Source organism: Shewanella sp. ISS20, assembly GCF_056522965.1.
Genome location: NZ_JAWRZK010000001.1, coordinates 2652379 through 2710049, shown reverse-complemented (window position 1 = coordinate 2710049; position 57671 = coordinate 2652379). Strand labels below are relative to the sequence as shown.

Here is a 57671-nt window from a genome sequence, read left to right as displayed (position 1 = left end):
ATCCAGAAGCGTGAGCGCCTTATTTTTAGCGCTTAAGCATCTTAACCATGAGTCTTAATACTCAAGTAGATTAACCCGTCCTATTTTGTGTGAGGTTAAGCGGTTTTGCATTGGCCCTTAACCACTGGAGTAAGCATGCAACCAGAACAATGGCTTGAAGCCGTGATTGAGATAGCCAGTGATGCGGCATCAACAATTAAAGCTATCTATCTTGATGGCTGTTTTGAGCAACAAACTAAACTGGATAACACGCCAGTGACTTCGGCAGACCTTGCTGCGCATCAGTTAATTACCACTCGCCTTAAGGCGTTAACGCCTGATATTCCTGTTATTTCTGAAGAAGACAGCCACCTTCCGCTATCAATGCGAGAACACTGGCCGCGCTACTGGCTGGTGGACCCATTAGATGGCACTGGTGAGTTTATTGCTGGCAGTGGTGATTTCTCGGTGATTATTGCTTTGGTTGAACATAACCGCCCGATCATGGGGGTAGTGTATGTGCCTATGACAGATGTGTGTTACTACGCCATTGCTGGCCTTGGCGCTTATAAGCGTGCCGCCAATCAAGAAATCCGCATTCAAACTCGCACTCTAGCGCAAGGCCAAAAGAGCAATATGCGCTTGGCCGTGAGTCGCCGCCAAGATCCGCAGTCAGTGCTTAAGCTATTTTCTAACCCTAAACATTGTGAGTTAGTCGTCATGGGCGGCGCCGCCCTTAAAGCTTGCTTAGTGGCTGAAGGTCGCGCCGATTGTTATGTACGAGTTGGCCCTACAGGTGAGTGGGATACAGGCGCGGCGCAAATTATTGTCGAAGAAGCGGGTGGCCAAATTATGGATATTAGCTTGTCGCCCTTGAGTTACAACGAAAGAGAAACCATGGAAAACCCTAATTTCATCGTAGTAGGCATGCCGTCTTTACCTTGGGATGAAATATTGCAGGAGCAATAAGTGACGAATATTTTTTTACCTGTGGCCGAAAAATCGGATCTCGCAGCAATTTTTGCGCTAGAGCAGCAAGTGTTTGGCCATCATTCTTATCCTGACTTTTTCTTTCGCCAAGTGTTTGATTGTTGGCATGATGGCTTAGTGCTGGCTAAAGATGAGCAGGCTAACTTAGTCGGTTATCAATTAGCGGTGAGGGCATCGGATCCTAAAGATTATTGGATTTTATCCTTAGCCGTCGCCACCTCTTATCAAGGCCGCGGCATAGGAAAGCAACTAATTAATGCGGGTATTGCTAAGGCGCCTGCTGGAGTTGAGCGCATCTTATTAACTGTGTCACCCACTAACCCCGCGCGCCACATGTACGCTGCCCAAGGGTTTGTGGAAATAGCCTTTGAGGAGGACTATTTTGGCCCAGAACAGGCGCGATTAGTGATGGTGCTGACGCTCACTTAAGTCCTTATCATCACGCGTTAAAGGATACACGGATGTTTTTCAGTCGACGTTTTTTTCCCTATTTTGTCGTGCAGTGCCTTGGCGCCCTTAATGATAATGTCTTTAAAAATACCCTGTTGTTAATGGTGGCTTGGGCCAGCATTAACGACTTGCCTATGCCTATCGACGTATTTGTAAATTTAGCGGCCGCGTTATTTATCCTGCCATTTTTGCTGTTTTCAGCCCATGCAGGCTATATCGCCGATGGCCATGATAAGGCGTGGTTGATCCGCTGGCTTAAAGCCATAGAATTTGTGCTTATGTTAGCTGGCGCTGTGGCGATTATGACCCACAGCTATGTGTGGATGCTGGCATTACTGTTTTTGATGGGCACCCAATCGGCTTATTTTGGCCCAGTAAAATACGCCTTATTACCGCAATCACTGGCAAGTAGTGAATTAGTGCGCGGCAATGCTTGGGTGGAGGTCGGCACCTTTCTTGCTATTTTAGCTGGCACTATTGGCGCTGGGGTAATGATGGCAAGCAGTAACGCTGCTGTGTTAAGTGCATCCGCCGTCGTTGTCTTTGGCGGCATAGGTTGGTTTGCCAGTTTAGCCATAGCGCCTTTACCGCCATTAGCGGCGGCAAGTGCTAACAGCCATCAAGGCTATTGGCGCTTATTGCAAAGCGTTAAAGCGCAAAGCAATATCTTTACGGCAGTGCTTGGCATTAGCTGGTTTTGGTTTGTGGGCGCCATTTATCTTACTCAGTTTCCGAATTTCACCCGTTTATTTTTACATGCCAATCCTGGGGTGGTGTCATTACTGTTGGCGCTATTTTCCATTGGCATAGCTAGTGGCTCATTTATGTGCGTCAAGCTTGCTAAAGGGCAGATTGAATTAGGTTTATTGCCAATTGGCCTTTTGGGCTTAGTCGTATTCGGGCTGGATTTAGTCTGGGCAGTGCAGGGCGTAAACCCGCTCGCTAATGGCGAGTTGTATGTTGCGAGCGACTTTATTCAAAGCAGCAGTCACTGGCGCTTAATGGTGGATTTATTTATGGTGGGGCTGAGTGGCGGCATTTATATTGTGCCGCTGTATAGCTTCATTCAAGCGGAGGCGCGGCCATCGGAGCGCGCGCAAGTGATAGCAGCGAATAATATTTTGAATGCCATCTTTATGATTGCCTCGGCCTTAGTAGCGATTGTGTTGCTGCAAGTGCTGGAACTTAGCATTGTGCAATTGTTTGCTATTACTGCATTGATGAATCTGCCAGTGATTTATTTACTCTGTTTAACTAAGCCCAAGTTTAAACGGGCGGCGCTGAGTTATTTACGCGGAAGTAATCGCTAGATAAGTGTAAACAGCGGTAAAAATAACGCCCTCAGATGAGGGCGTTAGTGTTTATTTGGTTTGTTCATCGAGCCACTGATGCATATCTGCATGGCTGCCTTTGAACTTAACTCGCGGCGCTTTTTCTTGCAGCTGGTATTGATACATAGGGTCGTAATAGATATCGAGCAGTAAGGATATCCAAGCTAAATGCCCAGACGTATCATTGCGTGACAGCTGTAAATCTAAGGCGCTAGCAATAATCTGCTGGAACTCAGCATATTGCTTGCCGCCTAAGCGCTTTTTAATGCCAGTAATACTTTGCTCAAGATAGCCGCTAAAGGCGATAAAGCCTTGCTCTTCACCTAAACGCTCAACGTAACCTTGGTGCATGATATGCACGTAGTCATTAAGTAAGCGTTGTAAGCGCGCATCCTGACATTCTTCCAGCACTAACACATCGGCTTGCTGCATCTTTTCATAAAAGCTTTGTGGGATAGCCGAGCGGCCAATCAAAAAGCTTTCATCTTCCAGTAAAAGTGATGAGCAAGCGCGCTGTTGATGCTTTAATAGCGCCACAGCTAAGTTGTTCTCAAAATTAATCTGAGTTGGCTGCGGTTCATGCTTCTTACCGAAGCTTGAACCTCTGTGATTAGCTATGCCTTCAAGATCAACCGCTTCTTGGCGCTGCAGTAAAAAATCTGTCTTACCTGAACCTGTGATGCCGCTTAATATCTGCATAGACTGCTGTGGCACACTATCGATGACACCAATCAAATATTGGCGCATGGCCTTATAGCCACCTTCAACATAAGCAACATCCACCCCAGCGTCTTTTATCCACTGCTGAGTAATGCGTGAGCGTTGGCCGCCACGAAAACAGTTGATGTAGGCATCGGGATTGGCCTTGATAAAATCCAGCCACGCATCAACGCGCTGCTGCTTGAGCTTGCCTCTGACCAGTTCATGGCCGAGAGCGAGCGCAGCCTCCGGGCCTTGTTCTTTATAGCAAGTACCGACTTTATGGCGCTCGCCATCGCTCATCAAGACCAAATTGACTGAGCTTGGGAATGCGCCCTTGATGAATTCAATCGGAGCCCGAGTATCAATCAGCGGTCGGTCCTCGAGGAAGATATCCCGGTACTGACTCGCTGGAATGACTTGACTCATTATTTGAGCTCCACAGTCGTGGTCGCGCTGTCTGCTGGCAGTAAGCTACCGATACAGATAGGAGCAATGCCTTCTGCGGTCAGTAAGTTAATCAATTCAGCTTCGCCTTCTGCTGAGACTGCTACTAACAAGCCGCCACTGGTTTGTGGATCGCACAGCAGTGCTTTTTGCTGCTCAGTCAGGCTTGGCAGGTGCTCACCATAGCTATCAAAGTTGCGATGGGTGCCACCAGGAATGCAGCCAAGATCCAAATAATGTTGGGTCTTAGTCAGCAAAGGCAATGCCGCCATATCAATTTGCGCGCTAACATTGGCGCCGTGACACATTTCTAGCAAGTGACCCGCAAGACCAAAGCCTGTGACATCTGTCATGGCATTTACGCTGCTTATTTTAGCTATCTTGGCGCCAACCTTGTTTAACTGGCACATAGCTTCTGGTGCTATATGTAAGTCTTCATCGGCCAATTTCTTTTGCTTCTGCGCTGTGGTCAAAATGCCCACACCAATCGGCTTAGTCAGATATAAGCGATCGCCCGCTTGCGCGGTATTGTTTTGCTTTAATTCAGTTAATGGGATTTGACCAGTAACCGCTAAACCAAAAATTGGCTCAGGGGCATCAATGCTGTGGCCACCGGCAAGAACAATACCCGCATCGGCGCAGGCTTGACGTCCGCCATCAACAACTTGCTGAGCAACTTCCGCGCTGAGCTTATTCACTGGCCAGCCTAAAATCGCAATCGCCATGATAGGTGTGCCACCCATGGCATAAATATCACTGATGGCGTTAGTGGCAGCAATGCGGCCGAAGGTAAAAGGGTCATCGACAATCGGCATGAAGAAGTCGGTAGTGCTGATAATGCCGGTTTCATCATTTAAACGATAAACCGCGGCATCATCACGACTTTGATTACCAACTAACAAGTTAGGATCTTTAAATTCAGGGAGTTGCGAGCCTAAAATGGTGCTCAGAACTTTAGGAGAGATTTTGCAACCGCAACCAGCTCCATGGCTATATTCGGTTAATTTGATATTACTTGCCATTGCAGACACCTGTAAGCGGAATATTATGTCGAACATAATAGCCAGATATAGGCGTCATGCAACTTAGGCTTGTAAATAAGCGGCCTAGCACAAGGTCTGTGGTTAGAAAGGAAGCTCCCGCGTCACCCGCTGCCAATGCTTAAATTTATGCGTCAAATTAATCCGCAGTTCGGCTACTTCTTGCTTTAAATCGCAATAGCTGAGGGTTTGCCGTTTAGCGTCCAGCAAGGCTTTCTTTGCTTGGTAGTATGCAATAAGTGCTTGTTTTATATCTTCATATTCATTATCAAGCTTGCTGATCCACACTTCGCCATTCGGCAATTTGGCTAGCTGAGTTTGCGCCTGCTTCAGCTGCATTTCTAGCTTGGCGGTTTCAATGCGCTCTTGCGGTACTTGGCGCAGATCTTTAGCCAGACCGCAATATGAAAATAGCTTAATTAACCACTTGGTGGGATCGTACTGCCACCAGTGAATGCCATTGCGATAATCATATTCAAAGATGTGATGAAAATTATGGTAACCCTCACCATAAGTTAACAGCGCGATTAAACCATTGTCCCGCGCGGTATTTTTATCTGTATATGGCTGTTTGCCCCAAATGTGGGCCAGCGAGTTAATGAAGAAGGTGCAGTGGTGCACTACCACTAAACGTAAGAAACCAGCCATGAGCAACATAGAGAGCATATCGCCATTGAGCCAGCCCAAGAACAAAGGCAGGCCAAGATTCATCACCAATAACAGGCTGACATAATGCTTATGTTGCCACATGACTATCGCATCATTTTGCAAGTCTTTGACGTTGCTGTAGTCATGATAACGCTGGTGTTGGTATTCCCGTAGCATCCAACCTATGTGGCTGTACCAAAAGCCCATTTTGGCGGAATAGGGGTCTCTATCATTATTATCGACATGCTTATGATGAATGCGATGATCGCTGCACCAATGTAATGCACTGTTTTGTAAGGCCAGCGCCCCGCCGAGAGCGTAAATCACGCGGATGACTGGGTGAGCTTTATAAGTCTTGTGGGACCAGAGTCTGTGATAACCTGCTGTGATAGATAAACCACTGAAAAATGCCAGCACGATAAATGCCAGCCATTCCATACCATCGAAGCCATGGGTGATGGCACGCCAAGGAACGAAAATAAAGGCAATGGCGAAAGTGATTGAGAAGATTAGAACATTGATCCAAATAATCGGGGGTTTGCGCATCAAGGCTTCCATGTTGAATGAGCGTACATCTGTAAGCTAATTTAGCCTTTGTTCGATTTTCGGTCAAGACTGAGGGCTGTGTTTACTCAATAAAAACGGTATCATTCGCTAAATCAATATCAATATGGAAGACAGCATGGGGATCCGCGCGCAGCAAAAAGAGAAGACACGGCGAGCATTAGTGGATGCCGCATTTAATCAATTAAGTGCGGAGCGGAGTTTTTCTAGCTTGAGTTTGCGTGAAGTCGCTCGTGAGGCCAATATTGCGCCCACTTCTTTTTATCGCCACTTTAAAGACATGAATGAATTAGGTCTGACCATGGTGGATGAGGGCGGCTTAACCTTGCGCCAGATGATGCGTAAAGGGCGCCAGCGCGCTGAAGCGGGTGGGAGTGTCATTCGGATTTCAGTGGAAACCTTTATGGAAGTGCTGGATTCTAACCCTAACGTGTTTCGTATTTTGCTGCATGAACGCTCAGGCACCTCGGCAGCCTTTAGAGCCGCAGTAGCCCGTGAAATCGAGCACTTTATTTCTGAACTGACGCATTATATTGAAGCGTCCACTGGCCGTTCTCCTGATTTAGCCCGCGCTCAAGCAGAAGCTTTAGTGACGCTGGTGTTTAATGCTGGCGCTGCGGCCTTAGATATGAAGCGAGTCGAGCGTAAAATCTTGGCCGAGCAATTGGTGATGCAACTGCGTATGGTCGCCAAAGGCGCAGAAATGCTGCAGCTTAGAATTACAGGTACTGCTGTATAAAAGGAGCCGTAGGGCTCCTTTTTATGGTGTTTTAATATTTACGCTAGTTTCGATTAGGCAGATTTGCGCACCAATAACACGCCACATTCTTTATGGTGGGTATATGGGAACTGATCGAACAGGGCAAACCGTTTAACGTCATGGGTTTGGGTCAGCACTTTCAGGTTATCTTTTAAGGTGTCTGGATTGCATGAAATATACAAAATGCGCTCATACCCTTGCACTAATGCTACCGTATCTGGATCTAGGCCCGCCCGTGGAGGGTCAACAAATATGGTGTTGCACTGATAACTCTTAAGATCGATATCCTTTAAGCGCGTGAATTGACGGCCGTGATTCATAGCTTCGCTAAAATCTTCAGCCGACATACGGATAATTTGCAGGTTATCTATATTGTTGATGGCGATATTGTACTGCGCCGAATCCACAGACGGTTTAGCAAGCTCAGTGGCTAATACCCGATTAAAGTTTGGGGCTAATGCGATAGAGAAGTTACCGTTACCGCAATACAGCTCTAATAAATCGCCTTGGCTATCTTGAGTCACATCAATTGCCCACTCCAACATGTGCACTGATACGCCAGCGTTAGGTTGAGTAAAGCTATTCTCGATTTGCTTGTACTTTAATACCTTGCCTTTGACTTCTATGGCTTCAACCACAAAATCTTTATCTAAAGTGATTTTCTGTTTGCGGGCACGGCCAATCAAGTTGACGTTAAATTGCTGCCCTAGTCTAGCTTTCAGGGCTTCAGCCTCTTGCTGCCATTCGCTATCAAGCTGGCGATGATAAAGCAGAGATACCAATATTTCGCCGCTAACCGTAGAAAGGAAATCCACTTGAAAGAGCTTATGACGTAAAGCTTTGTTCGGGCGTAATTCAGCCATCAGCGCCAACATCATGTCATTAATCAGCTTGCTAGCGGGTAAGAACTGATCGCATCTTACTTTTTGCTGGGTTTCGTTATCAAACATGTAGTAATACAAGTCTTCACCTTCATGCCATACACGAAACTCGGCGCGCATACGGTAATGAGCCGGTGCAGAAGCAAATGCTTGGATTTGTGGTGGTGAGAATTCTGCGAAATCAGCCGACAGCTGCTTAATTTTATCATCGAGTTGTGTTTGGTAGCTGGCTGGATCGAGCGCGGCAAAATTCATAAGGTGGTACCATAGACATTATATTGGGGCGCAAATAGTATACTAGCTGGTGAACTTGTCCAGTATCGGCTTTTGCGCTTTATGGATTGCTGTGGGAAAATCACCGTCTTGTGCAAATATCTGGAACCTACTTTGTCTCAGCCTATTTTAGTGTTCGACTCCGGAATTGGTGGCTTATCGGTACTTGCTGAAATTCAGCGATTACTCCCAAGCGAGAACTATCTCTATGTATTTGATAATGCCCGCCTGCCTTATGGTGAACTGGCAGAACAAGTACTTATCGATGGCTGCGTTGCCTTGATTTGCGAACAAGTAGCAAGGACTAACGCCAAATTAGTGGTAGTGGCTTGCAACACGGCGAGCACCTTAGTGTTGCCGCCGCTGAGACAAAAACTATCTATTCCCGTGGTTGGTGTAGTTCCTGCCATTAAGCCCGCTGCCAAACTTACGGTTAATGGCCGCATTGGTTTATTGGCAACGCCTGGAACCATTAAGCGCGCTTATACTCGGCAATTGATTGAGCAATTTACTCCGCACTGTCAAGTTAGCTTATATGCCTCATCTGAATTAGTGATGATGGGGGAGGCTAAGCTTGCTGGGATTCCTGTGGATCATAAGCAACTAGCAACTATCCTAGCGCCAATGCTTAACGATAATATTGATACCTTAGTTTTGGGGTGCACCCATTTCCCACTCTTGAGCGATGAAATCTCCAGTGTGCTAGGTGATAAAGTACGGCTATTGGATTCTGGCGCGGCAATTGCGAGGCGGGTAGTGAGCTTGCTTGAGCAAACAGACAATAAGCTTAAGATAAATCAACAAGCAGAACTGGTTGGCATATATACAAGCATGCAAATCAGTCCTGGCTTGCTGCACGGTTTACAGCGTAAAGGCTTTAGTCGAGTGACTGCTTATGACGCCATCTCAGCTTTTTCAGCTTCCGAATCTTGAGTTTTCGCTTCTCTAACTTTAATGGTGCGTTCTTGGAATAACGCATCATTTAAAGTTTTCATTGCAGACTTAGCGCCCTTATCTGACATCTCAACGAAGCCAAAGCCTTTACGGCGACCCGTTTTACGATCTCTCACCAAACGCACACTGATAACCGGGCCGTGCTGGCTAAATAATTCTTCAACCTCAGACTCGCGTACTTTATAAGGCAAGTTACCTATATAAAGAGTCATAGTTGGACCGCTATAGCTTTCGTTAGAAGACGCTTGTGAGGCAGAATTAATATTGTAAATAATAGCAACTAGAATAACGCCAAGAATGTAGGCCATTGCTGGATGAATTGCTGGCAGGAATTGATAAAAAACAACTGCACCTATTACTGCGACGATAACAGTCAGAAGTAATGACTTAGACATAGAAAAATCTCTGATTAAGTGAAAGAGAAATAAAAATTCTGTTAATAACCTGCCTATCTTAATAAAATGTATGAAATTAAACCAGAGTATTGGTGTTTTTTCAGGCATTATTGCCAAATATGTCGATATCGACCCATTTGGCGTCTATGTTTGCCCTCATGATCCATCCTAATAAAGTCAAAAACGTCCATTTTTGCTGGCTAATAAAACAGGTTGCTGAAAACGTGAGCGCTTGATTGGCGTTTGCGTAAATAAGGGTTGCGCTTAACGCTCGCTTCTCTATAATCCACAACCACTGACACGGCAGACTTGGTAAAACAAGTTGTAAGCGTCGGACAAGTGTTGAGTTCAATAGTAATTCAAAGCTTGGGAGTCAACGAGTTAGCGAGTTTTTCATTAGTGAAAAACATCAAAAAAACACTTGACGCTGAATTGAGGGTGTGTAGAATACGCAGCCCTGACCAGTGAGAAATCACGGTCACGTTCTTTAACAATTTATCAGACAATCTATGTGGACATTCACAGTAGTTGCTAAATCGACAACGATTTAAAACGTCTCACAAGAGACTTCAACGAAGATGTCCGCATAACATGCAAATTCGGTAATTTATCATCGAATCGACAGAATTCATTGAGCAGGACCTTTGGGTCCGAACAAAACTTTAATTGAAGAGTTTGATCATGGCTCAGATTGAACGCTGGCGGCAGGCCTAACACATGCAAGTCGAGCGGCAGCGGGAAGTAACTTGTTACTTTGCCGGCGAGCGGCGGACGGGTGAGTAATGCCTGGGAATTTGCCCATTTGTGGGGGATAACAGTTGGAAACGACTGCTAATACCGCATACGCCCTACGGGGGAAAGCAGGGGAGCCTTCGGGTCCTTGCGCTGATGGATAAGCCCAGGTGGGATTAGCTAGTAGGTGAGGTAAAGGCTCACCTAGGCGACGATCCCTAGCTGTTCTGAGAGGATGATCAGCCACACTGGGACTGAGACACGGCCCAGACTCCTACGGGAGGCAGCAGTGGGGAATATTGCACAATGGGGGAAACCCTGATGCAGCCATGCCGCGTGTGTGAAGAAGGCCTTCGGGTTGTAAAGCACTTTCAGTAGGGAGGAAAGGTTGACGGTTAATACCCGTTAGCTGTGACGTTACCTACAGAAGAAGGACCGGCTAACTCCGTGCCAGCAGCCGCGGTAATACGGAGGGTCCGAGCGTTAATCGGAATTACTGGGCGTAAAGCGTGCGCAGGCGGTTTGTTAAGCGAGATGTGAAAGCCCCGGGCTCAACCTGGGAATTGCATTTTGAACTGGCAAACTAGAGTCTTGTAGAGGGGGGTAGAATTTCAGGTGTAGCGGTGAAATGCGTAGAGATCTGAAGGAATACCGGTGGCGAAGGCGGCCCCCTGGACAAAGACTGACGCTCATGCACGAAAGCGTGGGGAGCAAACAGGATTAGATACCCTGGTAGTCCACGCCGTAAACGATGTCTACTCGGAGTTTGGTGTCTTGAACACTGGGCTCTCAAGCTAACGCATTAAGTAGACCGCCTGGGGAGTACGGCCGCAAGGTTAAAACTCAAATGAATTGACGGGGGCCCGCACAAGCGGTGGAGCATGTGGTTTAATTCGATGCAACGCGAAGAACCTTACCTACTCTTGACATCCAGAGAATTCGCTAGAGATAGCTTAGTGCCTTCGGGAACTCTGAGACAGGTGCTGCATGGCTGTCGTCAGCTCGTGTTGTGAAATGTTGGGTTAAGTCCCGCAACGAGCGCAACCCTTATCCTTATTTGCCAGCACGTAATGGTGGGAACTCTAGGGAGACTGCCGGTGATAAACCGGAGGAAGGTGGGGACGACGTCAAGTCATCATGGCCCTTACGAGTAGGGCTACACACGTGCTACAATGGTCGGTACAGAGGGTTGCAAAGCCGCGAGGTGGAGCTAATCTCACAAAGCCGATCGTAGTCCGGATTGGAGTCTGCAACTCGACTCCATGAAGTCGGAATCGCTAGTAATCGTGGATCAGAATGCCACGGTGAATACGTTCCCGGGCCTTGTACACACCGCCCGTCACACCATGGGAGTGGGCTGCACCAGAAGTAGATAGCTTAACCCTTCGGGGAGGGCGTTTACCACGGTGTGGTTCATGACTGGGGTGAAGTCGTAACAAGGTAGCCCTAGGGGAACCTGGGGCTGGATCACCTCCTTACCTATGCGATTTAGCATTACTGTTGAGTGTTCACATAGATTGTCTGATAGAAGATAGAGAATATTGCGAGACCAAAACATGGGTCTGTAGCTCAGCTGGTTAGAGCGCACCCCTGATAAGGGTGAGGTCGGTGGTTCAAGTCCACTCTGACCCACCAAATTGTTTTGTTATCAAACCGATTTGGCGGATGTTTTAGGTTTCAATATGTTTTCGACTGCTGCAATGGGGCTATAGCTCAGCTGGGAGAGCGCCTGCCTTGCACGCAGGAGGTCTGCGGTTCGATCCCGCATAGCTCCACCATTTCTCTGATTAGAAATGGACACCATTGCAGATTTTGGAATAGAAATGCCAAAGATAATGTAAAATTTATCTTTGGCTTTTTTAAGCCTAATTTCAACCGAGTCGTTGGAATATGTTCTTTAAAAATTTGGAAAGCTGATAGTAGAACTTAGTGCGCGAGCATTAGGTGATACAAAATTGAGTTCTCAAAATACTTTAATCAAGTGTTTTGGATATTCTTTAACTTCAGAAATGAAGTAAATCAAGGCGTTCTTTTGCGAAAGCAAGAGACAGTAAAAACCAGCTAGTTGCAATACGCTCAAGTGAAACTCATTTGGGTTGTATGGTTAAGTGACTAAGCGTATACGGTGGATGCCTTGGCAGTCAGAGGCGATGAAGGACGTAGTAACTTGCGAAAAGCGTTGGCGAGCTAGTAACAAGCATTTGAGCTAACGATGTCCGAATGGGGAAACCCGGCCACATAAGTGGTCATCATACAGTGAATACATAGCTGTATGAGGCGAACCTGGGGAACTGAAACATCTAAGTACCCAGAGGAAAAGAAATCAACCGAGATTCCCTAAGTAGCGGCGAGCGAACGGGGATTAGCCCTTAAGTCTAGGGGGTGTTAGTGGAATGGTCTGGAAAGTCCAACGGTACAGGGTGATAGTCCCGTACATGAAAACTAACCTTAGATGAAAACGAGTAAGGCGGCACACGTGATATGTTGTCTGAACATGGGGGGACCATCCTCCAAGGCTAAATACTCCTGACTGACCGATAGTGAACCAGTACCGTGAGGGAAAGGCGAAAAGAACCCCTGTGAGGGGAGTGAAATAGAACCTGAAACCGTATACGTACAAGCAGTGGGAGCGGTTCTTGAGACCGTGACTGCGTACCTTTTGTATAATGGGTCAGCGACTTACATTTAGTAGCGAGGTTAAGCGAATAGCGGAGCCGTAGGGAAACCGAGTGTTAACTGCGCGTTTAGTTGCTAGGTGTAGACCCGAAACCCGGTGATCTAGCCATGGGCAGGTTGAAGGTTGAGTAACATCAACTGGAGGACCGAACCGACTAATGTTGAAAAATTAGCGGATGACTTGTGGCTGGGGGTGAAAGGCCAATCAAACCGGGAGATATCTGGTTCTCCTCGAAAGCTATTTAGGTAGCGCCTCGCACGAATACCATTGGGGGTAGAGCACTGTTAAGGCTAGGGGGTCATCCCGACTTACCAACCCTTTGCAAACTCCGAATACCAATGAGTACTATGCGGGAGACAGACAGCGGGTGCTAACGTCCGTTGTCAAAAGGGAAACAACCCAGACCGTCAGCTAAGGTCCCAAAGTACTAGCTAAGTGGGAAACGATGTGGGAAGGCTTAGACAGCTAGGATGTTGGCTTAGAAGCAGCCATCATTTAAAGAAAGCGTAATAGCTCACTAGTCGAGTCGGCCTGCGCGGAAGATGTAACGGGGCTAAGCTAGTCACCGAAGCTACGGGTGCATTTCATTAGAGATGCGCGGTAGAGGAGCGTTCTGTAAGCCGTTGAAGGTGAAGGGGTAACCCACGCTGGAGGTATCAGAAGTGCGAATGCTGACATGAGTAACGATAAAGGGGGTGAAAAACCCCCTCGCCGGAAGACCAAGGGTTCCTGTCCAACGTTAATCGGGGCAGGGTGAGTCGACCCCTAAGGCGAGGCCGAAAGGCGTAGTCGATGGGAAACGGGTTAATATTCCCGTACTTGTGCTAACTGCGATGGAGAGACGGAGAAGGCTAGGCTAGCGCGGCGTTGGTAGTCCGCGTTTAAGGTGGTAGGCGGTATTCTTAGGCAAATCCGGGAATACATACGCTGAGAGCTGATGACGAGGTCCTACGGGACTGAAGTAGTTGATGCCATGCTTCCAGGAAAATCTTCTAAGCTTCAGGTTAGCAGGAATCGTACCCCAAACCGACACAGGTGGTCGGGTAGAGAATACCAAGGCGCTTGAGAGAACTCGGCTGAAGGAACTAGGCAAAATGGTACCGTAACTTCGGGAGAAGGTACGCTCCTGCCGGTGATGAGACTTGCTCTCTAAGCTAGCGGGAGTCGCAGATACCAGGTGGCTGCAACTGTTTATCAAAAACACAGCACTGTGCAAAATCGCAAGATGAAGTATACGGTGTGACGCCTGCCCGGTGCCGGAAGGTTAATTGATTGGGTTATCTTCGGAGAAGCTCATGATCGAAGCCCCGGTAAACGGCGGCCGTAACTATAACGGTCCTAAGGTAGCGAAATTCCTTGTCGGGTAAGTTCCGACCTGCACGAATGGCGTAATGATGGCCACGCTGTCTCCAGCCGAGACTCAGTGAAGTTGAAATTGCGGTGAAGATGCCGTATACCCGCGGCTAGACGGAAAGACCCCGTGAACCTTTACTATAGCTTGGCACTGAACATTGAACCTACATGTGTAGGATAGGTGGGAGACTTTGAAGCATGAACGCTAGTTTGTGTGGAGTCGTCCTTGAAATACCACCCTTGTAGTTTTGATGTTCTAACCTAGGTCCCTTATCGGGATTAGGGACAGTGCCTGGTGGGTAGTTTGACTGGGGCGGTCTCCTCCCAAAGAGTAACGGAGGAGCACGAAGGTTGGCTAAGTACGGTCGGACATCGTACGGTTAGTGCAATGGCATAAGCCAGCTTAACTGCGAGACAGACACGTCGAGCAGGTACGAAAGTAGGTCATAGTGATCCGGTGGTTCTGAATGGAAGGGCCATCGCTCAACGGATAAAAGGTACTCCGGGGATAACAGGCTGATACCGCCCAAGAGTTCATATCGACGGCGGTGTTTGGCACCTCGATGTCGGCTCATCACATCCTGGGGCTGAAGTCGGTCCCAAGGGTATGGCTGTTCGCCATTTAAAGTGGTACGCGAGCTGGGTTCAGAACGTCGTGAGACAGTTCGGTCCCTATCTGCCGTGGGCGTTGGATGATTGAGGGGAGCTGCTCCTAGTACGAGAGGACCGGAGTGGACGAACCGCTGGTGTTCGGGTTGTCATGCCAATGGCATTGCCCGGTAGCTACGTTCGGAATCGATAACCGCTGAAAGCATCTAAGCGGGAAGCGAGCCCCAAGATGAGTCATCCCTAGGACTATAAGTCCTCTGAAGGGCCGTCCGAGACTAGGACGTTGATAGGCAAGGTGTGTAAGCGTTGTGAGGCGTTGAGCTAACTTGTACTAATGACCCGAGAGGCTTAACCATACAACCCAGATGGGTTTTACTGAACAAGCCTGAAAGAATCGAAAAATACTTGATTGAAGATTGAGTACTCAATAGCAAAAAATCCCAGGTCGCTTAGCTCAGCTGGGAGAGCACCTCCCTTACAAGGAGGGGGTCACTGGTTCGAGCCCAGTAGCGACCACCATTTTTTGACAGCTTTCCGAATTCCAAATTTGTCTGGAGACCATAGCACTGTGGCACCACCTGATCCCATTCCGAACTCAGAAGTGAAACGCAGTCGCGCCGATGGTAGTGTGGGGTTTCCCCATGCGAGAGTAGGTCATCTCCAGGCGCCTAATTTGCTTGCAAAAGCACGTCTCCTAACGCTGACATGTTAGCGACGCTAAAAGAATTTAGTGAGAAGCGCAAGCCATCACTAAAGGAGCGGTAGTTCAGTTGGTTAGAATACCGGCCTGTCACGCCGGGGGTCGCGGGTTCGAGTCCCGTCCGCTCCGCCAACATAAAGATGAAAGCCTCAGCAGAAATGCTGAGGCTTTTTTCGTTATACAATTTTTAATTTAAGCTATCTGATGCGCTTATCTCATGTGGATATATGCTCACATCTAACAGCAATCCGCTAGTGCCTAGCGCTTTCATATTTCTGCGTCCTCAATAATGCCTCGTTATTCCTAAATACAATGATCACGCGTTTGGCTGTATAAGTAGTTCGTAAACGTCCGGTGATCTACACCTTGCCTAGATCAACCTGCCAAGGTAAGAGGCTATTGAGGTCGCAGTGAGGGTGAGATAATTGCTCTAAACAGTGTTCAATGTAATCGAATGGCGTTAGCCCATTTGCCTTGGCCGTTTCTATGATGCTGTATAAAATAACACTCGCCTCAGCACCACGATGGTTGTGGTTAAACAGCCAGTTCTTACGCCCTATCACAAACGGTTTTACTGCGCGTTCGGCACGGTTGTTGTCGATATTCAGTCGGCTGTCTTCTGTATAAAGACTCAGCTTTGACCATTGATTGAGGCTGTAATGGATGGCTTTGCCCAGAGGGCTTTGCTTTGACACTTGCTGCGCTGATTTATCCAGCCATTGCTTAAATAACGCCAGGTGGGCAGCTGAGTGTGTGCGCCTAAAATACAGCCGTTCCTGTAAACTCAGTGATTGTATTTGCATTTCAATGCGGTACAGCTTGGCTATCATGCTCAGTGCCATATCTGCTTTACTGACTTTGCCTGTTTTGTTTTTTCCTTGTGCCACTATCGCTTCTTTGAACTTACGCCGCGCGTGTGCCCACGACTGCATGGATGCAGGAGGTAGAGCGACTCAGGAGACTAAGCCGAACAGCCCACAAGTTTATGACTTACCTGCTGGTAAGCTGCGTAACCATCGACCTGTAAATAACCATTAAACACCGTTTGCTCGGTGGCAAGAAAATGACTCACGCACGAGCTCGCACGGCTACCGTCTTGATAGTCGTACAGTACAATGCTGCGTAAACCTTGATATCTAGGCTCAGTGCTTGGTCCATCCGCACCAGCGCAATACACCCATATATAGGATTTCACCCGCTCATCGTTAATCACGTTGAGCGTGGTTTCGTCCGCATGGATGACTTCTTGTGTTAACAAATGCTGGTGCAGTAAATCATATAAGGGTTTAAACAGCGCGGCCGATTTCATCATCCAATCTGCCATGGTTTGCCGACTTAAGGCGATACCATGTTGCTTGAACAAGGTTTCTTGCCGGTACAGTGGTAACGCATATTGGTATTTGCTAGTAATAAGTTGGCTTAATAGACTTGCCGTGGCAAAGCTTTTAGGAATAGGACTGGCGGGCACCGGCGCTTGTTTGATATTGGCCTGAGTGCCTTGCGTTTCGCAATGCTTGCAGCTGTATTTTAATCTAACGTGTTCAATCACAATGATTTGTGCCGGAATAAACTGAAGCTTCTCGCTGCTATCTTGGCCCATTAACGCCAGCTGATGCCCACAGCAATCACACTGCTTATCTTCATCGCTGATGTCATGGATAATAATTTCTCGCGGCAGGTCTTTAGGCAATAATTTACGCTTGGCCCGTTGTTTAGACGGTACTGACACATCAGCATCTGCCGTCAATTCAGCGGGCTCATCAACCGTGACTTCAACTTCGTTAAACAACTCACCTTGATAATCATGGCTTTCACTGCTGGCACCAAAACGCTTTTGCTGGGCTAACCTAAATTGCTCAAGTAACCGTTGCACCGATTGTTTGAGCGCCGCGATTTCCGCCTCTTTTAACGCGAGAGCATTATCGTTAGCCGCCAACGTCTCAAGCAATAATTGCTTAAGTAAATCAACGTCGTTGGGTAGGTTTTTAGGGCTTAATTTCATGGTGTGATTATACCAAAACGCTCCTTAGATAAGGGTGAAACAGTGATCTAATTATGGGAAACAGCATACGTAATGGCGATCAATTAACTGTAACTCAAGCCCTTAATATGCTGATGGCCTAATACGTCAAATCCTGAAAGTAGCCAATGAAACTGTTGCTCAGATAAGCGCATACACTCATCTTCGCTTTGAGTTGGCCACTTGAATTTAGCCTGCTCTAGGCGCTTGTACCACAGTGCAAAACCTGTGTTATCCCAATACAAAATCTTGAGTTTGTCACGGGCTTTATTACAAAACACAAACACACTGCCATCGGTGGCTGATAGCGACAATTGTTGCTCAACGATGACGGCTAAGCCATTTATTGATTGACGAAAATCCACTGGCGCTCGATGCAGGTACACGCGAGGAAGCTCACGAAACATCAACATGCTTGCAGGCCTTTGATGATATCAAGCAAATAAGTTGCGGGTAATGAACAGGGAAAAGTCCATAAACCTGTTTGATGTTGTAAGCAGATACTTTGTTGAGGAGGGCCAGGTTGAGCTTGGGTCGTCATCGCTGTCGGCGAGGTCACGGTGGCCTGAACAAACGGCGTAACCTTTGGACTGCTTGTTTTAGTCATATCGGCTTTACGGGCGTAAAATCCGCTAAGACTAAGCTTATGCTGACGGCAAAAAGCGGTAATCGTTAAGCCGCTAGCGGGTTGCTGTTGTATCAAAACAGCCCAGTCTTCATGGGAACGTTTAGCCATATTAACTCCTGATATAATAGTCAGTCGTTAAGATAGAGGTTCAACAATATAAGCTGAAGATGTACTTGCCCGGACGCTTACAGTAGTTCTATTACTTATTTAATCTACTTACGCTCATCGTCAGGGCTTAATATCTTGCTTAAGCGCTAGGGGTCACTTAAGTTATCTTTATCATGAGAGAAGGGATTAGCAATGAAATTAGAAATGATTTGCACGGGCGAAGAAGTGCTATCTGGGCAGATAGTCGATACTAATGCCGCATGGTTTGCCAATATTATGATGGATAACGGTATTGAGCTTACGCAGCGCGTAACCGTTGGCGACAGGCTTGAAGATTTAGTACGGGTATTCATTGAAAGAAGCCATCATGCCGATATGATTTTGGTTAATGGCGGTCTTGGCCCCACCAGTGATGATCTTTCATCGTTAGCTATGGCGCAGGCGATAGGTGAACCTTTGGTTGAAAATAGCCTATGGCGCGCTCGCATTGAAGCTTGGTTTAGTCAGCGCAGTTATCCCATGCCTGAGAGTAACCTCAAACAAGCCATGCTGCCTAAGTCTGCCATTATGGTGGATAACCCAGTGGGAACCGCTTGCGGTTTTAGGGTGAAACTCAATCGTGCTTGGCTGTTTTTCACTCCTGGCGTGCCATTTGAATTTAAGCAGATGGTTAAAGAGCAGTTTATCCCCTTTGTTAAATCTGAATTTGTCGCTATTGAATCCTCAAAAGTTATTAAATTACTGACCCTTGGCCATGGAGAGTCAAGCTTAGCCGATATACTCGAGCCGCTACCTTTGCCTGCGGGAGTCAGCATTGGTTATCGCTCATCCATGCCTTATATCGAAATTAAACTGTTTGCGCGCGGCGATGCGGCCATTAATACCCTAGATACTGTAGTGTTTTCAGTTAAGCAGTTACTCGGCGATGCCATAGTGTCTGACTGCGCGGCGACGTTAGCAGAAGAAGTGCATAACAATCTGATTAATCACAGTAAAACCTTAGCGTTAGCTGAATCTTGCACTGGTGGTTTACTTGCTAGCCAGCTAGTCGCATTTGCAGGCAGTTCTGCTTATTTACACCATAGCTTAGTGACTTATAGCAATGAGTCTAAAGTCAAAGTCTTGGGTGTTAACCCGCAATTACTCGATGATTTTGGTGCAGTATCATTAGAAACCGTCGCCGCTATGGCGCAAGGTGCACGAACTTTACTGGATAGTGATTATGCCTTGGCAACCAGTGGTATTGCAGGTCCCGATGGCGGCAGTGAGCTAAAACCCGTTGGCACAGTGGCGATAGCCCTAGCCTGTGGCGATGTGACTTATCAGCAAATGGTTAAGTTTCCGTCTCGCTCTCGTGACTTAGTGCGACAAATGGCCTGCGCTGTTGCTTATGACATGCTGCGCCGAGCACTCAAAGGCCAAGAAGTGCTAGTGACTTATCCGAGCATTCAAAGATTGGCGTGATAAAAAAAGGGGGCATGCAGCCCCCTTTCTTATTGGTATTTAAATAGGTTCGTGAAAGACAAGCTATTTAAAGACAAACACTAATTTACCCGGCTTAACTTCAATCTTATCGACTAATTTTGCCGCCAAGGCTTGGTTATCATCTTGCTTATCCAAAACATACACAGGCTGAGTTTCTAAGAAACGACTGACAAAGCCCATGAGCTGAGGACCGACATCTTTAACGATTTTCTCAATATCTTTAGGCGTTGACTGCACATCCACTAAGCGTAAATTTTTTAAATAAATGCTGTGGTTATTGTTGTCATACCAAGGCTCGGCTTCAAAGCTGGCATTGAGCGTTGCCCTTAATGGCAGCAGTGGATTAGTGATGGCCACTTCGCTATTAGTGATAACTTTCATGGTATTAGGCGTTTCACCTAATATCACTGCCACTTTATTGAGCTTTATCTTAGTACCAATAAATTGATTACCTTGCTTCACCTCATAGTTCATTTCTTTATTTAAGTAATCAGTCAGTTTGCCTTGGCTGATACTGTAATTAGTGGCGCAGCCTGTGAGCGACGTGCACATGAACACTAAGCTTGCCAGTATTAATTTACTCATCATCCTGTATTCCTCATACCTGCGGCCACGCCTGCTATGGTAAGCATTAAGGCGAGTTGCGCGCTTTCGCTGGTATTGCCATTACGGGTACGCGCCAGCAATTCAGCTTGCAGGAAGTTAAGTGGGTCAATATAGGGATTACGTAACTTAACCGATTCTTTGCTCCATGGTGTGTGTGCCATGAGTTCACTTTCGCCGGTTAGGGTCAGAACCGCTTCTATGCCCAGTTGCAGACGTTCGCGCAAGGTATAACCTAAATGGTGTAATTCAGATTTCACTAAGCAAGCTTCGTAATAACGGGCTAAGTTAGGTTCGGCTTTGGCATACACCATTTCTAGCATAGAAACACGAGTATTAAAGAATGGCCAGTGTTGCTCCATTTCTTTAAGTAACGCCATTTCACCGCGATCATAAGCTTGGCGTAGCGCTTCACCTGCGCCTAACCAAGCTGGCAGCATTAACCGGTTTTGCGACCAAGCGAAGATCCACGGAATGGCTCGCAGACTTTCAATACCGCCATCAGTGCGCCGCTTAGCAGGGCGACTGCCCAGTGGCAATTGTCCCAACTCTACTTCTGGGGTTGCCGCGCGAAAATACGGTACAAAATCAGGCTCTTCTCTAACTATTTCGCGGTAAGCTGTCACAGAGTCTGCTGCTATGCGCTCCATAGTATGGCGCCAATTGGCTTGCGGCTCAGGTGGTGGCAGCAGTGTCGCTTCCATCACCGCCGAGGTGTAAAGCGCTAAACTTTGCACTGCTAATTTGGGTAAGCCAAATTTAAAGCGGATCATTTCCCCTTGCTCAGTCACGCGAATGCGACCATCCACAGAACCTGGCGGCTGAGATAAAATCGCTTGATGAGCAGGTCCGCCCCCGCGGCCAATAGTGCCGCCGCGACCATGGAATAAGGTGAGGTTAACGCTATGCTGCCGGCAGACTTTAACTAGCTGTTCTTGGGCTTGATATTGCGCCCAAGCCGCCGCCATTACGCCGGCATCTTTGGCAGAATCTGAATAGCCTATCATCACTTCTTGCATGCCCTTGGTATAGCCGCGATACCAATCAATGGCGAGCAGGCTATTAATGCAATGAGCTGCGTTATTTAGATCATCTAAGGTTTCAAATAATGGCACAACACGCATTGGGTATTGGCAACCTGTCTCTTTTAGCAGCAGTAATACCGCTAACACGTCTGATGGCATACTTGCCATTGAAATGACATAAGAGCCTAAAGCGTGGTGCGATTGAGTGGCAATTAAACGGCAAGTATCTAAGACCTCAGCAACATCGGTGCTTGGCTGCCAACGGTTTGGAATTAGCGGGCGGCGATTGGTGAGCTCTCGCAGTAAAAATGCCTGCTTTTCGCTTTCATCCCAATGCTTGTAATCGCCCATGCCGAGATAACGTGTCAGTTCGGCAATGACATCGCTGTGGCGGTCGGCATCTTGGCGGATATCAAGGCGCAGCATATGCACGCCAAAACATGCCAAGCGTCTTAGCATATCTAGCAGTAAGCCATTGGCAATCAAGCTCATTTTGCAATCGCATAAGCTCTGATACAGCATTTTTAAGGGTTCGCGCAGATCATCGACATGCTCAATAATATCGCTAGTACTTAAGTTAGTTGGACTGCCTTCAATGCGCGCGTTTAAAAAATCTATGGTGTTACGTAACTTCTTACGCAATTCTCTTAAAACATCGCGATAGGGTTCTTTGCTGTGAGCCGAGTGCTGCTTAAGTGTGTCATTGGCCTCTTCCATGGAGAGTTCACCAATCAGCGCCACTATATCTTTTAAGTGTAACCGTGCCGCCGCGTGGCGGTTTCTATCTAACACTTCAGCCGTGACTTTGGCGGTAACAAATGGGTTGCCATCTCGATCGCCGCCCATCCAACTAGAAAATCTCACGGGCGCAAAATCACTCGGCAGTTGTTGACCTGTGCGTACTTCTACTTGCTCGTTCAGTTGACGTAAGAAATCTGGCACAGCTTGCCATAGCGAGGTTTCAATAGTCGCTAAGCCCCAGCGCGCTTCATCAACTGGCGTTGGTCTTTGATGGCGAATTTCATTGGTATGCCAAATTTGCGCAATTAATTGGCGCAGACGTAAGGTTGAGCCTTGGCGCTCACGCTCGCTCAATTGATTATTTTCAAGCTCAGCTAAGCAATCAATGATGGCGGCATATTTTTGGATTAAGGTGCGGCGCGATATTTCAGTGGGATGCGCTGTCATTACCAAATCAATATCTAAGGACTGCAAACACTTAAGCATTTGTACTTGATCTATGGGGCCATTGAGCATGCGCCCCAGCAGTTGATCAACCGGATCAGGAACACATACTAGCTCGTCACAATTTCTGCTAATGGTATGAAATTGCTCGGCAATGTTGGCAAGATTTAAAAACTGATTAAATGCTTTAGCAAAAGGCACCAGCTCTTCATCGGGAAGATCGGTTAACAGCAGCAGCATTTGCTCACGGGCATCGGCATTGCCTTTGCGTGAGTCTTTAGCCAGCTGCCTAATTTGTTCTACTTTTTCTACAAAACCATCGCCCAGATGTTGAGCCATAGTATCGCCGAGTATTTGTCCCAGCATGCTGACATTGGATTTCAGCGAGGCGTACATGTCTGCCATGGTTGCTCCCAAAATGTATTCACGTTTGATCAGGTTTATTGGGTGGTTATCACATTATCTGATAGATAATGTTCTGACTATAACGGCTTGATTTCAACTGTACAGTAAATATTGCCACATGTACCTCACTTCAAACAGCAGTTATAAATCAATTCTTTAAATACAGTTTGCGCCTGATTTAACACTGACATTTCAAGATATTCGTTAGGTTGATGCGCCTGCTCGATACTGCCAGGGCCTAACACTAAGGTTTGGCATCCCAATAAGCTGATAAATGGCGCTTCGGTGGCATAGTTAACCACTTGTGGCTCTTGCCCACAGATTTTAGCGGCCGTTTGTGTCCAGCTGGCATTAAGATCGCCGCCAAAGGCTTCGTTGCCAGGATATAAGCTAAAAATATCCACAGCATTCGGGTAGCGCTGCTGAATAGGACTTAAATATTGCCGAATTAAGAGTTCAAGTTCTTGCAGTGGTATGCCAGGAATTGGGCGTAAATCAATATGCAGCTCGCAGCAACCACAGATGCGATTGGCCGCATCGCCGCCGTGAATATGGCCCAAATTTAGGGTCGGGTAAGGCACACTAAAGGCGGTTTGCTGATATTGAGTCGCCAGAGCTTGTTTGAGCTTTTGTAATTGGCTTATGACTTCATGCATGATTTCTATGGCATTTAGGCCTTTTTCTGGATCCGATGAATGGCCGCTGCGGCCAGTGACGCGAATGCCTTTGGCTAAATGCCCCTTATGCATATACACAGGTGTCATGCCGGTTGGCTCACCGATAATGGCAAACTCAGGGCAAAAATTATCTTGATTAGCGTATTGCTCAACAAATGCCTTAGCGCCATTCATAGTGGTTTCTTCATCGGCGCTGGCAAAAATATAGAGTGGCTTATTAAGCTTATCTAGATGCAACTCTTTTAACGCGGCCACACAAATGGCAAAAAAACCTTTCATATCGCAGCTGCCTAAACCGTACCAGCGGTTATCGCGCTCAGTTAACTGGAAAGGGTCTTGCTGCCAATGACCCTCATCCACAGGCACAGTATCTGAATGTCCTGCCAGCAGTAAGCCGCCATGGGTCACACCATTCCTTGGCAATAAGCTTGCTAATAAGTTGTATTTACCGCGGCTATCTTTGACGGCCTGCATTTGGCAATGAAAGCCTAAGTCGGTTAACCACCCCTGAATAAGTTGAATGACCTCTAAATTGGAATGATCGCCATCGGCGGTAATAGCGCTAATGGAATTGGATTTAATCAGTTGGCTAAAGCAAGTTTTCAGTTCTGGCAACGACATTTACCGACCTCAATTAAAATAAGTATTCATTATTGTTGCATAATTAATTGTTCGTGTTAATCTGTCAATCAGTTCAGAAAATTTAATAATGTAAGGATATATGGTGGCTCACTTGTTTATGCATCACATTGATTGTCTTCCATTTGCATTCAATCCATCTATCTCCTCACGACGATAATCTGGCGTTTGTTGGCATCCGCCACAGGCGTAACCGCTGCCCTACATTTTTCAATTAAACAATAATAGTAAAGAACTCAACAATGAAAAAAATAGCCATTATTGGTGCCAGTGGATACACAGGCGCACAACTCACAGAATTAATAACTAAAGAATCTGAGTTTGCGATTTATGGACTCTATGTGTCAGCCAACAGTGCTGATCTAGGTCAATCATTAGCTAGCTTGTATCCTAATTGGCCACACTTAAGCCAGTGTTTGCAAGGACTTAATGAGTCTAGTCAGCAAGATATTGCCAACAATGCCGATGCGGTGGCGTTAGCGCTCGATCATCATGTCAGTATGAAGTTGGCCGCGTGGTTTTATCAGCAAGGCTTAGCCGTGTTTGATTTAAGCGGGGCATATAGGTTTGAAAACAAAGAGATGTACTCCAAGTGGTACGGGTTTGAGCATCAATATCCTGAGCTGTTAGATAAGGCGGTTTACGGCTTAACCGATTGGAATAGCGAAGCGATTCAAGCAAGCCGCTTAGTGGCTGTGCCTGGCTGTTACCCGACAGCCTCATTATTAGCCTTAACCCCAGTGGCAGGATTATTAACTAACACTCGCCCTGTGATTAATGCGGTTAGTGGCGTCACTGGTGCTGGGCGTAAGGCGCAGCTCAATACTAGCTTTGCCGAAGTGAGCTTAAGTGCTTACGGGGTATTAAATCACCGCCATCAACCAGAAATAGCGACCCAGCTTGGCCATGAGGTCATCTTCACTCCGCACTTAGGTAATTTTAAGCGCGGCATCATTGCCACTATTACCGCGGAACTTAAGCAGGGCGTAACTCTTGGCGATGTTGACGCTGCTTTTAAGTGCTACCAAGGCAATCCTAACGTATTGGTAAAGCAAGGCGTCTTTCCGAAATTGGATGAAGTGGTTCACAGCGGCCGCTGCCATTTAGGTTGGCAATATGACGAGCATAGCCATTATCTGGTGATTTCTAGCGTTATTGATAACTTAATGAAGGGCGCGGCTAGCCAAGCGCTTGAGTGCATAAGTATTCATTTCAAGTCTAATCCATAAGCGTCAGGTGGCATCATTATGCAAACAGCAAACGTATTAGTGTTAAAAGTTGGTGGCGCGCTTTTAGAGTGCGACATGGGAATTAAGCGCTTAATGGCGACAGCCTCGGCGCTGATTGAATCTGGCAAGTCAGTGGTGATAGTACATGGCGGCGGCTGCGTGGTTGATCAGCAATTACAAGCCAATGGCATGACGACCCAAAAGCGCGATGGTTTACGTATTACTCCAGATGAGCAAATGCCAATTATTGCCGGCGCTTTGGCAGGTACTGCCAACAAGTTATTGCAAGCCGCTGCCATGCAAGCCGGTATTAAGAGCGTAGGTTTAGGGCTTGCCGATGGCGGCCTGTTGGTCGCGGAAGTGAAAGATGAGTCACTCGGCGCCGTAGGCAAAGTCACTGCGGGCAACCCTCTACTTATCGATTTTATTTTGTCGCAAGGCTGGTTACCTGTGATTAGCTCGATTGCTATTAGCGCTACAGGTCAGTTATTAAATGTGAATGCCGACCAAGCGGCGAGCGCTGTCACATCTATGCTCAGCGGCCAATTAGTCTTGTTATCGGATGTGTCGGGCGTGCTCGATGGTAAGGGCAAATTGATTGCCAGTTTAGATGCGCCAGAAATCGCTAACTTAGTGAAGCTTGGCGTGATTGAAGCTGGCATGAAGGTCAAAGTTGAGGCGGCGCTAGAAGTCGCGCAGATGTTGGGGCAACCGGTACAAGTCGCCAGTTGGCGCGACGCCGAGCAAATGCTAGCCCTGATTAAAGGTGAGCAAGTCGGTACCCAAATCCAGCCATAACAATAGCGTTAAGAGGACATCAAGATGCAGCATTTATTAACCTTACAAAATTTGAGTCAGCAAGAATTAGTGCAGTTGTTGACTCTGGCTCGCACCATCAAAGCGGATCCTAGCGCCTACCGTCATGCCTTAGCGGGTAAAAGTGTGGTGATGTTATTTGAGAAGCCTTCGCTGCGCACCCGAGTAAGTTTTGATATCGGGATTAATAAGTTAGGCGGACATTGCCTGTATCTTGATCAACAAAATGGTCAATTGGGTCAGCGGGAATCTGTGGCGGATTTTGCCAGTAATCTGAGTTGCTGGGCCGATGCCATTGTTGCCAGAACCTATAGCCATCAAACCATTGAAGAACTAGCGGCGCATAGTAAGGTTCCTGTCATTAATGCGTTATCTGATCTTTACCATCCTTGTCAGGCATTGGCGGATTTATTAACTCTGACTGAGTGCTTTGAAGATGTGAGTAAAGTGACTTTGGCTTATGTGGGCGATGGCAATAACGTCACTCATTCGCTGATGTTTGGCGCTGCCATTTTAGGGGCCAAGATGGTAGTTGTGTGCCCTGCGGGGCATTTCCCAGATGGTCAGATGGTAGTTAAAGCGCAGGCGTTAGCTAAAGCCAATGGTGGTGAATTGATACTCAGTTCTGATATTAAGGCCTTGGTGGGCTGCCAAGTGATTTATACCGATAGCTGGATTTCCATGGGCGATAACACGCCGCTCGCTCAAATCGAAGCTAAGTTTGGCCCTTATCAAGTTAATAGCGAACTAATGACCATGGCTGGCACCGATTACTTTATGCACTGCCTGCCAGCACACCGCGGCGTGGAAGTGACCGATGATGTACTGGATGGTAAGTCATCGTTAATTTTGCAGCAGGCTGAAAACCGTATGCATGCCCAGAATGCCTTACTCGTCACATTACTCGCACAATAATAATCAATTTACGTTTAACTGCTTGGTTTTTAAGGATAATGATATGTCAGTACAACGCAATGTAAAAAAAGTCGTGTTAGCTTATTCAGGTGGCTTAGATACCTCGGCCATTATCCCTTGGCTCAAAGAGACCTATAACAATTGTGAGATCATTGCTTTTTGTGCTGACGTGGGTCAGGGCGATGCTGAGCTGCAAGGACTGACTGAAAAGGCCTTGGCCTCAGGCGCGAGCGAATGCCACATTGTTGATTTGAAAGAAGAGCTGGTTAAAGACTACATATATCCCACCATAGCTACAGGTGCTATTTATGAAGGCACTTATTTACTTGGCACCTCAATGGCGCGTCCAATTATCGCCAAGGCCCAAGTGGAAGTGGCGCGTAAAGTTGGCGCTGATGCGGTATGCCATGGCTGCACCGGCAAAGGTAATGATCAGGTGCGCTTTGAAGGTTGTTTTGCAGCCTTAGCCCCAGAATTAACTGTGATTGCACCGTGGCGTGAATGGGATATGCGCAGCCGTGAAGACCTGCTGGAGTACTTAGCGGAACGTAATATTAAGACGTCAGCATCTACCACTAAGATATATAGCCGTGATGCTAACGCTTGGCATATTTCTCATGAAGGCGGTGAGCTTGAAAACCCATGGAATCAGCCAAGTAAGCAAGTGTGGACCATGACGGTTGACCCAGAAGATGCGCCGAATACGCCTGATTTCGTTACCCTAAAAATTGAAAATTGCCGCGTGACAGCGGTTAATGGTGTCAGCTTAACCCCTTATCAGGCATTAATGACGCTGAATGAAATTGCCGCCGCACATGGTGTTGGCCGCATTGATATCACTGAAAACCGTTTAGTGGGCATGAAGTCGCGCGGTTGTTATGAAACTCCAGGTGGCACTGTCATGTTTGCCGGTTTACGCGCTATTGAAGAGTTAGTGCTGGATAAGAGCAGCCGCAGCTGGCGCGAGCAAGTGGCGGCGCAAATGGCGCATTTGGTTTATGACGGCCGCTGGTTTACCCCTTTATGTAAATCTTTGCTGGCAGCCTCTGAAACGTTAGCTGAGATGGTTAACGGTGAAGTAGTTGTGAAGCTCTATAAAGGCCAAGCTACCGCAGTGCAAAAACGCTCACCTAATAGCTTGTATTCAGAGACGTTTGCGACCTTTGGTGAAGATGAGGTTTACGATCAAAAGCACGCAGAAGGCTTTATTCGTTTGTACACCTTAGCTAGCCGTATTCGCGCGCTTAACGAAACTAAATAACGCGAACTCAATAGCGCTAACTAGAGCTAACTTGGTAGCGCTAAATCTTATTTAAACGATAGCACCAAGCCTCAGCCTAAGTTTAAGTTCAGGCTGATGGCTTGGTTATCGGCAGTATCAGCAATGACAGGAGATAGTCACATGGCTTTATGGGGCGGTAGATTTCAGGGCGAACCCAGCGCATTATTCAAACTGTTTAATGACTCATTACCCGTGGATTATCGATTATTCGAGCAAGACGTGACAGGCTCAATCGCTTGGGCCGATGCCATTGCTAGCGTTGGTATTATTAACGCCAATGAATGCCTTGAGCTTAAAAACGCGTTAGGGCAATTACTTGTAGAAGTCGGTAATAACCCTGAGCTTATTATCGCTAGTGGCGCTGAAGATATTCACAGTTTTGTTGAATCAGCCTTAATTGCCAAAGTGGGTGATTTAGGTAAAAAACTGCACACAGGGCGCAGCCGTAACGATCAAGTGGCCACAGACTTAAAGCTCTGGTGTCAAAGCGAAGGCGCCATGCTAGTGCTAAAACTGCAAACTTTAAATCAAGCCTTGTTAGCGTTAGCGCAGCGCGAGCTTGATGCTGTGATGCCGGGCTATACCCATTTACAGCGCGCCCAGCCCATTACTTTTGGTCACTGGTGTTTGGCGTATGTCGAAATGTTTGAGCGCGATATCAGTCGTTTGCAAGATGCGTTAACACGCGCCAATACTTGTCCACTTGGCGCCGGCGCTTTGGCTGGCACCGCTTATAACATAGATAGACATGCCTTAGCTGCAGCGCTTAATTTTGCGCGCCCAACCTTAAATAGCTTAGATAGCGTATCGGATAGGGATCATGTAGTTGAGATTGCAAGCGCAGGCTCTATCAGCATGATGCACTTAAGTCGCATGGCTGAAGATTTGATTTTCTTTAACTCTGGCGAAGCTAATTTTATCTCATTAAGCGATCAAGTGACTTCTGGTTCATCCTTGATGCCGCAGAAGAAAAACCCCGATGCGTTAGAGCTTATTCGCGGTAAAACTGGGCGTGTTTATGGCAGTTTAGTTGGCATTTTAACCACTATGAAGGCCTTGCCCTTGGCTTACAACAAGGACATGCAAGAAGATAAAGAGGGCTTGTTTGACTTAGTTGATAGCTGGGCGATTTGCTTAGATATGGCCGCCTTAGTGTTGTCAGGGCTTAAAGTGAACCGCGCCTCAGCCTTAAAAGCGGCGCAGCAAGGCTATGCCAATGCCACTGAATTAGCGGACTATCTGGTAGCTAAAGGTATGCCATTTCGCGAGGCACACCATGTTGTTGGTGAAGTGGTGGTTTACGCTATTGGTGAGCAACAAGCGATTGAGCAAATAAGCGTGCAGCAGTTACAAGCCTTTGCCGCTGTGATTGATGCTGATGTGTATCAGCACTTAACTATCGAGGCCTGTTTAGCGAAGCGGGATGTGCTTGGCGGCACGGCCATCAAGCAAGTGCAATTTGCATTAGCGCAAAAATCTAAACCCTAAAAAATTTATCTTGCAGATAAAACCCAGCAATAAGAAAGCACGCTTTTAGCGTGCTTTCTTGGTGTGAGGCATTAATTAAGCTGGTGCAGTAGCCTTAAGCTTTTGGGGTTAGCTCATCTTGCCAGCATACTTTGGCGCCGCGCACACCATCAACCATAGCGCTAAAGCGTTGCTCCAACACATGGCGCTTAATCTTTAAGGTCGGAGTTAAGACATCATTTTCAATCGTCCACGGCTCATTGACTACCACAATGGCATCTATGTGCTCGTGCGACTCTAAGCCTGGATTGATGCTATCTAAGGTTTGTTTGAGTGATGCCCGTACTTGCTCTTTACCTTCAAGATGAGCAAATTCAGACAATTGCACTAAGGCGATTGGGTGCGGTAACCCTGAGCCAATAACGCAAATGAGTTCAATCAAGGTATTTTGTGCCAGTTTGCGCTCTATCATCACTGGGGCCACATATTTGCCCTTAGCGGTTTTGAAGTTATCTTTAACGCGCCCTGTGATACTGATGCAACCATCTTCATCTATGCTGCACAAATCACCAGTATGGAAAAAACCATCGGCATCAAAACATTGAGCGGTAACTTCAGGCTGCTGATAGTAGCCTGTCATTAACCCTGGGGATTTTATTAACAGTTCACCTTCTGGGCTCAGGCGCACATCGCAGCCAATCACAGGCTTACCGACAGTGCCAATTTTATTCGGGTCAAAGGGATGATTGATGATGGAGTAAGCGCAGTTTTCTGTCATGCCCCACGCTTCACAGATATTCATACCTATGCTGTGATACCAAGTGATTAGCGCTGGTGGAATCGGCGCTGAACCTGAACCCAATAAGCGGCACTGATCTAGCCCTAGGCCTTTTTGAATCTTCTTTTTCACTAAGCTGCGTAAAATTGGAATTTTTAATAACAGGGATAATTTCTTGTCGCCGCCGGCTTTTTCGAGAATATTCTTCTGGAACAAACTCCACAGTCTTGGCACTGAGAAGAAAACCGTTGGCTGAGCACGTTTAACATCTTCCACAAACGAGTCTAGGCTCTCCACAAAGGATACCTGACTGCCAGAATAGAAAGATGAACCTTCAATGGCCACGCGCTCGGTAATGTGTGCCAATGGTAAATAAGAGATTAAGCGGTCTTTGCCATTGGTTTTTAAATCGCGCACTACGGCTTGGCAAGTCCAGACATAACTGGCAAAGGTTTGAATAGCGCCCTTAGGGTTACCGGTCGAACCTGAGGTGTAGATCAAGGTCATGATTTGCGACGCGTCTGGCATAGGTGCATCACTTAACGACTGACCTAAGTCGAGTAATTGCTGCCAATGATATTGCGCTGGCATAGTGTCATAAGGCATTGCCAGGCGCAGAATCTCGCCGCCGACGCCCGCTTCTTGTTGCTGCCAAAAATCAAGCTTACCGACAAATATAGCTTTGGCGCCACTGTGGTCTAACACGTAGCGAATGGTATCAGGATTGGCAGTAGGGTAAATAGGTACGCTGATATAGCCGCCCAGCATAAGGGCTAAGTCAGTGATAAACCATTCTGCGCAATTTTTTGAAAGCAAAGCAATTTTATCGCCAGGTTGTAAACCTAAATGGCGCAGTGAACCTGCGAGTTGTTCAACTTGTCGCTTTACGTCTTGCCAAGTAAATGACTTGATTTGACCACCGATGGGTTGCTTAAGATACACCTCATCGCCCTGATGTTCAGCCCAATGGTACAGCATAGCCACGGGTGATTTATATGTAGTTTCCATTCGCAAATCCCTGTTATTTTATAGTTTTTGTCAGCTTGCTTTGATCCCAGTATGGCGATTTTTGTGATCACTCGCAAATGATTTGAAGGCGATGGCATAAGCTTGATTCAGGGATAATAGGTAAGTAATTGCTTAAATTAGCAATAGGCCGCTGGTGTTAAGATAAACGCTGCTTATGGTGAGCTTAAGCGGTAGCTATGAAGTTAAGGGGAGGTGAGGTAAGGAGAGGTGAGGTAAGGGGAGGTGAGGTAAGGGGTTACTAAAAAATAAAGCGTCAGGCCATGCTTTTGGCCTGACAGGTTTAGCGATTACGCGAGGTGCGAACCACTTCAGGTAAGACGCGAATACGGCGCATCACGTTAGCTAAATGAACGCGATCATGCACTGAAATGCGCAGGCTAATTAAATAAACACGGCCGTCACGCTCTTCGGTGCTGAGTTTGTGAATATTTGAGCTTTCGGCGGCAATAATGGAAGTGATCTTAGCCAGCGCACCTTGATGATTGATAAGCTCAATCTTAAGGTTGGCTTGGAACTCGGCATCTTCCACTGTATCCCACAGCACCGCTAAATATTTGCTGGGCTCACCTTGGTAGCCACGAATGTTGGCGCAGTTTTCCATGTGGACCACTAAGCCTTTACCTGGGCTCACATGGGCGACAATAGGATCGCCAGGAATAGGACGGCAGCATTTAGCAAAGGTCACTAGCATGCCTTCGGCGCCGCTAATTGGCATCACTCCTGGGGTGTTAGAGCCAACGATATCGCCCAGTAATCGCTGCGCGACCACTATGCTCATGGCATTGCCAAGACCTATGTCAGCAAGTAAACCATCAAGGGTGTCATGCTTAGTTTCATTGATGACTTTAGCTATGGTTTCTGGCGAGAAACTATCAAGCTTATTGGCGCCAAGAGCATGATTGAGTAAGCGGCGACCTAAAGAAACGGCATCATTTTGCTTAAGATTCTTAAGCACTTGGCGAATGCGAGCACGGGCTTTGCCTGTCACCACAAAGTTAAGCCACGCAGCATTGGGGCGCGCGCCTTTAGCGGTAATAATTTCTACGGTTTGGCCTGAAATTAACGGCTGGCTCAATGGATAAGCTTGGCGGTTAACTTTGGCGCCCACGCAGGCATTACCTACATCGGTATGAACTTCATAGGCGAAATCCACCGGGGTGGCGCCAACTGGCAATTCAAGAATTCTTCCCTCTGGAGTAAACACATAGATTTCCACAGGGAATAATTCTGTTTTAACGTTCTCAACAAATTCAAACGAGGTTGAGGCGCTTTGTTGTAACTCAAGTAATGACTGCATCCATTTGCGGGCACGCATCTGGGTGGTGGTGCCTTGATTGGATTCGCCGCCATCTTTATACATCCAATGGGCAGCAACCCCTTTATCGGCCATTTGATCCATGTCTTCGGTGCGGATTTGAATTTCAACCGGCACCCCATGTGGGCCAAATAATGAGGTATGAAGTGATTGGTAGCCGTTAGCTTTTGGAATGGCGATGTAATCTTTAAAGCGCCCAGGCCTTGGCTTATACAGCCCATGCATAGCGCCCATTACTCGATAACAAGTGTCGATGCTGTCTACCAAAATGCGGAAGGCATAGATATCCATCACTTCTTGAAATTGCAGCTCTTTATTGCGCATCTTGTTGTAGATGGAATACAGATTCTTTTCGCGGCCTTTAACGTTACCAGGAATTTTGGCATCTTGCAGGCGTTCGCGAATGGCAACTTCAATATTGTGGATCAATTCTTTACGATTACCGCGCGCCGCTTTCACGACTTCTTTAAGAACGCGATAGCGCATAGGGTAATAGGCCTGAAAGCCTAAGTCTTCGAGCTCAGATTTAATATTATGGATACCTAAGCGATTGGCTATAGGTGCATAAATTTCTAAGGTTTCGCGGGCAATACGGCGACGTTTATCGGGGCGAAGTGACCCAAGGGTGCGCATATTGTGGGTGCGGTCAGCGAGTTTGATGAGGATAACCCGAATATCTTGGGTCATGGCCATCACCATTTTGCGAAAGTTTTCGGCTTGCGCTTCTTTCTTGTCGCGAAACTTGAGTTTATCAAGTTTAGATACACCTTCAACCAACTCAGCCACGCTGGTACCAAATAACTCGGCCAGATCTTGGTGAGTGACGTATGTGTCTTCAATAGTGTCGTGTAGCAGGGCTGCCATTAAGGTCTCATGATCAAGACGCATATCCGCCAAAATACGGGCGACAGCCACAGGGTGAGTAATATAGGGCTCACCACTGCTACGCATTTGCCCTTCATGGGCATCGCGAGCCACTTGATAGGCCTGTTTGAGTAATTCTACCTGTTCAGCCTGTAAATAGGCGGAAGCAGAGTCTTTTAGACCTTCAAACAGATACAAGTGGCAACACTCCTACACAACTAAGACTCGATAGTCTTACAGAGAACGACCTTCAGCGATGGCAGCAACAGCAGCTAATTCAGCGGCTTCGCGTTCACGCACAGTTTGGCGCTCATCAGCTTCTAAGGTTTGAGCATTGACTAAGCCCAGTTCGATTTCGCGCAGGGCGATAACGGTTGGCTTATCGTTTTGCTCTTCTACCATAGGGGCTTTGCCCTGGACAGAAATTTGGCGAGCACGGCGTGCCGCAACCAGGATCATGTCAAAACGGTTGCCGATTTGATCTACGGCATCTTCTACAGTAACGCGAGCCATGTTTTGGAACTCCAGTAATCTCGAAAAGGAAAAACGACGAAAAATTGTACACTAAGGCAGCTATCGTGCCAACAGATCGTTAAGCATACCACTATGCCTTAGGGTCTGGCTAGCTAGCGTCAAACGCTGACTGGTGATAATTGAGTTTAACTCTTTGATAGCAATATCAAAATCATCATTTACTATCACAAAGTCATATTCATTATAGTGAGACATTTCAGAGACTGCCTCTTGCATACGGCTGGCAATCACTTCAGCGCTGTCTTGGCCGCGGCCAGTTAAGCGTCTTTCTAATTCTTCGCGTGAGGGTGGCAAAATGAAAATACCAATGGCCTCAGGCATTAATTTTTTAACCTGCTGCGCGCCTTGCCAATCAATATCTAAAAAGACATCAATTCCTTGGGCTAAGGTTTGCTCAATCACGGTACGTGACGTGCCGTAGTAATTACCAAACACTAGCGCCCATTCAAAGAAGGATGCTTGTTCGATTAACTGAGTGAACTCTTCCACAGCAACGAAATGATAGTGCTGTCCATTGACTTCACCCGGACGCGGTTGACGCGTGGTGTGCGACACAGACACCTGCATGTCCGCAGGCTTATCTTTCAGCAGCGCCGAAATTAATGAGGATTTGCCAGCACCACTTGGGGCTGACACGATAAATAAGTTGCCGCGTGCGCTCATAAATTAATTCCGCTGCTAATAAACCAAGCTCAAATTAGGGATTAAAACCTAATCATTGAGATAAAAAAAGGGTTAGCCGTTAATTATACTCGCGATTAGCCACCTAAGTCACCAGACGAAAGTTACTCTTGGCATGCAGGATAACGCTGACAGCAGGATGGCAATTGGTTACTCTTGACGTGCGCCAACTGGCGTGATGATTTTAATGTAGGAGTCCCAGTGGTTTTGCAAACATTGTTTACCGCCCAAGGCTGCGATAATCGCCTCCGTTTTAGCGGCATTAGTGCTGGCTGTTATTTATTGTTAATTGCACTCGGTTCGTTAGCGAGTATCACTTGGTTGACCTTATTTGCCTTACCTTTAGCCTTGCTGTTGCAACTGACGGCAATTCGCCGTGGCCGCGATTCAGGTATTCGTAGCCGCGCAATTTTGTTTGTATTATTACCATTTTTATTGGTGTTTATGGCGCTAGTGACTGCGCCTGTGTGGCTAGCATTGACCTTAGTTGTCATTTTAGCTGCGCCCTTATCTGTGATTCTAGCGCGTTTGCCATCCGCGCCAGCAATGAGCTTGCAGCCTTATCACTGGGGATATTGGAGCGCGAATTTTATTGTGCCCTCCACAGTGGCGCGCGCTAGTGCTGAACGTGTTGAGCCTGTTGTGGACTTTAATCACTCTGCGCTAAACATGAATGCCCACGGCTTTGAATCTGAATCCGTGCTGGCGAATAGCTATGATACTGAACGTCATGGTTTTGATGATAGCTTTGATGATTATAATGCTGATGATTATGACGCTAATGATGAGTTTGATTCAGCACCAGCGACTCACTCTCATGAGACAGCAAATACTTCTGAAGCTAAGCATTTTTCGCACGCCGCTGAAGGCGGCGCTGATTTTAATCGACAAGAACGCTGCGCGCGCCGTGAGCAAGGCTCACTAACGGCTTGGTTAGAGCCTATGTTGCAGTCATTGCAGCAGTCATCGCAGCAGTTTGCCACCCAGGTTATTAAGCCGCGCTTGCCTGTGCTAAAGCCTTTATTAAAGCCTTGGCTATTTGGCATAGCAGCGGGGGGATTAGTGTTAGCTGTTTTAGGTTATTGGTTGGTGAGCTCGCCAAGTGTTGCCAAACCAGAAGTGAGTCCGCTGCAAACTCAAGCAAGCACAGAGCTGGGCGAGCGCGTGGCCTTGCCCGATGGTTTCTATTTACAGTTTGAGCAAGGACAATTATTGCTGCAGTGGTTTGGCAAAAATAAGCAAATGGGCGAGCTGTGGTCGTTAACGACAGCAAAAGGTGATAAGCGTTGCAGTGAGTTGGTATTTAACAATGGTAATAGCTACCGCCCGCTGCAAGTTACAATTGAAGCTAACAGCATGACTCAAGCCCGTTTTTCGCCATTAGATAGTGATAAAATCATTGAAGATGTGGCTTATCGGGGGCAATTAAACCTCTGTGGCTATCAATTTGCCCTCAAGGGCACACAAGCGGCGCTTGGCGCTGCGCCAGAGTTTGCTAGAGTGTTGAACTAGCCCTCATTTACCCGTTGGCGTACACATACGCCTTTATTTTTATGGATAAGAATTTATGTCGACAAGCTTAACCTTAGTGGTATTAGCAGCCGGTTTGGGCAGTCGTTTTGGCGGAGATAAACAATTAGCCGCCTTAGGCCCTAAGGGCGAATCTTTATTATGCTTGTCGCTGCTGAGTGCTTATCGCGCTGGCTTTACGCGCGCGGTACTTGTTATTCGCCCTGAAATTGAAGCGGCAGTGGCGCAAATGCTAAGTTCACTGCCAGCAGAATTCGAGACAGTTTTCGTCTATCAAAGCCTTGATGATTTACCTGTGGCAACTAGCATCGATGGGCGCACTAAGCCTTGGGGAACCGCCCAAGCCTTGTACGCCGCAAGACATGCCGTCACTGGCCCAATGGCGGTAATTACTGCCGATGATTATTATGGCCAAGCAGGCTTTGATGAGATGGCAAGGGCCTTATCTCAGGGCGGCGATAGCTGGAATATGATTAGTTATCAGCTAGGTAATACTTTGTCTGAACATGGCGGCGTTAATCGCGGCATCTGTCAGGTTGAGCACGGCTTGCTTAAGCAAGTGCAAGAGTGGATTCAAATCCAAACAAGTGATGCAGGGCTTGTAGGTCAATATCAAGGGCGCACCCAAGCCTTGTTGGCCGATACGCCTGTTTCTATGACCTTTTGGGGATTCACTCCAAGTATTTTTAATGTATTAACCCTGGCACTGAGCGAATTTATTAGCCAAGCGCATTTATCGCTGACTGCTGAATGTTATTTACCCGATGTAGTGCAAAGCGCCATAGATAATGGCCAAGCCTTACATGTGTGGCCAACCACAGACCGCTGGCTCGGGATAACTTACCCGCAAGATGCGCAGCGAGTAAAAATGAGTTTATTGGAGTATTGGGGTGATTAATTTTATTGGGCAACAAGTCTTGCCACATTTTGCCATTGATGACGCGAAAGCTAAGATTTCGCCGCTAGGGAATGGCCATATCAACGACACTTTTTTGGTGCGTTGGCCTCAAGGTGAAATGGTGTTGCAGCGCCTAAATACCCAAGTTTTTCCCGATGCTGATGCGCTGGTGGGTAACGCCACTAAGATCAGTGATCATCTGCTTGCCCAAGCATCTGCTGGTCAGTATCCACTGCAAGTGGTTGAGCCAGTCGTGACCGCCAATCAAGATGCCGCCATAGATTTAGGCGAGCAAGGCTACTGGCGCGCCATTAGCTATTTACGCCATAGCGCTAGTGTTGAAGTGGTCGAAACCGCAGAGCAAGCCCAACAAGCCGCGCGCGCCTTTGGTGATTTCGCTTTTGGTTTAAGTGGCTTAGATGCTAATCAGATTATTGATGTCATCCCTAAGTTTCACTATTTTCCTGGGCGCTTACAGCAGTTACAAGCAGCGGTTGATGCTGATAGTGAAGGCAGATTAGCACAATGCCAGCATTGGGTAGATTTTGCTTTTAGTCAGACAGGTTTAATTTCCGAGCTTGAAAGCTTAGAGCCTAAATTGCCGCTGCGCATTTGTCATAACGATACCAAAATCAATAACATGCTTTTTGATGACCGTACCATGTCCGCCATGGCGATCATTGATTTAGATACCTGCATGAAAGGTCATTTAATGTATGACTTTGGTGACATGGTACGCACCTTTTGCTCCCCTGAAGCTGAAGATTCAACGGCGCTCGATAAAGTCGTAGCACGGCCTGATATTTTTGCTGCCATTTGCGAAGGCTATACTCAGGCACTGGCGCCAGTATTGACTGCTGATGAACGCCAAAGCTTGTGGCTGGGGGCGCGGATAATGCCCTTGATGATAGGCGTGCGCTTCTTAACCGATCATCTTAATGGCGATAAGTATTTCCATGTGCATAGAGAGAATCATAATTTAGAGCGCGCAGCCAACCAATTTAGCTTATATCAGAGTTTATTGGCGCAAGAGGCGCAATTCAAAGCCATGCTGTGCGAGCATGAAACAAATTCATAATAGTTAACTATATGATTATCAGACAGTTGTTGTGAAGCCAATCACAGTTAGTGTTAAGGCGCTTAGGTTTAATTCCGTCTTTAGTGGCGATAGCGATTAAACTAACGGACTTAGTAGTGCATTAGTCATTGCTGAATCTGGCTGGCGCATGTAAATAATGAAGTGGCATAGCGCAGAGCTGTCTTTGAATAACAAAAAATTAAGGAATGAATGATGAAAAAAACATTATCAATCGCAAGCTTATTAATCGCCATGTTACCAGCCTCGCAAGTAATGGCTGATCAAGATATCGGTTGTGGTTTCGGTTCTATGTTATTCGAGGGAAAATCAGGCGTTGCTCCTAAAGTATTAGGCGCCACCACCAACGGTATTTCTGGCAACCAAAGCTTTGGTATCACTTTTGGTACTTTAGGTTGTCAAGCAAGCGGCGCTATCACTTCACGCGCACGTTTAACTACTTTCATCGACGGCAACATGGACAATCTGGCTCGTGACATCGCTCGCGGCAATGGTGAAACCTTAGCTACTCTGACTGAAGTTTGGGGCATTAACGAGGCTGACAAAGCCAGCTTCAACGCTATGGTTAAGCAAAACTACGCAGTGATTTTCACTGACTTAGACGTTAATTCAGAAGTGGTTATGACCAACCTGAATCAAGTAGTTGCTAACAGCGAACTGGCTGCTTACACCATAGCTTAATTGCTATTTTGTTTCGAAAAAGTCAGTCAGCAATGGCTGACTTTTTTTTAGGAAATTTTGACCTTGTCTCGAACTGCTATCAACGCCTGTGCTGTCCTGCTGTTATTCTGCGCCCCAAGTTATGCCAATGCTGACTTGTCTTCTTTGGCGCAATCGCCCACTTGGCTCAAGCTTGGCCATTATGTAAAGCAAGGTGAAAGCTGGCAGAGCCAAATTGATGCGGGTCGCTTCTTTTTAGCGCCAAGCGGTAAAAATGACCCGAATGCGGAGCTTGCCGCTACGATATCAACATTTAGTGCTGAGCAAGCAAGCGGTGAGTTTGTGCAAACTTGCCTGTATCCTGCGCGTTTTCAGTGGTTACAGACTCAAGGTTTTAATGAGTGGCAAGCACCTGTGTGTGGTGAGCGTGACGAGTGGCTTAAGATCATTGATCCCGCCGCCATGACGTTAGTTTTCCCTACTGCCTTTATGAATAACCCCTCATCCATGTTTGGCCATACTTTGCTGCGCATTGATGCTAAAGATCAGACTCGCCATCGCGAGCTGGTGGCGTTTGCTATTAACTTCGCGGCCAATGCCAACGAAAACGATAATGCCATGATGTACGCCTACCGCGGCTTAGTAGGGGATTATCAGGCCGCGTTTTCCTTGATGCCTTATTATCGCAAAGTGCGTGAATACAACGACTTTGAATCGCGCGACATGTGGGAATATCAACTTAACCTCAGTGAGACTGAAGTTCACTTTATCTTGATGCACTTGTGGGAGTTGCAAAACGCCTCGTTTGAGTATTATTTTCTCGATGAAAATTGCTCGTATCAGCTACTTTCTGTACTGCAACTAGCGCGGGAAGAGTGGCAATTTACCCAAGAGTTTCCGCTGCATGCTATCCCTGCCGATACAGTGAATGTGCTCGCTGCTGCTGGACTGTTGCAAACGCCGCAATATCGCCCCGCCTTTGGTACGCGTTTACATCATTATGCCGGTCAATTAACTGAGACTGAGCTTAAACAAGCGCTCGCGATTAGCCGTGATGAGCTCAGCATTGAAACCTTGGTTGCTGCGTCTAAGCCGCCAGTTTCTGAACAAGCAATTTCTGAACAATCAATATCAGAGCCAACACTCTCTGAGAAACCCATCTATGAAAATCAAAGCACTGAAAAACTAAGCTCCGAAAAACTAAGCACAGAAGAACAAGCCTCAGGCATTGGCCTTGATGAGCAAGCCAAGTTATTAGAAATGGCTTACGAGATGCTAAATTTTCGCTTTTATAATGACGGGCTCGATAGAGACACCACAGCGCCTAAGCTCTCGGCCTTATTGCGTCAGCGCAGTTTAGTAGATGCGCCATCTCCCTTTACGGCTGTGGCTGTTCCTGATGGCTCACCAACCGATAGTCACGGCTCAATGCGCGCAGGAATGGGAGTTGCTAGTTATGGCGATTCGCAGGCGCTAACGTGGCAGTGGCGCGGCGCCTATCACGACTTAATCGATAATCCTTTAGGCTTTGTGCCGGGCGCGCAAATTAGCTTCTTAGATGTTGAATTAGGACTTGATGAGCGCGCTAAGTTGCAGCTTAACCGCTTGTATTTGTTCGATGCCATGTCGCTAGCACCATCTAATAGCCTGTTTGATTCATGGGCGTGGAATGTGCGTGTGGGCACTGACAGGCAAGTGCTAGATGATGGTCGGCAGAATCGTTATTTTACCCAAGGCGGTTACGGTAAAGCCTTTGGTGACCCGCGCGGATTGCACACTTATGTTTTAGCCAGCGGCGAAATCAATAGTGCGCCGATATTAGATGCTGCCATGAGTTTAGGTCTTGGCGCTGAAGCGGGCCTAGTGTTTGAACAAAGCAATTTAGATAAATGGTGGTTGTCTGCGCAGTACTTGTGGCAAACCGATAAAGCCATAGATGCGCGCGCGCAGGTGAGTCTTAAGTGGCAGCTTAACTTGCCATCACTCACTTATGGCCAGCAATGGGCGGTGCGCTCTGAGGTAGGATATCAAGAATGGCAAGGCCGCCAAGCCTACGCCAATCTTAATTTGCTTTGGTATTTCTAAGGCGCTGATTTAACTAAAGCTCTGGAATTTCTAAGGCTTTGGAATTAGCAAGAGTCGTGTCGCAATAGGTAAAAAGGTAAGCGCTTATGGGTTTATCTTTTTAACTGAATCCCTGACCACTAAGCTAGGTTCTAGCTGTATGGTCTTGCTGCTGCCTGGGTTATCTAAGCGCGCCAGTAATACTTCAACGGCTGTGTGGCCTAATTGCTGCTTTGGCTGGTGGATTGTGGTTAGCGCTGGGGTTAAGTAGCGCGCTAGCTCAATGTCATCATAACCAATCACAGATAACTGCTCTGGAATGTTAAGGCCAGCATTATAGGCGGCGTGCATAAAGCCCATGGCCATCATGTCGTTACCTACAAACATGGCAGTAGGCAGGTTTGGCGCTTGGATTAAATCGGCAAAAGCGGCAGCGCCGCCATCACATTCAAAATTACCGCTGACTTGCCATTCAGGTTTGATGCTGAGTTTGGCCTCGTTCATGGCATCCATAAAGCCGGCTAAACGTTGCTGCGCTGGTAACTTATCAAGCGGGCCAGTGACGCAACCTATGTGTTGATGGCCTTGCTCAATCAAATAGCGCGTCGCTAAATAACCGCCTTGGCGGGAGTTATCTTGAATCTTATCGCACTGAAAATTCGTCGGTCCCCAATCCATCACCACAGTTGGTAAGTTAGGCTGGCTACTAAGCTGCGCAAACGCTTGCGCTTCGGCTTCACTGCACATCAGCAATAAGCCATCCACTTGTTTTTGCAGTAAGGTTGATAAGTTAAAACGAATGCGCTCGGCATCGCCTTCGGTATTGCACAGCATTAGGCTGTAGCCATGCTGATAACAATGGGACTCCACACCTTTAACTACTTCGGCGAAAAAAGGGTTAGTGGAGGTGGTCACTAGCATGCCAAAGGTGCGGGTATGTTTGGTCTTTAAGCTGCGCGCCAGTGCCGAGGGTGCATAGTTGAGCTCCTTAACGGCCGCCTGCACTCGCTCTTTAACTTCATCGCTCACAAAGCGCGTGTTATTGAGCACGTGACTGACAGTCGAGGTGGATACTTGCGCGAGCTTAGCTATGTCTTTAATGGTGGTCATGGGCGTGCTTAATTGTCCTAAAAATCGAGTTGCCGTAAGCGGCAGCTGAAGCTCATTTAAGCCACTCAGGCAAAATTTAACTGAGATAAGTACCTAAATGAGCTCACATAAGAACCAAATTAACGGCTATGAGTCGCTAAAAAAGCATCCACTTCGCTGCGCACTGGGATTGATGTTTGAGCGCCAAAACGGCTCACGCTGATAGCGGCTGCGCCGTGGGCAAACACTATGGCATCAGGCAACGTCATGCCTTGCTGTAAGCCCGTGAGTACGCCAGCGTTAAAAGTATCGCCCGCGGCGGTAGTGTCTTTTACTTCCACTGTAAAGCCAGCAATTTGTTGGCCTTCGCCGCGCTCACTTAAAAACACGCCTTGGCTACCTAAAGTAATCATGACGGTCGCTATGCCTTTAGCATGTAAGTGGGCGGCAGCTAAGGCTGCGTGCTCAAGATTTTCAACCTTAATGCCGGTGAGTAACTCTGCTTCGGTTTCATTGGGGGTGATGATATCAACTTTTGCTAATAATTCGTCACTCAATTCCATCGCTGGCGCTGGGTTTAGTACCACTAAGGTGCCAGCATCTTTAGCGGCTGATGCCGCCATAAAAATGGTATCTAGCGGCGTTTCTAACTGCATCAGTAAAGTATCAGCGTTTGATATTAAGCCTAAATGCGGCGCTAGACGCGCTGGCGTTAATGCGGCATTGGCACCTTGGGCGATACAAATGCTGTTCTCGCCACTGTCTGCCACTTGGATCATAGCCACACCTGTGGTCATGTCTGGCGCTGTCATAAGGCCAGACACATCCATGCCTAAGGCTTGATATTCTTTATGCATGCGCGCGCCAAAGTCATCATCACCCACGCAAGCAATAAAGGCGACATCGGCCCCTAAGCGCGCAGCGGCAACTGCTTGGTTAGCGCCTTTACCGCCAGCAATCACTTGATAACCGCTCGCCGTTAAGGTTTCACCTGGGCGCGGGAAACTCGGTACTTGCACCACATGGTCAGCGTTAACACTACCTAAGACAACAAGCTTACTCATAGGGCTTTCCTTCATTATTGACTGATAACTTTTAATGGCACGGGAATAAAGGCTTCAACGCTTTGGCCTTGCAGTAACTTATGGGCGGATTCAACCCCTAAGGCACCAATAAGCTCTGGCTGCTGGGCAATGGTAGCGCCTAAACGCTTACGCTTAACGACGGCAATGCCTTCATCTGTGCCATCAAAACCGACTATCAGTAACTCTTTGCCGGCGGCTTGGGCTGCGCGCACCGCACCTAAGGCCATTTCATCATTTTGGGCAAATACAGCATTGGCGCTTTGATTGGCAATTAATAAGTTTTCCAACACGTTCATGCCTTTAGTGCGATCAAAGTCCGCTGGCTGACTGGCAAGAATCGTGAGGTTATGGGCTTGTGCGCCTTCAGCAAAACCTTGGCCGCGCTCGCGCGCTGCAGACGTTCCTGCAATACCTTCTAACTGAATGATTTTGGCATCGGCGCCTAAGCGCTCTGCAATAAACTGCGCCGCTAACTTACCGCCTGCAATATTGTCTGACGCTATGTGGCTTGCTATCGCGCCGCGACTTGCGCCTCTATCTAAGGTCATGACAGGAATATTGCTGTTATTGGCCAGACGAATGGCGTTAGTCACAGCATCTGAATCGGTTGGATTGATAAGAATCGCCTTAACGCCACGTATGGTTAAATCTTCCACGTTGGCTAATTCTTTGCTCGGATCATTTTGCGAATCTAACACTATCAAGCGGTAACCGAGTTCCTGCGCTTTGGCTTCAGCGCCTTGCTTCATGGTCACAAAGAAAGGGTTATTGAGGGTCGATACCACCATAGCCAAGGTATCTTGTGCTAAGGCGTTATTGGCCAAAGTTAACGACAGACCAAGCAAGCTAGCTTTAATGGCAAGTTGTAATGATTTCATTGGGATACCCTTATTATTTATGTTTGTTATCGACCATCACCGCCAGCAAAATTACACTGGCCTTGACTATCATTTGGTAGTAAGAAGAGACATCAAGTAGGTTTAAGGCATTGTTTAAGAAGCCGATGATCAAGGCGCCCACTAAGGTGCCCATGATGCGACCTTTACCGCCCGCAAGGCTAGTGCCGCCTAATACTACTGCGGCAATGGCATCGAGCTCATAACCCATACCGGCAGTCGGCTGCGCTGAAGATAAGCGTGAGGTTACGATAATTGCAGCTAGCGCTGATAAGGTGCCGCACAAGGCATAGACGCCAATTTTTACGCGATCCACATTTATGCCAGAAAGCTTAGCTGCGGCTTCATTGCCACCAACGGCATAAATGTAGCGGCCAAAACGGGTGTGGTTTAACAGATACCAGATAGATGCAAACACCATCACCATCAGCCATACCGGCACAGGAATGCCAAGGGCAGAGCCAGTACCAAACCAAGCAAACTGATCGGCCACATCGGTAAAGCCAGTAGAAACTGGACGACCGTCGGTGTACACCATAGTGACGCCGCGCAGCAGTGTCATAGTCACTAAGGTCGCGATAAAGGCTTGTACCTTGCCTTTGGCAATAATAATGCCGCTAATCGCGCCTAAGGTTGCGCCCGCCACTAATGCGGTTGGCACAGCCACTAATACAGGCACTTCCATGCCAATTAAGGTGGCTGCGAGCGCGCCGCATAAGGCTAAAACTGAGCCCACACTTAAGTCTATGCCCGCCGTTAAAATAACTAAGGTCATGCCAACGGCTATGATGGCGTTCACTGAGGTTTGACGCAGAATATTAAGCAGGTTATCAACACTGAAAAAATGCGGATTGAGCATAGATACCAGCGCGATTAACAGCATCAGCGCCAGTAGCGATTTTTGTTCAATCATCCAGGTTTTAATGCGAGCGCTTTGTAGCGATGGCGCGGCCGTAGGACAAGTGCTTACAGACTTCATAGCGTTTCCTCAGTGTGGTATTTGCCGACGGCAGCGGCAAGGATTTGTTCTTGGCCAGCTTGATGACGCTCAAATTCAGCGCTGATCTGACCTTGGTGCATGACTAAAATACGATCGCTCAGCCCCAGCAGTTCTGGCATGTCCGATGACACCATGATCACCGCCAGCCCTTGGGCTTTACATTGATTAATCAGTTGGTAAATTTCTTTGCGGGCGCCAACATCCACGCCGCGGGTCGGCTCATCTAAGATCAGCACTTTAGGCTGAGTCATTAAGCCTTTAGCAATCGCCACCTTTTGCTGATTGCCGCCAGATAACAGGCCAATGGCTTGCTCTTGAGTGGGGGTTTTAATATTAAAGGCTTGAATAAACTCGGCGACTTGCTCTTGCTCGCGTTGATGCTGAATTTGACCAAACTGCGATAGCTCTTTCAGGCAGCTGATGGACATGTTTTCTTTAACCGAAAGCTCCAGCAGTAAACCATCGCCTTTTCTGTCTTCAGAAATGTAAGCTATGCCTTGGGCTAGGGCATCTTGGCTCGACTTAATCGTAAGTTTTTGACCATTGAGTAAAATGCTGCCTGAGTGGTGCGCTATAGCACCAAAAATCAGCTTCATTAGCTCTGTTCGCCCAGCGCCCATTAAACCTGCTACCCCAAGTAACTCACCTTGTTTAAGGCTAAAGCTCACTGGCGCAGTATCAACCGCGCAAAAATCTTGTAATTCGAGGCAAGTGTTTGCGGTGCGATGATCTTGATAAGGATATTGCTCATCGAGCTTGCGACCCACCATGAGTTCAATCATGGCGTCTTCGTTTAAGTCTTGAATGCTGCGCTCAGCAACAAACTGACCATCACGCAGTACAGTGACATCATCACAGATGGTGAAAATTTCTTTGAGGCGATGAGAGATATAAACGATACCGCAGCCTTGCTCTTTGAGCTCCTTAATCACTTTAAACAGGCTTAAGGTTTCCACGTCAGTGAGAGCATCTGTGGGCTCATCCATAATGATGACCTTGGACTCAAACGAAATCGCCTTAGCAATTTCAACGAGTTGCTGCTCGCCTAAGCTTAATTGTCCCAGTGGCGTGCGGCTGCTGTGCTTCACATCTAAACGCGCCAGTAATTGATCGGCTTGCTGGTACATGGTTGGCCAATCAATGGCGCCAAAGCGGTGACAAGGCTCGCGCCCTAAGAAGATGTTTTCGGCAATGGATAATTCTGGGATCAAGTTAAGTTCTTGATGAATGATGCTGATCCCAGCTAATTGTGATTGGCGCGGCCCTTGAAAGCTCGCGGGCTGGCCTTGGTATTCAATGCTGCCGCTATCACAAGTGTAAATGCCGGTGAGCACCTTCATTAAGGTAGATTTGCCGGCACCATTTTCGCCCATCAGTGCCATAACTTTGCCAGGATACACCTGCAGGCTAGCACCATCGAGCGCCTTAACGCCGGGAAAGGTTTTGACTATCTTGTGTAATTTGAGGATGGCTGATTGCATATCTGTCAGACCTTATTGGCAGTCAGTTAAAAGGGCACACCACAACTAAAAATCACATTGGCGTAGGGAGTACACTCACCACTTCGCACAATGGCGCGACTGCGATGGCTTTGCTGCTTAAACGCTTCATGGCTGATATAGCGAATCTCAATCTGACGCCCACAACGCGCTTGCTCTTGCTCGATACGCTGCAGAATTTGCTGATGAACTTGCGGATTTATATTAATGATTTCAGTGGCGAGAGTCACCGATTGCAATTGCAGCTCAGATAACATGGCATCAATACAAGCCACTAAATCCGGTACCCCTGGGGATAACGCCATATCAATGCGCTCAACATGGCTAGGAATAGGCAGGCCAGCATCACACAGGGTAATTTCATCAAAATGACCGCACTGGGCCACCAAGGCTGATAAAGCAGGGTTGAGTAGGGTTGTTTTTTTCATTAGTTCACCACAACGTTAAGTCAGCACTGGCGGCTATGGCTGGTTAATCCTGGAGACTCGTTTTGCGTTGTCATCCTGATAAAACCCAAGCGAACCGTTTGCGCAATCGTTTCGATGGCAGAACTGTAGGCAGTTATTGAGTTTTGTGCAGCTAAATGTGGTCAAAATCGTGATCGCTGTCACGCTTAAAGTCATGGGCTTAACTAGGACTTAACTAGGACGAAACAGGGCTGGATGAAAAACGAGCTTTGTATGATAATTGCTCGATAATAATCAAAAAAATCAGTGGTCCACAGGTGACAGGGAAAGAAATGGAGTCAGGGGCTGAGCTGCTAAATCCCCCCACAGCAGAGACCAATTTTAATCGCTGCCTGCGAAAACTATGGCTGCGCTTAACCTTACGTCGCTCACAACAAGAGGCGGTAGCGTCATCGACCATGACGGCAACCAGCGACAACTTCTTTAATGCCTACGCAATTTTTTTGGGGGCTAGCTTAGCGCAAATGGGCTGGGTCACTGGCCTGCCGCAATTATTTGGCGCCATAGCTCAGTTATTGTCTGTGTGGCTCGCCAGTCACTTTTCTCGCAAACACTTTATTGTCGCCTGCGCAGCACTACAAGCGCTGGTGGTGCTAGCCATGGGCGCAGTCGCCGCGTTTGAGCCTGAACATGCGGTATGGATATTTATTGCCTTAGCGGTTTTTTATCATGGCTTTATCAACCTTATTCAGCCCCATTGGCGTGCGTGGATGGGCTCGATTGTGCCAGAGCGGCGCCGCGGCGCATTTTTTGCCGCCCGTACTCGCTTAACTATGATGGCCTCATTAAGTGTGTTCTTTGGTGGCGGGTTAATATTGACCCAAACCGATGGCATCAAGATGGCGTGGCTCGGCTTTAGTTTATTGTTTGCTATTGCCGCCATTGGCCGCTTAGTTTCGGCGTGGTTGCTATGGCAAATGCACGACCCAGTCGCCAGAATTCCCAAGGTTAAAGGCGTATTTGTGCAAACCTTAGTGAATTTTGGCGGGGCTTGGCGAGATAAGACCTTTCGCCACTACAGCTTATTTGTGGCGGGTATGCAGTGCATGGTGGCCATTTCGGCGCCATTTTTTGCCGTGTATATGCTGGAAGATTTGCAGTTTACTTACTTTGAGTTTGTGATGGCGAGCGTTGCTTCTGTGGTAACTCAGTTTGTGACTTTACGTTTTTGGGGGCGCTTTAGTGATTGTTATGGCAATCGCTTAGTGATGATAATTACCAGTAGCTTAATTCCAAGCTTACCTGTGTTGTGGCTGTTTTCAGACAACTATGGCTACATCTTAGTCGTGCAGGCGTTTTCTGGCTTAGCCTGGAGCGGCTTTACCTTAAGCACGGCCAATTATCTCTATGACATTCGCCCATTTCGCAGTGACTTTGCTACCTACGCCGCCCTGCAAGCGGCGCTGAGTGCTGGTTTAGTGTTTATTGGCGCCATGGCTGGCGGCGCTATTGCAAGCTATGCCGCGGATTTTTTGCAGTGGACAGGTTGGGGCACTTGGCTCAGTAGCCCCATTTTTGTGGTGTTTTTAGTGTCGGGCTTATTGCGCGGCTTAGTCGTGCTGTGGTTTGTGCCGCGCTCAGTTGAACCTAAAGTTAGGCCAAGGCCGCAACTACTTAAAATTGTGTTCAGAATCCGCGGCTTTAACGCGATATCAGGCATGAGCTTAGACTGGCTAACCGTCGTTAAACGCCGCAAAAAGAAATAAAGCTAATAAACAACTCATGGCCGTAAAACTGACGCCCTTAGACCTCGTAATCAAAATACTTGCGATGCATGGGTCCTGCGGCATGACTACTGATTTTATTGGGGTGCTGATATTCGCCCCAGCCTGCCACATCTGTGCCGCAATTAAGCTTAGGGAAATCGAGCAGCGGTAGCGGTGATTCACTGTTTGGCCCTTGGCCAATAAAGTCCAGCAATTGCGATAAACTGCCCGACGCACTGATATCTAGCCGTAATAAATCATCGCGACCTGCAAAATAGCTCAGCACTTGCTCTTGATGGCTGAGGTAGCAGCGCTCAAGGTGCTGTGCATCAGCGGCATCCTTTACGCTATCTAATAAAAAAGTCTGGTTAAAACTGCGCTTCATGATCGAGTGAAATTTACCGGTATTACCATCAAGATGCGGCAGCATTTTACCCAGCAACATCTGCATCGATGGTACCCATAATGACAGCGGCCGCTCTAAATACACAAACTTAGCCCCAGCAAACAGCTTATCGAGCTGGCGATAATCACTGAACATAGGTACATCGGATATAGCATCAGCTTGCAGCACGCAGTGCTGAGTAAACGCCATATGCGCGACCTTAAGGCCATGTTCAAGCAAGGCCACACTCACGCTAGTGGTGCCAGTACGCGGCAAACCTATGATAAATATCTTGTTTTGTTGGCGTTTTAAAGCGGGGGAAGCGTCATGGTTAGGCATTACTAGGCTCAACGGCTAAGGGGGTCAGCGGCGCAACTTAAATTATTTCGGCGATTCAATCGCATTGCGGCAACCAGCTAACATCATCGTAAATTGGCGGGCAGTATACCTCAGGTGCTACTGATAGTAGGGGGTATTAAGAACAAACAATAGTGTGAAAGGGGCGGACGGATTATAATCAATGTTCTTTTTAATTTTGAAGAGATAGTCAGCTTGCAAGTAATAACACTTATTCGTGGTTGCTACATTAGCCATGCTATTGAGATCGAATTATTCCTCCAAATTAGCTAAAGCTAGCGATATGAAAATCACAATATTGAATTATTTTGTATGATCTGAAAGATAAGCTCGTCATGATTGCAATGTGAAACTAACGAGTTAATGGCAAGAAATTTAATACATAATTCTATGATTTTGCACTTTTATATTTGAATTTGAGACTAATGATGAGTTTTAAAATATTATTAACAGAAATAGCTAGTGGTTGGGTAAAAGCTAAAAACGAGGCATTTACTGCTCATCCAATTGCTAATTTACTTAGAAACGATTTAGTTCAAGTTGTTGGTGGTATTTTGCCTAAAAGTGCTGACTATAAGATCAGTTCGAGCGCAGGTTCCGGTAATTGGGCAAGTGTTCCGTGGCTTGCTATTTTAAATAAGAAAATTACCACATCAACCCAAATGGGAATTTATCCAGTTTATTTATTTAGAGCTGATGGCGCTGGTGTTTATTTATCTTTAGGTTTTGGCACAACTGATTTAACGCGTAAAAACGGAAGCCCTGGTGCAAAAATAATAGCTGATGAGTTGCGTCATAGTATCCGGGGACGTGATTCTAGATTGGATTCTTGGAATGAAAATATAGATTTAAGGTCAGAAACTGCCCTTGGGAAATCCTATGAGTGGGCTTCGGCTGGTGCAAAATATTATCCGTTAGAGAATATTCCTGATGACAATATTCTATTATCTGACTTGATAGAACTTTTAGATATTTACTCGCGAGTAAATTCATTTCAAGAGCCATTATCGAAGTTAGAACCGCCTCTAATGCAATCTTTATCCAAGCCATTCTTGCTCCTCGCAGGTATTTCCGGTACGGGAAAAAGCCGATATGTTCGCAAACAGGCTGAGGCTAGCGCTGCAGGAAAATCCAACTTTGAGTTAGTGTCTGTGCGACCAGATTGGCATGAACCGAGTGATTTATTAGGGTATGTTTCTCGCTTAAGTAGTGCGGGCGCCGAATATGTAGTGACGAATGTTTTAAAGTTTATGGTTCAAGCTTGGTTAGATATTATTGAATCTGTTGATGAGCATGGCTGGACGGCGAAACCCTTAGATCAAATTAGCCCATTTTGGTTGTGTCTTGATGAAATGAATCTTGCTCCGGTGGAGCAATATTTTGCGGATTATTTATCGGTTATTGAAACTCGGCAATGGCAAGACGGTGAATATCGTTGTGAGCCATTGTTGAAGAAAGATGTATTTGAGCAACTTAAAGAGCCTGCACTAACTAAGTTACAACAAGAATTAGGTTTAACTTATCAAAGTGATTTGTGGCAATATTTTATAAATCATGGCATAGCCATTCCTTTTAATTTGATTGTTGCTGGCACAGTCAATATGGATGAAACCACCCATGGTTTTTCGCGTAAAGTCATAGATCGCGCCTTAAGCTTCGATTTTGGGGAGTTTTTCCCTAATGACATTAATGAATTTTTTAATGAAACTCTGACCCCTAAGCTTCTTAGTTATCCAGTATACAGTCACGCCACACTTGAATTGTTTAACGAAGTTGCTGCCGACAATGATGCGGCGAAAACTAAAGCCTTTTTTAATGCTATTAATAGCGTGCTAAAAAATACGCAGTTTGAATTGGCGTATCGAGCGTTGAATGAGTTGTGCTTGGCGGTCATTAGCTTTGCTCCGACCAATGAGAGTGAGTTAGCCGCGGTATTTGATGACTTTTTAATGTGCAAAGTACTGCCACGTATTGAAGGCGATGACGATAAGCTAGTGGGGAATAACAGCGAGAATTTGTTAGAGCTATTAAGTGCAGTCTTAGCCACTCAGTTGTCTGCCATTTGGGAGCAAGAGCGCCCAGATTTGCTGCGGGAGAATGTTAACGCACTAGAAGCGCCGATTTTAATACCTTGCCGCTCATCGGCTAAATTAGCACGAATGAATCAGCAGTTAAGTCGAGGTTTTACTTCTTTCTGGCCTTAAATCGTGCTGATTGTGGTGGTAATAAATAATGACTAAAAATAACCGCGAAACAATTTACTATCAACACGCTGATTTTGAGTTTTTGGTATCAAGCGAGGGATTATCTGTACTTAGAGATAAGCTAACGAGAACCTATACACAGCGTGGGCTTGCAGCACCTGACGCTGTTGATATCGCCGTTATAGTCGATGGTCATTTAGCGGTAACTTATAACGATACAGAAACCGGCAATCAACTGAGTCAGCCGTTCTTTTTTGAGAATCGCCAATACTGGTTTGAAGTCGAATTTAAAACCCATGTTGAATCTCATTCAGCAAAAGTTAGCCATAAATATCGATTAATTGAAGAAAGCTTTGCGTTAAACCCGAGGCGAAATTCACTGCATGCGATGATCAATTTTGGCAATGATGTGGGGCGATGTGTTTTTCAAATTCACTATACAGTTAAGGGAATTGCTAAGTCCGTTGTCGTGGAATTTACGGTATTAGCGACAAAAATGGTTCAAAGCCAAGATTTAGGCTTAATGAATCAAAAAATAGATACTGTTTATCCCTTATGGCGTTATGCCATTAGCAGTAAGACAACTCAGTCACAGGGACGATCATTACAGTCGCCAGAAAAGTTTGAATTATTTTGGCTTGCTCAATTTGAGCGTTTGAAAAGTGAATTTGATCTAGGCATTCATCGTGTTTTACAGGCGCCGCATAATCGCTTGCAGTCGTTTACGCTACAGCAAAAGTTAGATCGCATTAATAAAAAGCTAAGCTACAAACAGCAAGAACATGCCAAAGAAATCGTCGCATCTAAACGCTTATCTGCGCGTATGCGCGTTAACCATCAGCGCCTTAGTGTAGATACGCCGGAAAATCGTTTTATCAAAATGGTGTTGAAACGCACAAAAGCCAGTTTATCGACACTGATCCATGCTATGGAAACATCTGATGGCAAGGCCTCAGCATCTTTTTGCCAAAATTTACGATTATGGCGCGATCAGGTCACTCAATATACGATGCATCGGCTGTGGCAAGAAGTGGGTGACTTCACCGGCCAAAGCCGTGAGTCGAAAGTGCTGCAGCAAGGGGCAGGTTATGCAAAGGTGTATAAAGTTTGGCAGCAGCTAAAATATTATTTAAACCAAACCCAAGGCGATGCACAGATCTCGATTAAATCTGTAGCTGATATTTATGAGGTCTGGTGCTTTTTAGAAGTTAAATCGATTATTGAAGCATTAGGTTTTTCAGAGCAAACGCGTAACCTCAGTAGTTTAAAACGGCTTCAATGTGAGCGACAGTTTCGTGATGATGAAATGGCGGCTGCATTTGTCTATTTTCGCCAACGCGATGGCATGACGATTGAATTAGCCCATGAGCCGTCATTTACTCCCAAAGGTGAGGTTAATCGCACTTGGTTAGCCAATCAGCGTCCTGATATTGTGCTGCGAGTCACGCTGTCTAATGCTGAGTCATTCTTGATTATCTTTGATGCTAAATATCGTATTGATGCTAAACCATTCAAGCGTGGTGATGCGGTACCCGAAGATGCGATTAATCAGATGCATCGCTATCGTGACGCCATCATTCATCAGCAAGCCCTCGTCAATGACAGGCCATTAAAGAGCCGTCCAGTCATGGGTGCGTTTGCTTTATATCCGGGATTTTTTGACCAAACAACTCAAGTTAATCCTTATGATGAGGCTATAAACGAGATTGGCATTGGTGCATTTGCTTTATTGCCATCGGTCGCTGAAAACACTCATAACCATTGGCTGCTGGGTTACTTGGCCAGCAAGTTAGGTTATGGCACGAATACAGTCAGTTATCTCAAGCCGCCATCAAATGATTATTATTTTGTGGAGGATTCGGCGCGGATATCGCCTTACGGGGGAAATTCGGTTCGACATAATGGTTTGACCATGATGGCCCCTATTAATGAAATTGGTCGCGATAGTGATTATCTGAATAGGGCGAAAAATGGTAGTCTAACAGGCTATCATACCCAGTTATTGGCGACTAATCGGCAAAATGTACATCGCAATATTGTTCGAGAAATCCGTTATTTACTGTTAACTGTTCGCTATAATCCGACTGATCCACATCAGCTAGGTAAATTTCTATATCGTGTAGCGAATGTTAAATTACTGCGCAGAAGGGATATTGAGCGGCAATGTACAGGTAAGGATAGCAATGACAATCACTATTATTGGCTGTTTGACTTTGTCGGCGAGCCTGAAGTGTTGACTGGACCGATCGCAAAACCCTATGCCGCACATTTTGAATTCAAGCTCACTAAAGCTGAATATTTGCCGAAGATTAGTCAGTGGGGTGATGTCAAAGATGAATATCAACTCTATGCTGATTTTGACTTAAGTTGATAAGCCGATGTCATGGATAACCTCGTTAGACCTCTGCAAGTTACCTCGGACTATTTAGTTACTATTGGCATGATTTTTATACTTTTTGCTTCATCCATAGCACCAGCAAGGCTGAAGGCTAACCCAGATTCGAGGACTGCGTCTTTATGGCTTATCGCCCATGAAAACTCGCCGCGATAACTATCTGGGTTAGCTTCAATCACCACATCATAGCCTGATATTGCTCTTCATAGGTTGGGGTATTGCTTATGTCATTGGGATTTGCGACTGGAAAGTTCATGCGAAATACCGGTAGTTTGTGTGGTCATATTGTCTGTTATTACCGCGGCACTGACCACGGACTATAAGTCACATTTAAGCCGCGCTGGTGGCGGCCGTGTTAGCTGTGATTTGAGTATTAATGACTGCCGTAGGGCGAATATTCTAGCGGCTTGTGGGGGCGCTGGTTAAAAACGAGGCTTGCGAATCAACCATAAAACGGCCAGCTAAGGCGCGTCGCCCCAGTAGCATTCTAAATTTCATGTTGTCACGGTTAGTGATGGTCATTTCAATGTCAAATTCTTGGGTGCCAATTTGCAGTGGCGTTTTAATCACGTAGCGCAGCTGCTTATGTCCGCCAGAATCAGTGACATACCGTCTATCAAACACTGGGCTTTCACATACGGTTTCTTCCATTGAGTCTTGATTGGGGTGTAACCAAAATCGGATCCACGCTTGGCCATTTTTATTAAATGGCTTCACTTTGAACGCATGCAAACACGATGTTTTGGCGCCAGTATCAACTTTCATCTTGATAGGCTGAGGGGCTATGTGCGGTAGCACCACCCATTCGCGCCAACCAATGATAGTTAGTGATGCGTCAATCATGTACTACCCCTAATGATGTTAACGTCTTGGCTAAGCCTAGTCGTTAAACGGCAATTTTACCCGTTCACTAGAACATATTGCTGCTAAAACAACAACTAAAGTCTTGTGACTCAAGCTAAGTGCTAAGTGGTCGAGAAACTTAACACTTAAGGTAACGGCGCTGTGTAGTGACAGCATTGAGTAACAGAGCTTAGTGCCTGAGTTAGCCGTGAGTTTCATGACAAGAGTTTGAACATAAGAGTTTCATGATAAAAGTTAATGGCAGAGAGTGATTAAGCGGGGAATTGTGGTGCTGATGCCATAAGCCAGCGGCAAGGTTGCCACTGGCTTATGGGTAATGACTGATGACTAGAAATTAGTTATCAGTGTTTAGTTGTTAAAAACACTGACGCTATCAATCTTGAGCGGATCTTTACTTGGTTTGCGCAAGTTAAGGGCGTTGACCTTGTTCATGCCATTATCGCTAATACCGCCCTCATAATTAGGGGTAGTGCTTGCTGGCGTCATATAGGCGGTAGCGCCTGGATTCCATGCCTTGAAAAATTCACTTAAGTCAGTTTGACTGGCGTAAGAGGCGCACAGCATTAAGCGATCCCCCTTAGTTAAGCCGTTATCTGGCTTATAGCACAGGTTCTCACCAGGTAAGTTAACCTCGCCATCATTGAGATTACGAGTTAAGCGATGCATTAAGGTAAACAGATTCCAGCCTTGCATACCTTGGCTAACACTGTAGTAATCAGGCACTTGTCTTTGATACCAATCCTGAATGGTAAACTCAGTTTCGGCCCACTCTTTTAACTGGGCAAACATCACTAAGCGCTCACCAGCGCCGCCATCAGCCCACGCTTGGCCTTTAGCCGCTGCAATATAATCAGGGGCGATACGAATATCTTGGGCCACACGGGTCATAGTGCCAAGGTGCTTATCTTGCATGTACAAACCAAGCAAGTTGTTGGCCACTTCAGTTGCGCCTTCCACGGTAAATGGCGCTTCGGCGGCGTTATGACCCACTTCGTGCCACAGCAACCAATTGTTAAGTGGCGTGATATTTAGATTGTTACTATTAGCGTTAAAGCTGCTATTCATCACAGGATAACCTGAGTGCGCGGCGCCTATGCTGATAGCGACATCGTTAACAAAGTGATGTCTATGATTGCTGATGCTCTTATCTGTGGCTTTTCGATTGACTGTGCCAGCAAGGCCTTCATCGCGGCCATAAAAACGATTTAAGTCATCGCTAAATTTATCAAGCTCACCGGCAAAGGTTGCCAGCTTACCGTCATAATTTTCGGCCTTGAGGTTGGCTTTGGCGGCAGTAAAGATAAAGCTTTGGCTCACGACATCACCAATAGGGGCGGGTGATGATTGCGGGTTTATCCAGCGACTAGTAGTGCCATCATCTTGATACAAGGGCGCATCGACAGTATCACTAAAGCTCAGGGTGACGGTTTCAGCGCTGCGACCTTGGGCATAGATTAAGCCGCCATAAGGCACGGTAAGCTCATGGTTATTACCAATATTGCCACTATTCAAAGTAAAGCTTTGGCTGATACGCGGTGGGCGCATTAAGCCAAGCTCGTGCTTTTCACGGCCAGTTAAATCATCATTGAGTGCCACGGTAATTGTGATTGGCTTATCGCTATCAACGCTGACACTAAAGGCTTGCTGCGCGACTGCCCACTGGCCGGTTGCTTGACGATTGCCAGCAAACCAGGCGGCTGTGTTGCCACCTAGCACGACTTGGCTGCGACCTTGGCTGCTAGCGCCATCCGCTTCACCTGGGTATTGGCGAATATCCACCTTAATATCTAAGTCCCAGAACGAGCGACCTAACATTAAGCGCGTGACTGGTTTTTCCATGTAATTAAGTGGATAGCTTGGGTTCATGTAACCCGCATAGCTGCCTTGGGTAACATCTAGCATCATGCCTGTGTCGCGCATTTGCTTATGTAAATCAGCCGGGCAAGTGGTGCCGCCGCCAGCGCGGTTGTCGCTATAGCAGTTTAGATACTCAGTAAAACGCTTAAAGCCGAGTTCATCAGTTGCATCCGCTTCATAGCGATAATCTAAGTCATTCCACAGCCATACCGTCATGTTCTGGTATAGGCGATTAAGATCAACGCTGCTTAAGCGCTCACCTTGTTTACCTTTGGTGCGGAAATATAATTCGTGTTGATATAAGCGCTCGATATTGCTGCCTAAATTGGCGGCCTTGATCATAGCTTTAGCTTCGTTATCCCCTAAGCGCAGCTCAGTGTAGCGCGGCACATACATACCACCGGTAAGTGGAATATTGTTGCCCGGGCGATACTCTAAGCAATTGATCTCAT

The 57671-nt window shown here is 46.8% G+C and carries 43 protein-coding genes, 4 tRNA genes, 3 rRNA genes and 1 pseudogene (2 of these 51 only partly in view); 27 read left to right on the top strand and 24 right to left on the bottom strand.

Annotated features, from left to right (window positions below; all coding sequences use genetic code 11):
• The 4 genes from nudE to AC1HDP_RS12260 form a co-directional block, all read left to right on the top strand.
• Positions 1 to 58, top strand: the 3' portion of a protein-coding gene (gene nudE, locus AC1HDP_RS12275; protein WP_479638988.1) for an ADP compounds hydrolase NudE. The gene continues 494 nt to the left of window position 1, outside the view; the window shows 58 of its 552 coding nt (coding positions 495-552); its start codon lies beyond the left edge, outside the window; its stop codon occupies positions 56 to 58.
• A 77-nt stretch (positions 59 to 135) separates the two neighbouring features.
• The gene (gene cysQ, locus AC1HDP_RS12270) at positions 136 to 948 is read left to right on the top strand and encodes a 3'(2'),5'-bisphosphate nucleotidase CysQ (RefSeq protein ID WP_479638987.1); all 813 of its coding nucleotides are present in this window, start codon (positions 136 to 138) and stop codon (positions 946 to 948) included.
• Complete coding sequence (locus AC1HDP_RS12265; RefSeq protein WP_479638986.1) at positions 949 to 1398, top strand: GNAT family N-acetyltransferase; 450 nt, start codon at positions 949 to 951, stop codon at positions 1396 to 1398.
• Positions 1399 to 1430: 32 nt separating this feature from the next.
• Positions 1431 to 2729 carry an MFS transporter gene (locus AC1HDP_RS12260; protein WP_479638985.1) on the top strand — a complete coding sequence of 433 codons (1299 nt, stop codon included), beginning with the start codon at positions 1431 to 1433 and terminating at the stop codon, positions 2727 to 2729.
• Between the two features lie 51 nt (positions 2730 to 2780).
• On the opposite strand, the gene mnmH is transcribed toward AC1HDP_RS12260, so the two are convergent.
• From mnmH to AC1HDP_RS12245, 3 genes are all read right to left on the bottom strand, one after another.
• Complete coding sequence (mnmH, locus tag AC1HDP_RS12255; protein ID WP_479638984.1) at positions 2781 to 3878, bottom strand: tRNA 2-selenouridine(34) synthase MnmH; 1098 nt, start codon at positions 3876 to 3878, stop codon at positions 2781 to 2783.
• Positions 3878 to 4918 (bottom strand): selenide, water dikinase SelD, encoded by a 1041-nt coding sequence (gene selD / locus AC1HDP_RS12250; protein WP_140930052.1) that lies wholly within the window; start codon positions 4916 to 4918, stop codon positions 3878 to 3880. Before selD ends, mnmH begins: the two co-directional genes overlap by 1 nt.
• Positions 4919 to 5020: 102 nt before the next feature.
• Positions 5021 to 6130, bottom strand: coding sequence for an acyl-CoA desaturase (locus AC1HDP_RS12245; RefSeq protein WP_479638983.1), 1110 nt, complete (start codon positions 6128 to 6130; stop codon positions 5021 to 5023).
• Between the two features lie 136 nt (positions 6131 to 6266).
• Between AC1HDP_RS12245 and fabR the strand changes: the two genes are divergently transcribed.
• Complete coding sequence (gene fabR, locus AC1HDP_RS12240) at positions 6267 to 6887, top strand: HTH-type transcriptional repressor FabR (protein ID WP_140933916.1); 621 nt, start codon at positions 6267 to 6269, stop codon at positions 6885 to 6887.
• Between the two features lie 53 nt (positions 6888 to 6940).
• Here fabR and trmA read toward each other — a convergent pair whose 3' ends face one another.
• The gene (trmA, locus tag AC1HDP_RS12235) at positions 6941 to 8044 is read right to left on the bottom strand and encodes a tRNA (uridine(54)-C5)-methyltransferase TrmA (protein ID WP_479638982.1); all 1104 of its coding nucleotides are present in this window, start codon (positions 8042 to 8044) and stop codon (positions 6941 to 6943) included.
• Between the two features lie 132 nt (positions 8045 to 8176).
• Here trmA and murI point away from each other — a divergent pair, with 132 nt between their 5' ends.
• Positions 8177 to 8995 carry a glutamate racemase gene (murI, locus tag AC1HDP_RS12230; RefSeq protein WP_479638981.1) on the top strand — a complete coding sequence of 273 codons (819 nt, stop codon included), beginning with the start codon at positions 8177 to 8179 and terminating at the stop codon, positions 8993 to 8995.
• Here murI and AC1HDP_RS12225 read toward each other — a convergent pair.
• Positions 8956 to 9411, bottom strand: coding sequence for an RNA recognition motif domain-containing protein (locus tag AC1HDP_RS12225; RefSeq protein WP_140933914.1), 456 nt, complete (start codon positions 9409 to 9411; stop codon positions 8956 to 8958). The two genes, murI and AC1HDP_RS12225, sit on opposite strands and share 40 nt — an antisense overlap.
• 663 nt (positions 9412 to 10074) lie before the next feature.
• Between AC1HDP_RS12225 and AC1HDP_RS12220 the strand changes: the two genes are divergently transcribed.
• From AC1HDP_RS12220 to AC1HDP_RS12190, 7 genes are all read left to right on the top strand, one after another.
• A 16S ribosomal RNA gene (locus tag AC1HDP_RS12220) occupies positions 10075 to 11621 on the top strand.
• A gap of 80 nt (positions 11622 to 11701) precedes the next feature.
• A tRNA-Ile gene (locus tag AC1HDP_RS12215) sits at positions 11702 to 11778 on the top strand.
• Between the two features lie 67 nt (positions 11779 to 11845).
• Positions 11846 to 11921: transfer RNA gene (locus AC1HDP_RS12210), tRNA-Ala, on the top strand.
• 324 nt (positions 11922 to 12245) lie between these two features.
• Positions 12246 to 15138: ribosomal RNA gene (locus AC1HDP_RS12205) — 23S ribosomal RNA — on the top strand.
• Positions 15139 to 15225: 87 nt separating this feature from the next.
• Positions 15226 to 15301 (top strand) — tRNA-Val (locus AC1HDP_RS12200).
• Positions 15302 to 15332: 31 nt separating this feature from the next.
• Positions 15333 to 15448: ribosomal RNA gene (gene rrf / locus AC1HDP_RS12195) — 5S ribosomal RNA — on the top strand.
• The 16S, 23S and 5S rRNA genes sit together here with 4 tRNA genes alongside, the layout of an rRNA operon.
• A gap of 89 nt (positions 15449 to 15537) precedes the next feature.
• Positions 15538 to 15614, top strand: a tRNA-Asp gene (locus AC1HDP_RS12190).
• Positions 15615 to 15841: 227 nt separating this feature from the next.
• Here the strand turns inward: AC1HDP_RS12190 and tnpC are convergent.
• The 3 genes and pseudogenes from tnpC to tnpA form a co-directional block, all read right to left on the bottom strand.
• A pseudogene (gene tnpC, locus AC1HDP_RS12185) lies at positions 15842 to 17484 on the bottom strand (IS66 family transposase).
• An 83-nt stretch (positions 17485 to 17567) separates the two neighbouring features.
• On the bottom strand, positions 17568 to 17915 hold the full coding sequence (gene tnpB, locus AC1HDP_RS12180) for an IS66 family insertion sequence element accessory protein TnpB (protein ID WP_479638980.1): 348 nt from the start codon (positions 17913 to 17915) through the stop codon (positions 17568 to 17570).
• Positions 17909 to 18238, bottom strand: a complete 330-nt coding sequence (gene tnpA, locus AC1HDP_RS12175) for an IS66 family insertion sequence element accessory protein TnpA (RefSeq protein WP_479638979.1) — start codon at positions 18236 to 18238, stop codon at positions 17909 to 17911. The genes tnpB and tnpA overlap by 7 nt, the downstream gene beginning before the upstream one ends.
• Positions 18239 to 18430: 192 nt before the next feature.
• On the opposite strand from tnpA, the gene AC1HDP_RS12170 reads away from it, so the two are divergent.
• Positions 18431 to 19702, top strand: coding sequence for a CinA family nicotinamide mononucleotide deamidase-related protein (locus AC1HDP_RS12170; protein ID WP_479638978.1), 1272 nt, complete (start codon positions 18431 to 18433; stop codon positions 19700 to 19702).
• Positions 19703 to 19765: 63 nt separating this feature from the next.
• Here AC1HDP_RS12170 and AC1HDP_RS12165 read toward each other — a convergent pair whose 3' ends face one another.
• The 3 genes from AC1HDP_RS12165 to argE all read right to left on the bottom strand — a co-directional run bounded on the left by AC1HDP_RS12165 (position 19766) and on the right by argE (position 24239).
• A complete protein-coding gene (locus AC1HDP_RS12165; protein WP_479639882.1) occupies positions 19766 to 20308 on the bottom strand; it encodes a YceB family lipoprotein in 543 nt (180 codons plus the stop codon).
• Positions 20308 to 22941, bottom strand: a complete 2634-nt coding sequence (gene ppc / locus AC1HDP_RS12160) for a phosphoenolpyruvate carboxylase (RefSeq protein WP_479638977.1) — start codon at positions 22939 to 22941, stop codon at positions 20308 to 20310. Before ppc ends, AC1HDP_RS12165 begins: the two co-directional genes overlap by 1 nt.
• A gap of 125 nt (positions 22942 to 23066) precedes the next feature.
• The gene (argE, locus tag AC1HDP_RS12155) at positions 23067 to 24239 is read right to left on the bottom strand and encodes an acetylornithine deacetylase (RefSeq protein WP_479638976.1); all 1173 of its coding nucleotides are present in this window, start codon (positions 24237 to 24239) and stop codon (positions 23067 to 23069) included.
• A gap of 260 nt (positions 24240 to 24499) precedes the next feature.
• Between argE and argC the strand changes: the two genes are divergently transcribed.
• The 5 genes from argC (at position 24500) to argH (ending at position 29987) form a co-directional block, all read left to right on the top strand.
• Positions 24500 to 25486 (top strand): N-acetyl-gamma-glutamyl-phosphate reductase, encoded by a 987-nt coding sequence (gene argC / locus AC1HDP_RS12150; RefSeq protein WP_479638975.1) that lies wholly within the window; start codon positions 24500 to 24502, stop codon positions 25484 to 25486.
• 18 nt (positions 25487 to 25504) lie between these two features.
• Positions 25505 to 26284, top strand: a complete 780-nt coding sequence (gene argB, locus AC1HDP_RS12145) for an acetylglutamate kinase (protein ID WP_479638974.1) — start codon at positions 25505 to 25507, stop codon at positions 26282 to 26284.
• 24 nt (positions 26285 to 26308) lie between these two features.
• Positions 26309 to 27217, top strand: coding sequence for an ornithine carbamoyltransferase (locus AC1HDP_RS12140; protein WP_479638973.1), 909 nt, complete (start codon positions 26309 to 26311; stop codon positions 27215 to 27217).
• A 43-nt stretch (positions 27218 to 27260) separates the two neighbouring features.
• A complete protein-coding gene (locus AC1HDP_RS12135; protein WP_479638972.1) occupies positions 27261 to 28478 on the top strand; it encodes an argininosuccinate synthase in 1218 nt (405 codons plus the stop codon).
• 141 nt (positions 28479 to 28619) lie between these two features.
• A complete protein-coding gene (gene argH / locus AC1HDP_RS12130) occupies positions 28620 to 29987 on the top strand; it encodes an argininosuccinate lyase (RefSeq protein WP_479638971.1) in 1368 nt (455 codons plus the stop codon).
• A 94-nt stretch (positions 29988 to 30081) separates the two neighbouring features.
• On the opposite strand, the gene AC1HDP_RS12125 is transcribed toward argH, so the two are convergent.
• The 4 genes from AC1HDP_RS12125 to gmk all read right to left on the bottom strand — a co-directional run bounded on the left by AC1HDP_RS12125 (position 30082) and on the right by gmk (position 35149).
• Positions 30082 to 31752, bottom strand: a complete 1671-nt coding sequence (locus tag AC1HDP_RS12125; RefSeq protein ID WP_479638970.1) for an AMP-binding protein — start codon at positions 31750 to 31752, stop codon at positions 30082 to 30084.
• Positions 31753 to 32053: 301 nt separating this feature from the next.
• Entirely contained in the window at positions 32054 to 34150 is a 2097-nt protein-coding gene (gene spoT / locus AC1HDP_RS12120; RefSeq protein WP_479638969.1) for a bifunctional GTP diphosphokinase/guanosine-3',5'-bis pyrophosphate 3'-pyrophosphohydrolase, read from the bottom strand.
• 36 nt (positions 34151 to 34186) lie between these two features.
• Positions 34187 to 34465, bottom strand: coding sequence for a DNA-directed RNA polymerase subunit omega (rpoZ, locus tag AC1HDP_RS12115; RefSeq protein WP_140930039.1), 279 nt, complete (start codon positions 34463 to 34465; stop codon positions 34187 to 34189).
• 60 nt (positions 34466 to 34525) lie between these two features.
• Positions 34526 to 35149 carry a guanylate kinase gene (gene gmk, locus AC1HDP_RS12110; protein ID WP_479638968.1) on the bottom strand — a complete coding sequence of 208 codons (624 nt, stop codon included), beginning with the start codon at positions 35147 to 35149 and terminating at the stop codon, positions 34526 to 34528.
• A 219-nt stretch (positions 35150 to 35368) separates the two neighbouring features.
• Between gmk and AC1HDP_RS12105 the strand changes: the two genes are divergently transcribed.
• The 5 genes from AC1HDP_RS12105 (at position 35369) to AC1HDP_RS12085 (ending at position 41436) form a co-directional block, all read left to right on the top strand.
• Positions 35369 to 36679 (top strand): hypothetical protein, encoded by a 1311-nt coding sequence (locus AC1HDP_RS12105; RefSeq protein WP_479638967.1) that lies wholly within the window; start codon positions 35369 to 35371, stop codon positions 36677 to 36679.
• 55 nt (positions 36680 to 36734) lie between these two features.
• On the top strand, positions 36735 to 37595 hold the full coding sequence (locus AC1HDP_RS12100; RefSeq protein WP_479638966.1) for an NTP transferase domain-containing protein: 861 nt from the start codon (positions 36735 to 36737) through the stop codon (positions 37593 to 37595).
• Positions 37588 to 38673 (top strand): phosphotransferase enzyme family protein, encoded by a 1086-nt coding sequence (locus AC1HDP_RS12095; RefSeq protein WP_479638965.1) that lies wholly within the window; start codon positions 37588 to 37590, stop codon positions 38671 to 38673. The genes AC1HDP_RS12100 and AC1HDP_RS12095 overlap by 8 nt, the downstream gene beginning before the upstream one ends.
• A 210-nt stretch (positions 38674 to 38883) precedes the next feature.
• Positions 38884 to 39372, top strand: coding sequence for a DUF3015 family protein (locus tag AC1HDP_RS12090; protein ID WP_479638964.1), 489 nt, complete (start codon positions 38884 to 38886; stop codon positions 39370 to 39372).
• A 63-nt stretch (positions 39373 to 39435) separates the two neighbouring features.
• Positions 39436 to 41436 (top strand): Lnb N-terminal periplasmic domain-containing protein, encoded by a 2001-nt coding sequence (locus AC1HDP_RS12085; protein WP_479638963.1) that lies wholly within the window; start codon positions 39436 to 39438, stop codon positions 41434 to 41436.
• Positions 41437 to 41520: 84 nt separating this feature from the next.
• On the opposite strand, the gene AC1HDP_RS12080 is transcribed toward AC1HDP_RS12085, so the two are convergent.
• From AC1HDP_RS12080 to rbsD, 6 genes are all read right to left on the bottom strand, one after another.
• Positions 41521 to 42525: a substrate-binding domain-containing protein gene (locus AC1HDP_RS12080; RefSeq protein WP_479638962.1), complete on the bottom strand. Its 1005-nt coding sequence runs from the start codon at positions 42523 to 42525 to the stop codon at positions 41521 to 41523.
• A gap of 119 nt (positions 42526 to 42644) precedes the next feature.
• Positions 42645 to 43568 (bottom strand): ribokinase, encoded by a 924-nt coding sequence (rbsK, locus tag AC1HDP_RS12075; protein ID WP_479638961.1) that lies wholly within the window; start codon positions 43566 to 43568, stop codon positions 42645 to 42647.
• A 14-nt stretch (positions 43569 to 43582) separates the two neighbouring features.
• Positions 43583 to 44467: a ribose ABC transporter substrate-binding protein RbsB gene (gene rbsB, locus AC1HDP_RS12070; protein WP_479638960.1), complete on the bottom strand. Its 885-nt coding sequence runs from the start codon at positions 44465 to 44467 to the stop codon at positions 43583 to 43585.
• Positions 44468 to 44480: 13 nt separating this feature from the next.
• Positions 44481 to 45464 carry a ribose ABC transporter permease gene (gene rbsC / locus AC1HDP_RS12065; protein ID WP_479638959.1) on the bottom strand — a complete coding sequence of 328 codons (984 nt, stop codon included), beginning with the start codon at positions 45462 to 45464 and terminating at the stop codon, positions 44481 to 44483.
• Positions 45461 to 46966: a ribose ABC transporter ATP-binding protein RbsA gene (gene rbsA, locus AC1HDP_RS12060; protein WP_479638958.1), complete on the bottom strand. Its 1506-nt coding sequence runs from the start codon at positions 46964 to 46966 to the stop codon at positions 45461 to 45463. Before rbsA ends, rbsC begins: the two co-directional genes overlap by 4 nt.
• A gap of 26 nt (positions 46967 to 46992) precedes the next feature.
• Positions 46993 to 47412 (bottom strand): D-ribose pyranase, encoded by a 420-nt coding sequence (gene rbsD / locus AC1HDP_RS12055; protein WP_479638957.1) that lies wholly within the window; start codon positions 47410 to 47412, stop codon positions 46993 to 46995.
• Between the two features lie 311 nt (positions 47413 to 47723).
• Here rbsD and AC1HDP_RS12050 point away from each other — a divergent pair, with 311 nt between their 5' ends.
• Entirely contained in the window at positions 47724 to 49157 is a 1434-nt protein-coding gene (locus AC1HDP_RS12050) for an MFS transporter (protein ID WP_479638956.1), read from the top strand.
• Positions 49158 to 49194: 37 nt separating this feature from the next.
• On the opposite strand, the gene AC1HDP_RS12045 is transcribed toward AC1HDP_RS12050, so the two are convergent.
• The gene (locus AC1HDP_RS12045; protein WP_479638955.1) at positions 49195 to 49881 is read right to left on the bottom strand and encodes a sulfotransferase; all 687 of its coding nucleotides are present in this window, start codon (positions 49879 to 49881) and stop codon (positions 49195 to 49197) included.
• Positions 49882 to 50324: 443 nt separating this feature from the next.
• Between AC1HDP_RS12045 and AC1HDP_RS12040 the strand changes: the two genes are divergently transcribed.
• Both AC1HDP_RS12040 and AC1HDP_RS12035 read left to right on the top strand, forming a co-directional pair.
• On the top strand, positions 50325 to 52103 hold the full coding sequence (locus tag AC1HDP_RS12040) for an MrcB family domain-containing protein (protein ID WP_479638954.1): 1779 nt from the start codon (positions 50325 to 50327) through the stop codon (positions 52101 to 52103).
• Positions 52104 to 52131: 28 nt separating this feature from the next.
• Positions 52132 to 54474 (top strand): DUF2357 domain-containing protein, encoded by a 2343-nt coding sequence (locus AC1HDP_RS12035; protein WP_479638953.1) that lies wholly within the window; start codon positions 52132 to 52134, stop codon positions 54472 to 54474.
• A gap of 423 nt (positions 54475 to 54897) precedes the next feature.
• On the opposite strand, the gene AC1HDP_RS12030 is transcribed toward AC1HDP_RS12035, so the two are convergent.
• A complete protein-coding gene (locus tag AC1HDP_RS12030; protein WP_479638952.1) occupies positions 54898 to 55341 on the bottom strand; it encodes an ATP-dependent zinc protease family protein in 444 nt (147 codons plus the stop codon).
• Positions 55342 to 55710: 369 nt separating this feature from the next.
• Positions 55711 to 57671: the 3' end of an SslE/AcfD family lipoprotein zinc metalloprotease gene (locus AC1HDP_RS12025; protein WP_479638951.1), read on the bottom strand. 2533 nt of this gene lie beyond the right edge of the window; only the last 1961 of its 4494 coding nucleotides appear in the window; its start codon lies off the right edge, out of view; the stop codon is at positions 55711 to 55713.

Bases quoted from the DNA above. Each gene is read 5' to 3' on its own strand.
- cysQ (WP_479638987.1), top strand. From the start codon at position 136: ATGCAACCAGAACAATGGCTTGAAGCCGTGATTGAGATAGCCAGTGAT.
- AC1HDP_RS12260 (WP_479638985.1), top strand. From the start codon at position 1,431: ATGTTTTTCAGTCGACGTTTTTTTCCCTATTTTGTCGTGCAGTGCCTT.
- mnmH (WP_479638984.1), bottom strand. From the start codon at position 3,878: ATGAGTCAAGTCATTCCAGCGAGTCAGTACCGGGATATCTTCCTCGAG.
- selD (WP_140930052.1), bottom strand. From the start codon at position 4,918: ATGGCAAGTAATATCAAATTAACCGAATATAGCCATGGAGCTGGTTGC.
- AC1HDP_RS12245 (WP_479638983.1), bottom strand. From the start codon at position 6,130: ATGCGCAAACCCCCGATTATTTGGATCAATGTTCTAATCTTCTCAATC.
- fabR (WP_140933916.1), top strand. From the start codon at position 6,267: ATGGGGATCCGCGCGCAGCAAAAAGAGAAGACACGGCGAGCATTAGTG.
- trmA (WP_479638982.1), bottom strand. From the start codon at position 8,044: ATGAATTTTGCCGCGCTCGATCCAGCCAGCTACCAAACACAACTCGAT.
- AC1HDP_RS12225 (WP_140933914.1), bottom strand. From the start codon at position 9,411: ATGTCTAAGTCATTACTTCTGACTGTTATCGTCGCAGTAATAGGTGCA.
- tnpB (WP_479638980.1), bottom strand. From the start codon at position 17,915: ATGTTGATGTTTCGTGAGCTTCCTCGCGTGTACCTGCATCGAGCGCCA.
- tnpA (WP_479638979.1), bottom strand. From the start codon at position 18,238: ATGGCTAAACGTTCCCATGAAGACTGGGCTGTTTTGATACAACAGCAA.
- AC1HDP_RS12170 (WP_479638978.1), top strand. From the start codon at position 18,431: ATGAAATTAGAAATGATTTGCACGGGCGAAGAAGTGCTATCTGGGCAG.
- AC1HDP_RS12165 (WP_479639882.1), bottom strand. From the start codon at position 20,308: ATGAGTAAATTAATACTGGCAAGCTTAGTGTTCATGTGCACGTCGCTC.
- ppc (WP_479638977.1), bottom strand. From the start codon at position 22,941: ATGGCAGACATGTACGCCTCGCTGAAATCCAATGTCAGCATGCTGGGA.
- argE (WP_479638976.1), bottom strand. From the start codon at position 24,239: ATGTCGTTGCCAGAACTGAAAACTTGCTTTAGCCAACTGATTAAATCC.
- argC (WP_479638975.1), top strand. From the start codon at position 24,500: ATGAAAAAAATAGCCATTATTGGTGCCAGTGGATACACAGGCGCACAA.
- argB (WP_479638974.1), top strand. From the start codon at position 25,505: ATGCAAACAGCAAACGTATTAGTGTTAAAAGTTGGTGGCGCGCTTTTA.
- AC1HDP_RS12140 (WP_479638973.1), top strand. From the start codon at position 26,309: ATGCAGCATTTATTAACCTTACAAAATTTGAGTCAGCAAGAATTAGTG.
- AC1HDP_RS12135 (WP_479638972.1), top strand. From the start codon at position 27,261: ATGTCAGTACAACGCAATGTAAAAAAAGTCGTGTTAGCTTATTCAGGT.
- argH (WP_479638971.1), top strand. From the start codon at position 28,620: ATGGCTTTATGGGGCGGTAGATTTCAGGGCGAACCCAGCGCATTATTC.
- AC1HDP_RS12125 (WP_479638970.1), bottom strand. From the start codon at position 31,752: ATGGAAACTACATATAAATCACCCGTGGCTATGCTGTACCATTGGGCT.
- rpoZ (WP_140930039.1), bottom strand. From the start codon at position 34,465: ATGGCTCGCGTTACTGTAGAAGATGCCGTAGATCAAATCGGCAACCGT.
- gmk (WP_479638968.1), bottom strand. From the start codon at position 35,149: ATGAGCGCACGCGGCAACTTATTTATCGTGTCAGCCCCAAGTGGTGCT.
- AC1HDP_RS12100 (WP_479638966.1), top strand. From the start codon at position 36,735: ATGTCGACAAGCTTAACCTTAGTGGTATTAGCAGCCGGTTTGGGCAGT.
- AC1HDP_RS12090 (WP_479638964.1), top strand. From the start codon at position 38,884: ATGATGAAAAAAACATTATCAATCGCAAGCTTATTAATCGCCATGTTA.
- AC1HDP_RS12080 (WP_479638962.1), bottom strand. From the start codon at position 42,525: ATGACCACCATTAAAGACATAGCTAAGCTCGCGCAAGTATCCACCTCG.
- rbsK (WP_479638961.1), bottom strand. From the start codon at position 43,568: ATGAGTAAGCTTGTTGTCTTAGGTAGTGTTAACGCTGACCATGTGGTG.
- rbsB (WP_479638960.1), bottom strand. From the start codon at position 44,467: ATGAAATCATTACAACTTGCCATTAAAGCTAGCTTGCTTGGTCTGTCG.
- rbsC (WP_479638959.1), bottom strand. From the start codon at position 45,464: ATGAAGTCTGTAAGCACTTGTCCTACGGCCGCGCCATCGCTACAAAGC.
- rbsA (WP_479638958.1), bottom strand. From the start codon at position 46,966: ATGCAATCAGCCATCCTCAAATTACACAAGATAGTCAAAACCTTTCCC.
- rbsD (WP_479638957.1), bottom strand. From the start codon at position 47,412: ATGAAAAAAACAACCCTACTCAACCCTGCTTTATCAGCCTTGGTGGCC.
- AC1HDP_RS12050 (WP_479638956.1), top strand. From the start codon at position 47,724: ATGGAGTCAGGGGCTGAGCTGCTAAATCCCCCCACAGCAGAGACCAAT.
- AC1HDP_RS12045 (WP_479638955.1), bottom strand. From the start codon at position 49,881: ATGCCTAACCATGACGCTTCCCCCGCTTTAAAACGCCAACAAAACAAG.
- AC1HDP_RS12040 (WP_479638954.1), top strand. From the start codon at position 50,325: ATGATGAGTTTTAAAATATTATTAACAGAAATAGCTAGTGGTTGGGTA.
- AC1HDP_RS12035 (WP_479638953.1), top strand. From the start codon at position 52,132: ATGACTAAAAATAACCGCGAAACAATTTACTATCAACACGCTGATTTT.
- AC1HDP_RS12030 (WP_479638952.1), bottom strand. From the start codon at position 55,341: ATGATTGACGCATCACTAACTATCATTGGTTGGCGCGAATGGGTGGTG.